Genomic DNA, 57,671 nt, shown 5'->3' on the forward strand with positions numbered 1-57,671 from the left:
CCTGCTCGCCGTCGCATTAATCGGCTACGGCTTGCGGCTGCTGTTAAAAAAACCCGATCGTAGAGGGAGCGAATCTTTATGAACCCCCCAGTGAATCAGACGCCTCCGCCCATCAAGGTCGGCCGTTGGACTTCCGCCATCGGCCTGATCGGCGTCGGCGTCATCGTTTTATTGCAATTCAACAACATCATTTCATCCGAGGCGCTTAAATATGTTTGGCCCATGCTGCTTATTCTTCTTGGCGTCGAGGTGGTGATCGCCAATATCATCCACTCCGAAAGAAGAGTCCGGCTTGGCGGCTTCAGCGTGACGATCCTGATTCTTCTGCTGCTGGTTAGCACGGTCCAGACCGTGCTGCCGGATCTAGGCGGCTTGTTCAACCGCGGTTATGTCGGCGCCGTTCAAGGCCAAACGGAAGTAGGGAGCGGCATCAAACGCGTCGAGATCAAGGTCGACCATGGGAAAGTCAACGTCACCGGCACCGAAGATGCCAAGCTAACCTACGACGGAAAATTCCGGTTCCGTGACGCTAAAAACCAGGAAGATGCCGATCGGAAAGCCAAGGAAAGATGGAAGGTTAGTCCGTCCGGAGACACGCTCGTCCTTTCGCTCGAAGATAATCCCGGAGTCTTGTTTCAAATCGGTTTCTTCCCTGATGAGGAATATGTGAACGTATCCGTGCCGAAATCGCTTGAGGTCGAGGTTCGTACCAAAAACGACTCGGTGATCGGGAAGCAACTGGACGCCGGCTTCACGGCCGTGACCACCAATTCGTCCATCACGCTGGAGCAAGTAAAAGGCAACGTATCCGCTTCAACGACGAACGGGGCGGTTCGGGTGGCGGACATCGGCGGCTCTGCACAGCTGAAATCAACCAACGGGTCCCTTACGATCGATCGCGTCGCCGGAGAGGTAACCGCCAAGACGACCAACGGAGCGATCCGGGGCACTTCTGCCATTGGCGGCGACTGGACCTGCAGCAGCACGAACGGCAGCATTAACCTTAAGGTGCCTGAAAACGCGAGCGCCGAAATTAAAGCCAAAACCTCCAATTCGTCCATCGGCGGCAGCATCGCGTGGGCCGAGGATGGCGGCGACAACCGTAAACGCGCCATGATTGGCGACGGTTCCCATCATGTCGAGCTGACGACATCCAACGGCAGCATCAAAGTGAATTACGAGAACTAAAAAAATAAGCAACCGATAAGGATGGTTAATCCTTCATTGTTTACGGGAGACGTTTTCCGGAAAATATCTGAAAAATCGGGCTTCAAGGTTCCATATCTTGAAAGCCCGATTTTTGCTCCAAAACCCGCTCGCCAAATTCGATCATGAATGCCGATCCGGGTTCTTTCCCATATCTCGCCCCTACCCATTTATTCATCAACCAGCTCCAATAAATAATCCGTATATTCTTCCTCGCTCATGTTCGAAATCGCGGCAGCCAGCTTATCCTGGGCTTGTGCGGCCGGCAGGCGCTCATAATCGGTTTTGCTTATCTTTGCCATCCGCGCCCGATAATCGGGCGTGCTGTTCCGCTCAATATATTGAATGACCTGCTGCAAGGGCATTTTTTTGAGCGTCCAAATACTGATGTCCTGACTCAACAGATTCTCCCCCTTTAACCTTTCATAATGCATGTATTCCTATAGTGTCCGGCCACCGGCGGCCCCATTCCGTGATTGTCGGCGCTCACGCCAAAAAGGCTGCCCCTGGGCAAGCTGCACCTCTTTGCTAATCGCATGACTAACAATCGGGTACAGTGCGCGTCGGGACAGCCCTTAACTACCACTGCTCTAGTATTACACTGTATTACACGTTAAACCGGAAATGCATGACGTCGCCGTCGGCAACGACGTAGTCCTTGCCTTCGAGGCGGAGCTGGCCGCGTTCTTTGGCTGCGTTCATGCTGCCGGCAGCCATCAGGTCGTCGTAGGAAACGACCTCCGCCCGGATGAACCCGCGCTCAAAGTCCGAATGGATGACGCCCGCAGCCTGCGGCGCTTTCATTCCTTTGCGGATCGTCCATGCCCGTACTTCCTGAACGCCGGCCGTAAAATACGTATAGAGGCCGAGAAGACGGTATGCCGCTTTAATCAAGCGGTTCAAGCCGGATTCCTCAAGGCCCAGCTCTTCAAGGAACATCGCCTTGTCCTCGCCTTCAAGCTCGGCGATTTCGGCTTCGACCTTGGCGCTGATCGGCACGACCTCGGCATGCTCGGCCGCCGCGAAATCCTTAACCTGCTGCACATACGGATTGCTGTCCGCATCGGCCACGCCGTCTTCGCTGACATTGGCGGCATAGAGGACCGGCTTCATCGTCAGCAGGTGCAAATCGCGCAGCACGACCTTCTCGTCATCGGACAGCTCTACGCTGCGCGCAGGCTGGTCGTTGTACAGCGCTTCTTTCACGCGCTCCAGAATGGCGATCTCCTGCTCGTATTGCTTGTTGCCGCCTTTCATGTTTTTACGGGCGCGATCGATCCGTTTGTCGACGCTCTCCAGGTCGGCGAGAATCAGCTCCAGGTTGATCGTCTGGATGTCGCTGACCGGATCCACTTTCCCGTCGACGTGTGTAATGTTCTCGTCCTCGAAGCATCTGACGACATGGACGATCGCATCCACTTCACGGATGTGGGCCAAAAATTTGTTGCCGAGCCCTTCGCCTTTACTCGCGCCGCGGACAAGGCCGGCGATATCCACGAATTCGAACGCGGTCGGCACGGTTTTGTTCGGCTGCACAAGCTCGGTAAGCTTGTCCAGACGCTCGTCCGGCACCTCCACGACGCCGACGTTCGGATCGATCGTGCAGAACGGATAGTTTGCGGATTCCGCACCCGCCTGCGTAATCGCGTTAAACAAAGTGGATTTGCCGACGTTCGGCAATCCCACGATACCTGCTTTCAAAGCCATCGATATGACACTCCTATTTCATATTGGACTAGGCAAAAGCCCGAATGATTTGAAGGATTCGAAAAAATCCCCATCTATTAAACGGAAATAAAAATACGCAAACCTTGCAACCAACCGCTGCGCTTGCGCAGCCTCTCAATCCTACCCATTATATATTAGAACCAGGGGGGCATCAAGACAAAGGCGGCGTACCGTCAGTCCGCGCCAAAACGCCCCTCGGCCCCCATCGGCCGGGGACTGCCCGGCATCGTTCACGGCTGGATCCGTACCAGCCTGTCGGTCGCCCGGAGCGCGGCGACGGTCGCCGCTCCGATGCCAAACATGGCTGTCCGCAGCTCGAACTCCACCTGCGCCAGCGCCGCGTGCAGCGCCTCCTCCGACTCCACCGCCGGTCCGAGCACGCTGCGTCCGAATCCCGCCAGATCGGCCCCCAGCGCCAGCACCTTGGCAGCGTCCACGCCGGTTTTAAGTCCGCCGCTGCCGATCAGCCCGGCATCCGCACATACTTTGCGGACTTCCTCAATGCATTCGGCCGTCGGGTTGCCCCAGCCCGCAAAGGCTTCGGCCGCTGCGCGCCGCATGCTGTCTTTGCTGCGGTGCTTTTCGACCTGACTCCAAGAGGTGCCGCCGGCACCGGCGACGTCCACGAATTTGACACCCGCCTGCAGCAGCCTTGCGGCCGTTCCGCCGTCAATGCCCCAGCCGACTTCCTTTGCCCCGACCGGAACCTCAAGCTGCCGGCACACCTGCTCAATCTTGGACAGAAGTCCGCTGAAGTTCGTATTGCCTTCAGGCTGAAATACCTCCTGAAGCCCGTTAAAGTGAAGCACCAGCATGTCCGCTCCGGCGATGTCGACCGCCCGGCGGCATTCCTCGATGCCGAAGCCGTAGTTGAGCTGAACCGCTCCCAAATTCGCGATGACGGGAATCGTCGGAGCATGCCTGCGCACATCAAAGGTATACCCTAACTCTTCGCGCTCCACGGCAGCGCGTACCGAACCGACCCCCATCGCCCAGCCCCGCGACTCGGCGGCTGCAGCCAGACGTTCGTTAATCGCGCCCGTCGTTTTGCTTCCGCCTGTCATGGAGCTGATCAGCAGCGGCGTGCGCACCGGCATCCCTAGAAAGGATGATTCCAGGGTAACGGCGTCAAAATCGATCTCCGGCAGAGCCGAATGGCGGAATCTGTATTTTTCCAAGCCGTTCGTTACGCCTACGCCGCTAACCTCCTCCGACAGGCTGATCCGCACATGTTCGATTTTTCGTTCTCCCGTCGCGATTTCCGGCAAAAGCGATTTTTTGCCCGCATGATTTTCGCTCATCAAGATCCCCTTCCGTATTTCCCGTTGACCATACCCAATCCGGCCGAAAATTAACAGTAGATTACACATCCATCCGTCAAAATATTCTTCTATCATCTCATCTTGGCGCTCTGAATTTCAAATCGGATTCATGACAAATGCTTTTTTAGTCCAGACTATAGGATGAATTTTACAATGAACCGAGCATGAACCGAGCATGAAAGAACATAAGCCTAAACGGAGGATCAAACCATGGGACAAGATCAGGTATGGGGCGCTGCCGGCAGCACGCATCAAACCGCTTCAGACAATCCGATCGACAAGCCGAATCGCGGCAAACGGCGCAAACGGCGCCTGGTCGTCACCCTATTGGCCGTTCTGCTGTTATGGCTCGTGTGCGTGATTATTTATCAGACGCATAAACCCCTTCCTCCGGGGATTTCCTATGAAAGCCCGCTGCATTATACCGAAGACGTCCGGTTTCTGTACGACCTGACTTACCCCGATCCGTCCGGCAGGATCGTCGCCGAGCAGCAAATCCGCCAAAGAATCGGCGAGATCGTGGATGAGTCCAGGAAATTTCTCGTCATTGACCTTTTCCTGTTCAACAACTACGCCCACAAAGGCCAGCAGTTTCCGAAGGTCAGCGAAGAATTGACGGACAGGCTGGTACGGCATAAAAGGGAATTTTCCGACATGGACATCGTAGTGATTACCGATCCCGTCAACACAAGCTACGGCTCCGCCCCCAATGCGCTGCTGGAACGGCTGAAAGCGGCGGGCATCCGGGTCATCGTGACCGACCTGAATCCGCTTCGCGACCCGAACCCGGTCTACTCGGCCGTATGGCGCACGTTCATTCAATGGTTCGGAGTATCCGGCAAAGGCTGGGTACCCGACCTGATGGCGACGAACGCCCCGAAAATGACGATCCGTTCCTACTTAAAGCTGTTAAACATTAAAGCCAACCACCGTAAAGTCGTCCTCAGCGAAAAACGTGCGCTTGTCCTTTCGGGCAACGTTCACGATGCCAGCGCCTATCATTCGAATATCGCCTTTGAGGTCGGCGGCCCCGTGATCGGGGATATCCTCAAATCAGAGCAGGCGGCCGCCGGCCTGTCCAAAGGGGGAGCGCTTCCGGCTTACGTTCCCGAGCAAAATCCCGGAATCAACGCAGGACCGATCGGCATCCGGTACGTAACGGAGGGTAAAACCTATCAATACGTACTCCAGGAGATCGAAGCCGCCCAAAAAGGCGACACGCTTTGGATGGGCATGTTTTATATTGAGGATAGGAAGGTGCTGAACGCCCTGCTGTCCGCAGCGGGACGTGGCGTCGCCATCCGTCTGCTGCTCGATCCGAACAACAACGCCTTCGGAGAGAAAAAAATCGGAATTCCGAACCGCCAAGTCGTTTCGATGCTGGTCAAACGCTCACAAGGCAAAATTTCGATCCGCTGGTACCATACGACGCAGGAGCAATACCATACGAAAATGATGTATATTGAGAAGCCGGCCGGAAACTCCGTCATTGTCGGCGGCGCCGCCAACATGACGCCCCGCAACCTGAACGACTACAACCTGGAAAACGACCTGTGGGTATCCGTTCCGTCCGGCGCGCCGCTGGATATGCAGATGCGCCGTTATTTCGACCGTTTATGGAACAACAGGGACGGTTCCTTCAGTCTAGACTTAAGCGCCTACAAGTCCGCCTGGTACGAAGACCTCATTTACCGCATCCAGAAGGCTGTTCGATACACTACCTTTTAAGCGGTGCCTCAAGGTTTTCCGGCTCAACAGAGATATGTCATTACTCCGTGATTCCTGCCTGCAAACGCACGGCGTGCTGCTCCCGACGCGGGAGGTTCCGCTTATATGACGGAGCGTCCGCCGCATAGGCAAAAAAGGCGCTCTGCCTAACGCAGAACGCCTTCTTATATTCATCGACATTTTCCTTACGGCTTCTCGCAAACCGACTTAAACTGGCAGCGGTCACCGCATAAACGGCCTTTGCCGTGCGGTACGCACATCGGCGTGCCGAAAATCGGGTCTTCGGCGATGATGCAGTCCATGTAGAACACTTCCTTCACCATTTGGGGCGTCAGCACGTCCTCGGGTGCCCCGGCGCAAAACACGCCTTGGTTTTTGACCGCGATCATATGGTCGGCATAACGGCAGGCCAGATTCAAGTCATGGAGCACCATCACGATGGTGCGCCCCTGTTCGCGGTTAAGCTCGTACAGCAGGTCCAGCACTTCAATCTGGTGGTTTAAGTCCAAATACGTCGTCGGCTCGTCGAGCAAAATAAGATCGGTATTTTGCGCCAGCGTCATGGCAATCCACGCCCGCTGCCGCTGTCCTCCCGAAAGCGAGTCCACCGCCCGCTCCGCGATGTCCGACAGCCCGGTCATCTCCAGCGCTTCCCGCACGAGCCGTTCGTCTTCTTCGCTCCACTGCTTCAGCCAAGACTGGTGGGGATACCGCCCCTGCTTGACCAGCTGAAGCACCGTCAGTCCTTCGGGCGCCGTCGGCCCCTGCGGCAAAATCGCCATGTTTCTCGCTACCTCTTTGGTCGAAGCGCGATGAATTTCCTTTCCATCCAGAAGCACAGATCCGCTTTTCGGTTTGAGCAGGCGCGCCAGCGAACGCAGCAGCGTCGATTTGCCGCATCCGTTGCTGCCGATGAGCACGGTCACTTTGCCCTCGGGAATCTGAAGGCTAAGGTCCTTGATAATCTCCGTATCTCCGTAACTGAGCGTCAGCTCCTCGGTTTGCAAAAGGGTCATCGCCGGTTACCTCCTCATTCTGTTCTTCATTTTTATCGAAATTCAACCAAAGTTCCGTCAGGCAGCAAATGATAATCATTATCACAAATATAAAATGTCCCGTAACCAATGTCAATACAGGCGGCCCGGCCCCACCCCGCTATAACAGCGGGGACATCAGGCGGGCGAGCGACTCCAGAATCCGTTCGGGAATTTTCTTTTTCATAAACTTGTCCAGCACGATTTGCTTCGTCGATTTGAGGTCGCGCTCGAAATCCGATACGATCCGCTTCACGCTTTCCGTCTGCACAAGCAGCGCATTGACCTCGAAATTCAAATGGAAGCTCCGCATGTCCATGTTCGCCGTGCCGATTGTGGCCACTTCCCCGTCGATGATGAGCAGCTTGGAATGCAGGAAGCCCTTTTCGTATTCGTAAATTTGGACGCCGACATCAAGCAGCGCCGGAAAATAGGAATGGGATGCCAGAAACGGCAGCCATTTATCCGGTTTTGCCGGAAACAGGATGCGAACATCCAGGCCCGACATGGCGGCGACGCGCAGGGAGGTCAGAATGTCTTCATCAGGGATGAAATAAGGCGTAGCCAGCCAAACGGATTTTTGCGCGGAAGTAATCATGGAAAAAAATATGTTTTTAAGCGTGCGCCGGTCGTTGTCCGGCCCGCTCGGAATGATTTGGATGGCCCCGCTGTTCCGCTCCGCCAGAAGCGGCGACAAATATTCGGCTTCGAGCACCTTTTCGCCCGTCATATAGTTCCAGTCCTGAAGGAAAATGATCTGCAGCGTCCTGACCGCTTCGCCTTTGACCGACATATGCGTGTCCCGCCAAAAGCCGTAGGTGGCGCTGCGGCTCAAATATTCGTCCCCGACGTTCAGGCCGCCGATAAAACCCACGTTCCCGTCGATGACGACGATTTTACGATGATTGCGAAAATTCACCCTCGACAGGAAAAACGCTTTGGAGCTTCCGTAAGCCGCAACCTTGACGCCGGCGTTGGCCATTTCCCGCAGGAACGACTTCGGCAGCTGCATGCTGCCCCAGGCATCGTACAAAAAACGCACGTGGACCCCGGCTTTCGCTTTTTCGATCAGAATCCGCTGAATCCGGGTGCCGATATCGTCCGCGCGATAGATGTAATATTCCATATGAATGTGATGTTTGGCTTTTTCCAGCTCCTGCAGCAGCGTGGAGAAGGTTTCTTTGCCGTTGGTCAAAATCCGGGTTTCGCTCGTGAACGAGATCGGCGTCCTCGCCAGCCTCTGCGAAAGCTTCAGCAGCTGCTGCTGCATCGGATTAAAATCCGACAGGTCTTGCTGAACCCGCACGCTTCCTTCCTCGAGCATTTCATAGATTTTGGAATCCTGCTCGGCCTTTTTGTCGAATTTGCGGCGTTTGAAGTAGTTTTGCCCGAACAACAGGTAAAAAAACAGTCCCACGACCGGCACCAGCGCCAGCAGCAATATCCAGGCCATCGTCGAGGAAGGGTTTCTGTTTTCCATAAATATCATGAATCCGAGCGAGACGACGGTCAGGGTCGAAAATATGCTGACGATCGTGCCTGCCGTTTTGCCGAAAAATCCGAATCCGACATAATAAAAAACAAATAATAAAGCCGCAATAAGTACAGCCTGTATAGCCCTTCTCATAGGTTCCCCCGATTCGTTCACTTTTCCATCAAGCGCTGCCGCTTCCGAAATTTGGCGAAAATTCGGACGCGGCCAGCAAATTCTATTCTACATCAACGATGACAATCTTCCTATAGATCGCTGGAAAAAACGCTTTGGGACAGGCTTCGAAATAGGACCAGACCCGGTCCTTCCGAAAAAATCCGCTTCAGCATAAAGACGCCTCTTCAAGGCCATGATCAAACAGAATGAACCGAAAACCTTGACAGACGGACGGTTTCGTGAAAAGATATCCCTAACGACCGTTAGGTAGTTTTGATGGAGGTGATGTTATGAATGCAAAACGTTTGCTTTTGGATACCGCGCTGGCGCATTTTGCGGAGGATGGTTACGAAGGAGCCTCCCTGCAAAAAATAGCCGAAGACGTCGGGATCAAAAAGCCTTCGATATACGCCCATTTCAAGGGTAAGGACGATCTGTTCCTCCGTTCGCTGAAAAACGCGCTGAAAGAAGAAAAGCGGAGAATCACCCGCTATTTCATCAGCAGGAAGGACCAGCCGCTGGATCAGCGTTTGGCCGAGCTGCTGGCCTTTCTTCAAGAGGAGTACACCCGCAGCAGCGAGAGCAAATTCGTGCTTCGAATGTCCTTTTTTCCGCCTTCTTCCTTGTACGACGAAGTCATGAAACTGATCTATCCTTTTTTGGATTCCATGGAAAGGCGGGTCCTGCGGCTGATGGAGCAGGCGAAGGCGGACGGGACGGCACCGATTGCCAGTCCCGAGGATGCGGCGGTGGCCTATATGACCTTGGTGGACGGCATTCTCGTCGAAATGGTGTACGGCGGCCTGGCAAGCGCCAAGCGGAGACTGAAAGCATCCTGGCCCATTTTTTGGGCGGGCATTCAAGCTGCAAAAACTTAACGGATTTTAACGAGGAGGGAACATCGTGAACCGGCATTGGTTGTACGTTATTTTGGGCGGCGTCGTCGAGGTGCTGTGGGTATCGGGTCTGAAACACTCCGCCAACATTTTGGAATGGATTTTGACGATTGCCGCCATAGCGGTAAGCTTTTATCTCATTATCGAGGCGTCGAAGCATCTTCCCGTGGGCACGGTATACGCCGTCTTTACGGGTCTTGGAACGGCCGGTACCGTCTTAACGGAAATGCTCGTTTTCGGAGAGCCTTTCAGCTGGCCGAAAACGTTGCTGATTCTCGTGCTGCTGGCAGGCGTCATCGGGCTGAAGCTCATTACGGCTGACGAAGGAGCCAAGAAAGGAGCGGATGCGTAATGGCATGGGTAGCGATCGTACTTGCCGGCGTGTGTGAGATTTTCGGCGTGATCGGCATCAAGGGCGTGACGCAAAAAAAGGGCTGGACCGCTTATTTGCTGTTGTTCGCGGCTTTCGCAGCAAGCTTCTCCCTGCTTTCCTTTGCGATGAACACGTTGCCGATGGGGACGGCGTATGCCGTATGGACCGGGATCGGGACCGTGGGCAGCACGCTTGTCGGCATGTTCGTGTTCGGGGAACCGAAGGAATGGCGCCGAATGCTTTTTATCGCGATGATTCTCGGCTCGGCGGTTGGTTTGAAATTAATTTCGTAAGAGATGTAAGAAAAACATTTATCGACGTACTTCCACAGAAGACAGACCGCATTTAAAGGTGGTTTTTCTTGCAATATCAGGATGCAATGGCTCTGTAGTTTATACTTTCTGATATTATAACAAAAACATTTATCGACGTACTTCCACAGAAGACAGACCGCGTTTAAAGGTGGTTTTTCTTGCAATATCAGGATGCAATGGCTCTGTAGTTTATACTTTCTGAATTTTGTCACAAAACAAAGGCCTTCTTTGTCTTCCTATATGTAAGGTCCATATCTTTGGAAAATAAAGGAGGAAGTTTGAAATGACACTGCGATTAAATTATCGGACCGCGAGTCCGCAAGTATTTCAAGCGATGACGAATCTGCAAAAGGCCAGTTCGGACTCTTCGCTCGACATCGTCCTGGTGGAGCTGATCAAAATCCGCGTATCGCAAATCAACTGCTGCGCGTTTTGTCTGGATATGCATGCCAATGATTTAATGAAACACGGGGATTACGGGAATCATATCGTTTTGCTTAATGCGTGGCGGGAAGCGCCGATTTATACGGAGGAGCAGCGGGCGGCGCTTGCGCTGGCCGAAGCGGTGACGCTTATCTCCGAGCAAGGGGTGCCGGAGGATGTTTATGCGGAAGCCCGGAAGCATTTTGACGAAAAAGAGTTCATGGAGCTGATTCTGGCCATCAATACGATCAATAGCTGGAACCGGATCGCCATTTCGACGGGAATGTTCCCGGGATGTTTTTCACCGTCGCAAAACGGCAGAGCATAAAAACGTCTGCAAAAATCGAAGAGTGAATCACCCTGCCCTGTGCAAAGGCGCAGGGTTTCTTTCATTCGCGGGAAGGTCGATCCCTCCTGGACGCCGAATGGATATAAACGCATAAAATCGGGAGGGAGGCTGAACATCACGGAAACGACGGCATTTGAAACGATCTACCGGACCTATCGGGCTTACGGCTTGTCGATCGCATACCGCATGCTGGGGACGTATACCGACGCCGAAGATATCGTTCAGGACGTGTTCGCCGAGCTGGCGGCCAAAGATCCGGCGGAAATCCAAAACATGAAATCGTATATTGCCAAAGCGGTCACCAACCGCTGCTTGAATCTGCTCCGCTCCGCCAGGAAAACCCGGGAGGAATATATCGGCGAATGGCTCCCGGAGCCCATTGCGGCTTCGACGGATCTTCCCGAGCTGGCGGCGGAACAAAAGGACACCCTCTCCTATGCTTATCTGCTCATGCTGGAGCGGCTTGGTCCGATGGAACGAGCGGTCTTTCTTTTGCGGGAAGTGTTTGAGTACGATTATGCACAGATTGCCGACATGACGGGCAAAACGGAAGCCAACTGCCGGAAAATATTCAGCCGGGCCAAGCAGCAGTTCAAAGGGAGCGAACCGCCCGCATCCCCGGTGGACGACGAGCAGCGGAAAGCGGCCGTGGAGCGGTTTGCGGATGCTTTTCTCCATTATGATCCGAAAATGCTGCTTGGGCTGCTGGCGGAAGACGCCATGCTCATATCCGACGGCGGCGGTGTGGCGCGCACGGCGATCCGGCCGATTTTCAGCCGCGACCGCATCTTGAGATTGTTCGTATCGCAAAAAGCCTACCGGGACATGCGGATTTGGGACACCCGGATTACGGAACTCAACGGCGAAACCGCCATCGTTTTTACGAGCGGTCACGAGGTGAAAGCTGCGTTTTGCTTCCGGTTTACCGAATCGGGAAACCGGCTGCAGCATTTGTACATGATCAAAAACCCGTATAAGTTATTGCATTTGCGTGTGTAACGGCCTAGAACGCGAATAAATGGGAACATATTCGTCCGCCTTGAACAAGGCGGTTTTTTTATTTCCTCTCCCCCTTTGAAGCGCCATTTCTGATGGCCCAAAACCGGGACCAAAGGCGTAGATTTGAATCCCCCCTTCCTTTTGTAATATAATTTTTCTGACTACACGGTCAGATTAAGAACCGAAGTGTTCAGAAAGGAGTGAATGTTCGTTTGTCTGAGAAGTTGGCGGACAAAAAGAAACAGATCTTGAAGACCGCCCTGCAGCTGTTTTCCACCCAAGGGATCTCCTCCACGTCGATGCAGGAAATCGCCGAGTATTGCGGGATGTCCAAGGGAAGCCTTTATTTGCATTTCAAATCGAAGGAAGAGCTTGAACAAAGCATTTATTCGTATTGCGAAGGGATGATCCGCGACAGCGTCATGCAGGTGGAGCAGGAGCATCTTCTGACTCCGAAGGAACAGCTTCAAAAGCAGGTCGAAGTGCTTCTGAACCGTTTGGTCGAGCTTAGGGAGTTTGCGATCATGCAGCTCCATGATCAGCATATGGGCGGCAAAAGGCCGCCACTGAACGCACGCATTCACGAAAAACACGTCCATGCGCTGCAATGGTTCCACGACAAATTGGCCCTTATTTACGGGCAGGACATCCTGCCTCACGCAATGGATCTGACGCTGTTTGTTACCGGCATGCTCGGCGGGTATATCCGAATGCTGATGATTCCGGGACTGCCGCTGAACGTTCGCCGCATGGCGGAGCGTCTCGTTGCGCTGCTGGACGACGTGGCTGAAAGCACGCTTCGCAAGCAAATGGAACCGATGATCGCTACGGGGGTGTGGTCCGAGTGGCTGGACAAATACATGACAAGCCCGGATCGCCCGCGCCATCCGCTCATGGTGACCAAACAGATGAAGGATATGCTGAAGGATGCCGGCATCGATGAATTCAGAAAGGAATTTGCCCTTGACTCCATACAAATCATGGAAAAGGAGCTGCTGGATATCGAGCCGCGCAAAGCCATTTTGGCCGGCATGATGAGCAACCTGGAGCAAATCGGGGAACTTGGGCCGCTGAACAAGGAACTGAAAGGAATTTACGAGCTTTACATTGCTTCAAGAGCCGAGCAGCGATGATTATACACGACGATTTTGGCTTAACCCGTACTTAGAAGGTATATGGAGAGGAGTAGAAACCTGCGAGATGAAAGGAATCATTAATTTCTCACTGAACAACAAGTTTGCGATCTGGATTCTGACCGTCATCGTTGCCGTTGCCGGATTGTACAGCGGCCTTTCGATGAAACAGGAAACCATTCCGAACATCAACATCCCGTTTCTGAGCGTGACCGCGGTTTATCCGGGCGCTGCCCCGGAAGGCGTCGTGCAGGACGTGACCATTCCGCTGGAACAGCGGCTGCGCAACGTGGACGGCGTGAAAACCGTCACTTCCACCTCGATGGAAAACGCGGCCAACATTGCGATGGAATTCGACTACGGCACGGACCTCGACCAAGCGACCGCGGCCGTCCGTGAAGCGCTGAACGAGGTCAAACTGCCGGATGGAGCCCAAAAGCCCACCATCTCCAAATTCAGCATGAGCTCCTTCCCCGTCGTATCCCTCAGCGCTTCGGACGATTCGAACGATCTGGAGAAGCTGACCAAAAATATCGAAAACCAGGTGGAACCTGAGCTTGAAAAAATTCCGGGCGTCGCCTCCATTTCGATTTCGGGGCAATACGTCAAGGAAGTGCAGTTGAAGTTCAACAAAGAACAAATGGCCAAGCTCGGCCTTTCCGAAGATACCGTCAAGGGCATCGTCCAAGGATCTTCGATCCATGTACCGCTGGGCTTGTTCACCCTGGATCAATCCTCGAAGGCCGTCGTTGTCGACGGCAACATCATTACGCTGGATGACCTGAAAAATCTGGCCATCCCTGTTATCCCGAGCGCGGGAGGCGCATCCTCCGGAGCTGCCGGGGCTCCAGGGAAGGGCGCAGCAGGTACGCCTGTTCAAGGCGCAGGCGCTGGAACCGGCGCTCAAGGAACTGCCGGAGGCGGCGGGAATGCCGCTGGCGCGGGCGCCGGCATGACCGGCGGAGCAGCGCAAGGACATGCGCCTGCGGGCATCCCGACGGTTAAATTGAGCGATATCGCCGACATTCAAGTGATCGGCAAAGCCGAGTCCGTATCCCGTACAAACGGCAAAGCTTCAATCGGCCTGCAGATCGTTAAGGACAATGATGCAAATACCGTTGATGTGGTCAACGCCGTTAAAGATAAAGCGAAAGAACTGGAAGGCGAATTCAAGGGCATGAACCTGACGGTTCTGCTCGACCAGGGCAAACCGATTGAGGACGCCGTGTCCACGATGATGAGCAAAGCGGTATTCGGTGCCTTGTTCGCCGTCTTGATCATCCTGATCTTCCTGAGAAACATCCGTTCGACCATCATCTCGATCTTGTCGATCCCGCTCTCCCTGCTGATCGCGCTCCTGATCTTATGGAGAATGGACATCACTTTGAACATGATGACCCTCGGCGCGATGACCGTAGCCATAGGCCGGGTCGTCGACGACTCCATCGTCGTCATCGAGAACATATACCGGCGGATGACCAGCGGCAGCGAGAAGCTGCGCGGACGAGAGCTCGTCCGGGAAGCGACCCGCGAAATGTTCGTGCCGATCATGTCTTCGACGATCGTGACGATCGCCGTGTTCCTGCCGCTTGCTTTCGTCAGCGGCATGGTCGGCGAGCTGTTCATGCCGTTTGCGCTGACGATGGTCTTCGCCCTTCTGGCATCCCTGCTCGTCGCGATCACGCTCGTGCCGATGCTTGCGCATTCGTTGTTCAAGAAAGGCATCAAGCCTTCCAAAAACCATGATCATGACAAGCCGGGCAAAATGGCCCGCGGCTATCAGCGCATCCTGAACTGGTCGCTCTCCCATAAGCTGATCACGTTCGGCCTGGCCGTCGTCCTGCTCGTTGCGAGCCTGTTCTTGACGCCGCTGATCGGTACCAGCTTCATGCCGGAGCAGGAGGACAAATACGTTATGGTCACCTACTCTCCGGAGCCGGGTGCACAGCTTGAAACGGTTGAAAAGCGCGCGCTTGACGCGGAGAAATATATTTTGGACCAGCCTGGCGTGGATAAAATGCAATATTCCGTCGGCGGCAGCGGCAATCCGCTGGGCGGCGGCGCTTCCAACTCCGGCCTGTTCTATATCGAATACAAGAAAGATACCAAAGACTTCGAAACGGTGAAAAAGAACCTGATCGAAGGTCTCAAAAAGCAAGTGACCAAAGGTGAATGGTCAACGATGGACATGGCCGGCGGCATGGGCGGCAGCTCGCTCAGCGTCAGCGTCTTCGGCAACAGCCTGGAAGACATCAAACCGGTGGCCGACCAAATTCTGAAACTGGTGGAAGCCGACAAGACCAATTTCGAAAAAGCGAAAACCAGCCTGTCCAAAGCCTATGACCAATATACGATCGTAGCCGACCAGGAAAAACTGAGCTCGCTTGGCTTGACCGCAGGGCAAATCGCCATGAAGCTGAGTCCGCAAAGAGAGCGTCCGGTCCTGACCGAGGTTAAGGTAGAAGACAAAAAATACAAGGTGTATATCGAAACCGACGGCAAAGAGTACAAGAGCATCGACGATATCGAAAAAGAAACGGTTGCGTCCCCTCTTGGCATGAACGTGCCGATTAAAGACGTCGCCAAGGTGGAAAAAGGCTCTTCGCCGGATACGATTACGCGCACCGACGGCAAAATGGTCGTCAACGTCACGGCGAACATTTTGACAAACAATGTGGGCAAAGCTTCTACCGACCTGCAGAAGGAAATTGACAAAATCAATCTCCCTGACGGCGTGGAAGTGAAATTCGGCGGCACGACCGAACAAATCAACGATACCTTCACGCAGCTCGGCCTCGCCATGGCGGCGGCGATCGCGATCGTGTACTTCGTGCTCGTCGTGACCTTCGGCGGCGGACTGGCGCCTTTCGCCATCCTGTTCTCCCTGCCGTTTACGATCATCGGCGCTCTTGTGGGCTTGTGGATCGGCGGAGAAACGCTGAACGTCTCCTCGCTCATGGGCGCGCTGATGCTGATCGGTATCGTTGTAACCAACGCGATCGTCCTGATCGACCGCGTCATTCACAAGGAACGCGAAGGTTTGTCGACGCGTGAAGCGCTGCTGGAGGCAGGCGCGACCCGTCTGCGTCCGATCCTGATGACCGCGCTGGCGACCATCGGAGCCCTGCTCCCGCTCGTCAGCGGACTGGAGAGCAGCGCAGGCATCATCTCCAGAGGCCTTGGCATTACGGTTATCGGCGGCCTCATCAGCTCCACCCTGCTGACGCTCGTCATCGTGCCGGTCGTGTACGAATTCCTGATGAAATTCCGCAGACCGAAGGTGGAAGACTAAAAACAAACGATGGAATCGATCATCGCCCAAGGACGCGTTCCTTCCCGACCGGGAAGGGCGCGTCCTTTTTTCAAGATCGCAGGCAAAACATCAGCTAAACGCAGTCTGTATCTGTGAAGGTACGTTGATAGAAGTCTTTCTTATCAAAACGCTTTAGTATAACCACCGGCAGGAATTTGCTGTTAGAGACCAGAAACTGTTGTATGAAATAAATAGCCGGAACCCTCTTGACCCTCACATTGATGTCAGGGTTTACAATAAGCGTATTCGGGCAGGAAGGAGGAGGTCGCGGTTGAATATCGGCGAATTGGCGGAGCTGACCGGAGCAAGCATTCGCTCCCTCCGTTACTACGAGCAAAAAGGACTGCTGGCTCCGCTCCGCAAAGACAACGGGTACCGGGAATATACGCCGTTTGCAGTGGAGCAGGTACGGACCATCCAGCTTTATTTGAATTTGGGGCTGTCGACCGATGAGATTGCCGGCATCCTGCAGTGCGTGCTGATGAACAAAGAAGCCTTCTGTGTAGAAGTGCTGCCGATTTATCAGCTGAAGCTGCAGGAAATCGACAAACAAATCGAGCTGTTGACCAGCATCCGGCAGAACCTGACGGACCGCATCGACGCCATCCTGCTCGAACGATCAAAATCCGGTCAGGAGGAATAAAGATGAGCATCGAAACCGTCAATGACGAGACGTTTGCAGCACATATCAAGCCGGAAGGAACCACGCTCGTGGAATTCGGAGCGGTGTGGTGCCCTCCCTGCAAAGCGCTGCTGCCCATGCTGCATGAGCTGTCGAACGAACAAGGGGAGCAGGTCCGATTTCTGGAGGTGGACTGCGATGAATCCCCGGAAACGGCAAGCCGGTACCAGGTGATGTCCGTACCTACAGTGATCGTGTTCCATAACGGGGAGCCGGTGGAAAAGCTGGTCGGCCTACGCCCGAAAAGCGTATATGAGCAGGTTCTTTCAAAGCACAGCCAATAAGATGATCCTTGAGCAAGATGCCGTTCCAACCGCGGATATGTGTGACGGGTTATGCGAAGACGAGGTCTGTTTTTAGTAAAGTTTGGGTCCTGACTTAGAATGCAAACGGCGCATGCCATGATGGCATGCGCCGTTTTTGCGTTACGCCAGTTCATTCCGCATCGACTTCAGCATCCGCAGATCATAAGGTATAAATTCACCCAGCATGCTGCCGATCTCCCGGTACAGCGGGGTTCGGGCTTGCTCCGTAAGTTCCTTGGCGAAATGCGGCGCCCATTGAAGCAGATGCCGATCCAAAAAATCGATTTGCGTATCCAGCCACATCAGCCTGCATTCGGGCAAACCTGCGGTAAACGCCATATGTTCTCCGGCCACCGCGATAAACTCCAGTTCGATGGTCAGATGATCGTCATTTTCGCTTTGCAGCTTGTTAAAGACGATGCCGCAGTCCTCGTAAGCCTCGCGGATTTGCCTTATACAGCGCCAGGCGCTGCGCGGGTCAGCGGTCCGGTATGCGCTTTCGCAAACGCTAGGAAAAACTGCGTCCCGGCCGATAAACAGCCGCTCATATTCCGCCGTTTCTTTCCGGCAGGCCTCGACCAGCCGTCCCGGGCTTAAACGGCCCAAATAATCCTGAAGCCTGCGTCCTCCATCGGTAAGCGCCAATTCTTCCCGCAGCTCCGCTTGGCGCTGCCAAGGCGCGATCTGCGCCAGGCCCGGCGGATTCTCCAAAAAGTCGATCAGCAGCTGGTACGCCCAGCCCCTTCCTTGATGCCAGCGGGCTCCTTCCAACGTATCCAGCAGCGGTTCCAGCGTTGTCGTCATAGCCGCCCCTCCTTGATCCAGGTCCGGATTGTCTTGAAGAAACTTTTTCCTGAATCCAGCTTACCTGAATCGGAGCCGGCGTTATGTGATATGATTCACATCGGCGGATATTAAACCGCCCATTTTCGGAAAGTTCAAACAATTATCAGTGAACGTTGGCTTGTACAATCTCATATGAAATCTCAGTCTAGCAAGCCTTCAGCACACTTGAAAATCACAAGTAAAAACAGAATCTCCAAAAGGAGATCCCGTCTTGTTTCCTACTGATTTTCAAGAATACAAAAAGGGCTTCCCGGCGGGATTTGGTGACTCTATATTTATCAATTTATCTGCGGCGCTGTTTTCTTGCGATCAGCCTTCTTTTTCGGCGTTTGGGTTGCTTCATAGGCTTCATAGGCTCTCTAGGAAGCACTACTTCACCCGAAGCAAGATTCTGCTCCGTGTACGGCATATGATTCACGTAAAACAATTGCTCTGCATCTTCTTTCCCTTCCGCTGCATTTCTTTGTTCCTTCACATAGTCCGGTTCCTCAAATGCCGCCGTTTGGCTGAGCAGAAGCAGTTCCTCCATCAAGATCGGCTTTTTGACGACAAGCAAATGGAACATGATTTGGTAAGCGACGTTTAACTGCGATTGCCTTAATAACGATAACTCAATAGGATCATACCCCGTGTAATAGGCAGGGAAGTAGAAAAATTCCATACGAAGCACTCTGAAATCCATAGCAGCATGTTCCTTTTTCAACAAGGGCCACGCATCCTGCCGCGACAGCATAAATTCATCCTCGTCGATGATCGTATCGGTGGAAGAAGTCCAGTAACGAGGCGAATGCTCATTAAATAGCTGCTTATATTCCGGGTTGACCATATGGGATCCGACATGCGCGTAGGGCGCAACAATGCATACCATGGCTTTATGCCGGCAGACTCGGTACAACTCCTGCATAACGGCTTGAAGATCATCCACATATTCGAGACTTCGAGATGCCATCACGAATTCAACGGTATCATCTTCAAAAGGAAGCCTTTGGTTATAGTCCAGTACCAGATCCGTATCCTGATAAGCGATTCGATCTATGCCTATGCAATCCCGGAACTTATGGTTTCCAGAGCCGAGATCAATCCTCATCCCCATCCCTTCTTTTCCTTTTACTTGTACTTGTACCCTCTTCTTCTTAAGCTATTCTACAGGCAAACAAGATGTCTATGTACTTATCCTCCTGCATTAACCTATCTTCTTGTTCGCCCTGGTTATTAGTCATGTACAGGCAAATTCAGATAAGAATTGACATACGCTGTATAAGTTGTTCTGTTCAAAAATAATTCAAAGGAGGGTAGGGAATGCCCTTAAACTTGAGGTTTGTCGATAATCAGCCCGGGGCGATTACTTTTACGGGCAACACGCTGGGGCTTAGCCGGTCCAATACCGTTGGGGTACCTGGGACGGAAGGGTCTATCGGCGCGTTTATTACAACAGATACCTCGCTACAATTTGGAAGCTATCCACCAGGAACGACAAGTGATTTCAATTTGAACGGCTCCAGTGCAATTTTGCGCGTACCTCCGGGCAGCACGGTGCTATATGCAGAGTTGGTCTGGAGCGCTACTTATACAAACACGTCGGGGAATGTTAGTGATTTTATTGATAAGTCGGTTTCGTTTACAACACCCCAAGGAAATGTGTTTGATATTGCCCCTGATCCGGCCACAGCTACGAATAATTTGATGATTAACACAGGTGTCAATGGGTATGTACGTTCTGCAAATGTGACTTCGATCGTCCAGGATGCCGGACCGGGAACATATACCGCCGGCGGGGTCGCCGGTCTTATTTCGTTTCCGGATGCGGTTGCGAACTATTGCGGATGGACACTGTGCGTTGCTTACCAAAATTTTTCACTTCCTTTCCGGAATTTATCCATTTTTGTCGGCGGTGTCCTTGTTAGCAGCAACAGTACAGTTACAACTACGGTTAGCGGATTCGGAACGCCAGTTACAGGACCTGTCTCAGGTCGGTTGGCTGTTTCGGGTCAAGAAGGAGATGCTGAAGGGGCGGGAGATCAGATGTTATTCGGTCCCGCTCCAGGCAGTCTAACCATATTAAGCGGTCCTAACAACTTCGCTAACAATTTCTTTGCCTCCCAGATTAACGATGATAATGGTGATCTGGATGTATCCGGGACCTTCGGTACACGAAACCAGATTAACGGCAGTCCCGGGACGAATGTTGTTGGCGGCAGACAGGGGTGGGACATTACCAACGTCGATGTCTCTCCAACGTTGGTTAACAATCAGACGCAGGCAACGGTGCAATTTAGAACTTCAGCCGATGTCTATATTGTCTCTGCTTTCGGTCTTCAAATCGATCTCAATGCTCCAACAATTAATATCACAAAAGAGGTAGATTCGCCTACGGCAATCCTTGGTCAAATTTTGACCTATACCGTAATCTTCACAAATACCGGGACGGCTGAAGCCGATTTTGCTACCCTTGTAGACAAAATTCCCGAGGGAACTGTATTTGTCGATAACAGTGTATTTCTAGATGGGGTTCAGCTGCCTGGGGCTAATCCGGCCGACGGAATCCCGCTCGGAAATCTGATGATCGGTCAGGAGCATGTTCTTACCTTTCAAGTTAAAGTCGCTTCCCGCCCGCCGGGAGATGTGATCATTAACCAAGCTTTGATTAAATTTGAGTATCAATTCGTTGCTGGAGGTCCGTTCGAGAGCGGGACTTCCGTATCCAACCCGGTCGTTACGCCGTTCCTGAATCCGGAGATAGCCGTTGAGAAAACCGCGTTCCCGGTCAGCGTTTTTCCTGGAGAAGTCGTTCATTATACCTTTACCGTATTCAACATTGGCTCGGCTCCCTTGAATAATATCATTATCAATGACCCGGTCCTGGGTCTTCATCAGTTGGTCTCCCGCCTGGATCCCGGCGGAGCGGAAGAGTTCTTCGTGGATTTCGTCGTGCCGCCAGGAACTCCGGCGGGGACCGTTCTTCGCAATATCGTGACCGCCGTGTCCGATGAGGCAGGTCCGGTTTCCGCGGAAGCCGATGTGAGAGTGCTGGCCGAATTCAGCGTTCAAATTACGAAAACGCCGGATCAGTTTTCCGTTACTCCGGGGCAAACCGTGAACTATACCATCACCGTGACGAATACCTCCAATGCGCCGCTCACGAATGTCGTAGTTGAAGATTCGTTAACCGGCTTTACGACGATCGTGCCATTTATGGCGGAAGGCACATCGCAAACCTTTATCGTTCCGTTTATCGTACCTGCCGGGGCTACGGCTGGGAGTGTCATTACGAATGTGGCGACAGCAAGCCCGGCAGAGACAGGTACGGTGTCTGCCACCTCGGCAATTATTGTCGGCACCGTCACGGCCCTATTCGTCTTTAAAACCGTCAATCATCCTACTGCAGCGCCCGGCGAAACCGTGCAATATACGATCACGGTTACCAATGCCGGCAACGCGCCGTTAACGAATGTGCGTATCACCGATCCTTTGCTCGGTGTCGATCAGATATTCGACGCGCTGCCCCCGGGGGATACCATACAAATTGACGCTCCTTTTGTCATTCCGCCGACAGCCAGTGAAGGTGATATCATCCACAACGTCGTGACGGCCACCTCCGATCAAGTCGGGCCGGAAACCGCCAACGCGGATGTCATTGTCACGGGAGCTTCGGCCATCGCGCTGACGAAGACGGTCAGTCCGACGGAGGCTTCCCCCGGCAGCACGGTGACTTATACCTTTGTCGTGACCAACACCGGCAATACCACACTGTCCGATGTGCTGCTGTCCGATCCGCTGCTGAACATCAGCCAAGAAATCGGCTCCCTCGCCATCGGCGAATCGAGAACGATCACCGTTCCGTTTGTCATCCCGCAACATGAAAGTATCGACTTTGTGAATACAGCGAACGTCATCGGTCATTTCGGTCCCGTTGAAGTAACGGCAGAGGCAAGTGCTGCGGTGGCTCTCATCCTGCCTTCATTTACGTTAACCAAGGCGGTAGACCCGACAGAAGCTTTCCCTGGTGAAGAGGTGTTGTTCACCTATACCTTAACCAACACAGGAAACGTCCCGCTGACAAATATTTCGCTATCCGATCCGCTGCTGGCTTTCACCAGCACGATTCCTACGCTGGCGCCGGGAGCCTCGACCAGCGGCTCTATTCCGTTTGTGATCCCTGTGGATGCAGCGGCAGGAGTGACGTTCACTAACGTGCTGACTGCAGCGCCTATGGAAACGGAAGCTCAGACTGCTTCGGCTACCGTCACGGCCTTAGGCGCACCATCCATCACGCTGACCAAAACCTCAAGCGTGGCAAGTGCCATGCCGGGCGAAACCGTGACGTATACGATCACCGTCACCAATACCGGAAATATGGATTTAATTAGTGTTGGGGTTGGGGATGAACTGCTTGGGTTGAATGAAGTTATCCCTGTGCTTGCGGTCGGCCAGTCCGTCACCTTTACCCCGACCTTCGTCGTTCCGCCCGGTACCCCGGACGGAACGATAATTACGAACATCAGCACAGCGACGTCGGATCAGACCGAATCGATTGAGGCCATCGCCCGCGTTATCGTGAATGCGCCTGCCTTTACAGTGTCTGTTGATAAAACGGCAAACCCAACCTCCGCCGCCCCGGGTCAGACGGTGCAGTATACGATCACCGTCACCAACCCGAACGCAAGCGCGTTAACGAATGTGACCCTTAATGACGAGCTGCTGGGTATTTCCGAATCGCTTGGAACGCTCGCCCCAGGCGAGAGCCGGACATTGCATTTTAACTTCACCGTACCTGCCGGCATTTTATCCGGTACGACGATCATCAACACGGCCATCGTCAATTCCGATGAGACCGACCCTGTTCAGGATTCCGCCGTTGTGACCGTGGCCGCGGCTCCCGGCCTGCAGCTGAATAAGGCGATCGAACCGCCGGAAGCCAGACCAGGGCAAACCGTTCAGGTCATCCTGACATTGCAGAACACGGGAAACACGGATCTAACCAATATCGTTCTGAGTGATCCGCAGCTTGGCTTTGAGTCACTGGTTCCTTCGCTTCCGGCCGGAACGCTTCTAACCGTCAAATATCCGTTTATTGTGCCCGAGGTTCCGGCGGGTACGGTGATTGTCGATACGGCAACCGCGACTTCCGATCAAACCGGAGAAACGACGGCTTCGGATTCTTTAACCGTTCTGCCGGCCTTTAGCGCCTCAGTCACCAAAACGGTAGACCGGACGACGGCTGTCCCCGGGGAAACGGTGACCTTTACCATCGTATTCAGGAACCTGTCCAATGCCCCTCTGACGGATCTCGTCTTTTCCGATCCGCTGCTGGGCATCGAGAATATCTTCAACGCGGTTCCTGCCGGGTTCTTCACGACCATCACCCGTTCCTTTACGATACCGCAAGGAACACTGGGCGGAACAACGCTGCTGAATACGGCCGTCTTTGAATCTCCGGAGATCGGAGAAATTGAAGCCGAAGCTTTGGTTACCGTCGCGAGTGTCCCGCAATTTGAACTGAAAAAAACGGTTCAGCCGCAATCGGCTTTGCCTGGTCAGACCGTCCTATTCTTCTTGAGTGTCATCAATACGGGGAACGTTCCGCTGCAGAACATCCGTTTATCAGACCCGCTGCTTGGGATTCAAGGCACTATAGTCATGCAAATTCCACACGAAACGGAATCGCTGACAATCCCGTTCACCGTACCTGCAACAGCTGCAGCCGGAGAAAAAATCGTTAATACCGTGCAGGTTTCAGCGCCTGGCATAAGCCCGCGGTCGGCCGCGGCGACCCTAAACGTTATTGCCCCGCCGCTAAACATCGTAAAGGAAACCAGCAGTACACAAGTTTTCGTGCAGGAAGAGTTCCAATTCACGCTGCTCGTCACCAACAACGGTACCGTTCCAACCCTGGATACGGTGCTGACTGACTCCTTGGAGAAAGGCATCCGATTTGTGCCTGGCAGTGTCACGATTGACGGCAAGCCATCTCCGGGGGCCAACCCGGAATCCGGCATCCCGCTAGACAGCCTGGCTCCCGGTCGGACAGTCAAGGTGGTGTTCACGGTCAAAGCCGTCAGCGTACCGCCGAAGAGGAAGGTCAGCAATCTCGCGAATGCTTCCTTCCGACCGGAAGGCTCGAATCAAACCTTCCTGGTCAGCTCGAACGTGGTTGTCATTCACATCCATGAGCATGAGGAATAATGTTAGGGCATTAAATTGAGTTGAGATATCTGTACGCCTGAGCCGATGCAGGCTATGTAACGCAAAGTGAGCCTTAGCCCATGAGCTTCCATGGAACTAAGGCTCTTTTTTATGCGCCAAACCAAAAAGACGGGGCCTCGCTAGTCCCCTGCCTCTTCTTCGCGCTTTTTCGCAAGCGCCGCGCGGTAGTCCTCGGGATGATTCATATTAAAAAAGACTTGGCCGGCCTCAAATCCCGTTTCCTGCACGAGGACATCCTCGGGGATATACCGGACCCGAAGCCGCTCAAGCCAGTCCATCATCCGCAGTCTGCCGCCGCCAAGCGCATCCTCCAGCGCCCCAAGCCCGCTGGCATGATAAGCGGCGAGCAGCGGCTGCACCCTGCCTTCCTCTACCGGTATAATCGCTTGATAGCTATCGCCGTCTGCACGTTCGGCTTCCGCTTCCTTCACGCTTTTGACCAAATATCGGAACAGCGCCGATGACACGAAGGGCATATCGCAGGCAGCGACGATGATCCACGGCGTCTTGGCCGCATGCAACGCGGCGTGGATGCCGGACAAAGGCCCCTGCCCGGGAAAGCGGTCATAAACGATCCCTCTGCCCAGGTCCCGATAATCATCCGCGGTTTGATCGTTTGCGGCGATGATCACTTCCAGGCCCGCTTCCGTCATGGCTCCGATAATCGTTCCGATCACCTTTTCGTTGCCGACGGCAAGCAGCGCTTTATTTTGACCCATGCGCCGCGACCCGCCGCCTGCCAGCACAACGCCGGTAAGTCCCGTTCCCGTCATCTAACCACCTCCTTGAAAATTTTCGTTCCACAACGCTTCCGATGACCTCCGTTTACCGTTTAAAAACCGCGCCCGGAGGGCACTTTAACAATAATTGGTTTGTATCCCTTTTCAACAAATGATAAAGTGGGGGTGGCGGCTTCTATTACCTAGCCTCTGTCGATTTGCATTCGGTCGGAAAGGAATGTGCAACGTGGATGATCGTGTAAAAAAACAGTCCAAGCTGCTGCCGCTTAAGGCATTTAACTTTCTTATTTACGGAACCATGGTGATTTTCACCAGCTTTTTTCAATTATACCTGCAGGACGCAGGCATGAACAAATCCGAAATCGGCAGCTTAATGGCGCTTGGCCCTTTGGTGTCTCTTTTCGCCAATCCGTTCTGGATGAAGTGGAGTGACCGCCTGCAAAATACGAGACGCATCCTGCTGATCATGATGACGGGCACCCTGCTGCTTATACAATTTGTGTTCCATGCCGGCACGTACAGAATGGTTTATTTGGCGATGATTCTCTTTTTCTTCTTTCAAAGCCCGATGTTCGCACAGAGCAACACGCTCATTCTGGGATATACCGCAAACCAACCGAAAAGGTTCGGCTCGTTCCGGAACTGGGGGTCCATCGGCTGGGCGGTCGTTGCCGTATCCGCGGGCATGGTCATCGACCGGCTCGGCATTTCGCGTCTGTCGTTTCTCGTCACCGGCATTTTAGTGCTGGCCATCGGCACGGTTCTGCTTCTCCCGCCGCTGAAGGCGGCTTCGGAGACGCCGCCCATCCGGCTGAGGGGACTTGCCCAATTCGTCATGAACCGATATTTTGTCGCGTTTATATTGCTTGGGATCGTCGTTTCCGTCCCCAATGTCATGAATAATACGTTTATGTCGCTGTATATTGCGGAACTTGGCGGCTCCAAAACGATGGTCGGATTGGCCGTCTTTCTCTCGTCGTTTCTCGAGGTGGCCGTGCTGTTCCTTTTCCACCGCTACCTGAAGCGCTCCCTCACCACCCTGATCGGCTGTCTGGGGCTGGTCAGCGTGCTTTTCTGCGTGCGGTGGCTGCTGATGGCGGGTGCCTCGCATCCGCTGGAGGTCGCTTTCATTCAAATTATGCACTGCATTACGTTCGGCGGGTATTTCTACGTCGGCATTCAGGTGGTGAGCCAGCTCGTGCCTCCTGTGCACCGCGCTGCGGCGCAGTCCGTATTTACGCTGACCTGGAGCGGCATTTCCGGCGTCATCGGCAGCCTGGCCGGCGGATGGCTGTACCAAAATTTCGGCGGCGCCGCAATGTACAACATGGGTTTCATGATGGCCCTCGCCGGAGCGGCCGGATTCGGCTTCATGTGGTATTGGCTGCGTTCGCAAGGCCATCATCCGAAAACGAACATCCCTGAAGAAGAATTCGAGGACATGTAAAAAGCCAGCGCGCAGAGCATCGGCACTGCGGCTGGCTTTTCCTTTGTTGCATTGGATCGAAGCGCTCCCGGCTTACTTCGGCAGCTGGAACGAGCTTTTCATCGATACGATCAGGTTGAAAACAGGCTCTCCCGGCTTCGAATATTTCGGGTCGACGTTGAAATATCCGTGGCGGAAAAATTGGAATTTGTCCTGAGGATTCGCATCTTTCATGCCCGGTTCCACGAATCCGTGAAGCACCTCGAGGGAATTCGGGTTGATTTCATCGAGGAACGATTTCTCGACCTTTTCCGTTTCTTCGAGTGCTTCCTCGACTTCAGCCTCTTCGTCTTCCTTCGGTTTGATGAGCGGCTCGTACAGGCGGAATTCGGCCGGTATGGCATGAGAGGCTTCCACCCAATGGATCGTGCCCTTCACTTTCCGTCCGGTAAAGCCGGTGCCGCTTTTCGTTTCAGGGTCATACGTGCAGTGGATCTCCGTCACGTTCCCGTTTTCGTCCTTGATGAAATCGTTGCACTTGATGAAATACGCATTTTTCAGGCGCACTTCATTGCCCGGGAACAGGCGGAAATATTTATTCGGAGGGTTTTCCATAAAATCGTCCTGCTCAATGTAAATTTCGCGCGAGAACGGGATTTGACGGCTGCCCATCTCCGGATTTTCCGTATTGTTCTCCGCTTCAAGCCATTCCACCTGTCCTTCCGGATAGTTGGTGATGACCACTTTCAGCGGCTTCAGCACGGCCATCGTGCGCGGCGCCTTCAGCTTCAGGTCCTCGCGGATGAAATGCTCCAGCATTTGCAGGTCGATGAGGCCTTGGCTTTTGGAAATGCCGGTTTCGTATACGAAGCTGCGGATCGCTTCCGGCGTATAGCCGCGGCGGCGGAGACCCGAAATCGTCGGCATGCGCGGATCGTCCCAGCCGTCGACGATGTTCTCGTCCACAAGGAGCTTCAGTTTCCGTTTGCTCGTCAGCGTTTGCGCGACGTTCAGGCGGCCGAACTCGTATTGATGCGGCGTGCTTTCCATTTCGCATTCCGCGATCACCCAGTCGTAAAACGGACGCTGATCCTCGAACTCGAGCGAGCAGAGGGAATGGGTTACGCCCTCAATCGCATCCTCCAGCGGATGGGCAAAGGCATACATCGGATAGATGCACCATTGGTCGCCCGTGTTGTGATGGGTCGCGTGGGAAATCCGGTAAATGACCGGATCGCGCAGGTTGATGTTTGGCGAAGCCATGTCGATTTTGGCGCGCAGCACTTTTTCCCCGTCCTTGAATTCGCCGGCGCGCATTCTGCGGAACAGGTCCAGGTTCTCTTCGACGCTGCGGTCGCGGTACGGGCTGTTTTGTCCCGGCTCGGTCAGCGTGCCGCGCGTTTCGCGGATTTGATCGGCGCTTTGGTCGTCCACGTAAGCTTTTCCCTTTTGGATCAGCAGCTCGGCGCGCTTGTACATTTCTTCGAAATAGTCCGAAGCGAAACGCTTTTCCGCCCATTCGTATCCGAGCCATTTGACGTCCTCTTCAATCGATTTGACGTATTCGACGTCTTCTTTCAGCGGGTTTGTATCGTCAAAACGGAGGTTCGTCGAACCGCCGAATTCCTGTGCAAGCGTAAAGTTGATCCAGATGGCCTTGGCATGTCCGATATGCAAATAACCGTTAGGTTCCGGCGGAAAGCGGGTAATCACTTTCTGGACTTTGCCGGACTCCAGGTCATCGATTATCACGTTTTTAATAAAGTTGGAGGGGGTGCTTGGTTTCTCCACAGTAATCAACCTTTCATCCTGAATTATGTCCGCCTTTCATAGATTGAACCGACAGCAGTTTCCTGCTCTTCCCTACATCTATTCTTTATAAGCGTGTTTCATTTAAATATACCTGTAATAACCGGATAGTTCAATGATTCGGCTTTTTGTGCTTTGACGAAAGACACGGGATTAGGGTAGCATGGAAAAATAGAATGGAAACGAAAGCCAAAAAGCGCGGCAAATGCTGTACATTTTTATTCCCACATAGAAAGAAGGTTTGAAATTATATGTTTACATATTTACTGGACGATCACATCGAACTGAAGCCGCTCGCCCTGCAGCATGTCCGCGCCTTGTACCAATTGACGGTCGATTCGCGCGAGACGCTGCGCGAGTGGCTCCCTTGGGTCGATGCCATCACGGACGTGGAGCATACCGCAAGCTACGTCAAAAACGCCATCAAGCAGGGGGCCGAAAACGGCGCCGTCTCCGCAGGCATTTGGGTGCAGGGAGATCTTGCCGGCATCATCAGTTTTCATGAAATCCACTGGCATAACCGTTCCGTCAGCATCGGCTACTGGCTGGGAACAAATTACGTAGGCCAAGGCATCATGACCAGCGCCTGCCGTGCTTTTGTCGATTACGCGATGATGGACTTGGATTTGAACCGGGTCGAAATCCGCTGCGCCACGGGCAACCATCGCAGCCGCGCCATTCCAGAAAGACTCGGCTTCGTATTGGAGGGGATCGTCCGCGAAGCGGAGTGTCTTCCGCAAGGATATGTGAACCACGCCATTTACGGCATGCTTAAGAGTGAATGGAAGCTGCTCCGATAACCCTAAACGCAAAATACCCCCGGAAGCGGGGGCCATTGGCTTCGAAACCGATTCAGGTGCCTTGAAGGCCCCCGGAAATGATAAATTCTTAAAAAATCGAAAAAGCCGCCCGGCCGTGTTTCATGATCCGGCGAGCGGCTTCCTAAATGATCCTTACCCTATCGTTACCCTTCCTGAAGCCATTTCGTAAAAGATTCTTTTACTCCGGCTGCCAGCGCGTCCACTTCCAGCAGCCGCCTAAGCTCGTCCCGGTCCGCCCCGCGGCGTCCGAGAGCCTGCTGCTTCAAAACGGAAGCGACCGTCACCCGCATCGGATGGGAAGAGCGCTTCACGATCCGCGAGTCCTTGCTCAAACGGCCCTCCTCAAGAATCCGCAAATAGAAGCCGCTGAATCCGGTATCCAGCACGCGCGCGGGAAAATCCTTGACGGCATGTTTGCTCGAGAGCTTAAAGCACGGGAAACGGGGCTGGCTGACCTGAACGACGACCTCGCCCATTTCGAAGACATCCCCGATGCACACCCCGGTTTCGAGCAGCCCGGTGACCGTTAAATTTTCCCCGAATGCAGAGTAATCCAGTTTCTTGTCGAGCTCCTGCTCCCAATAAGCGTAGTGCTCATAAGGATACACGCAAACCGCCTTGTCAGGGCCCCCATGATTGACCGTATCGGCCTGTCCGTCGCCGTCCATCTGCGTCCGCCCCACGAACACTTCGCCTTGAACCGGGCGTTTATAGATGCCCGTCGTGAGCGGCTTGCCCAAATATTCGACCGTCACCGGCTTGCCCACATTGACGGACACGATGCCGTATATGCCCTTCTCCTCCAACCTGATCCAACCCCCTGCCAACATGTTTGAACCTTATCATAACAAAAGAAGGGGAGCGATCTCAAAGGTTTTTATCCGGTTCGATCTTCACGGCCGTCAAAGAGCCTCAACAAGCCCTCCGTCGATGACCAGCGTGCTGCCCGTAATATAGGTGTTGGCCCCGGACAACAGGAAAACGACGGCTTTGGCGAACTCCTCCGGCTCGCCGTAACGCCCGAGCGGGATTTCCTTTTGCGCCTGCTCCGCAATGGCCTGTACCGATTCGCCTTTTTCTCTGGCGTTGTTTTCGTTCAGCTTTCTGATGCGGTCCGTAGCGATCCGCCCGGGGGCCACGGTATTGACGAGGATGCCGTATTGGGCGAGCTCCTGGGATAACGTCTTGCTCATGCCCGCCACGCCCGTCCGAAACGTATTGGACAGGATCAAGCCGGGAATCGGTTGTTTGATCGAGCTGGACGTAACATTAACGATATGCCCCCCGTGTTCCTTCATATGCGGGAGCGAGCAGCGGATCGTCCGCACATAGCTGAGCAGATTCAGCCGGAACGCGTTTTCCCAGTCTTCGTCCGTAAAGGATTCGAACGTTCCTGCCGGCGGGCCGCCGCCGTTGTTGACCAGGATGTCGATTCGCCCGAACGTTTCGGCCGTATAGCGGATCAGCCCTTCGACTTCATGCGCAATCGTAATGTCCGCCGCGTAATATTCGACCTGGCCGCTGCCGAGCTGCTGCAATTCCTGCTGCACCGCCTGCAGCTTGTCGTCGCTGCGGCTGCTCAGCATGACGTCCGCCCCTTCCTTGACAAGCTCTGCGGCAATCGCCTTTCCGAGTCCCGAGCTTGAAGCAATAACCAACGCCTTTTTTCCTCGAAGCTGTAAGTCCATCATGCATCCCCTTTTCCTTGAATTTTGCGACGATGAAAAATACCGATTATATCAAACCTCCGCCCGTTGATAACCCAAAAAAACACACATAACCTTCATTACCCTTATGAACGTCCGACGAAACGGACATTTGCAACAAAGGACCTTCACTTCGTGAAAGTCCATTCTATTCACTCTATTCTATTAAGCATAAGCCCGTCGCGGCAAAATATCAAATTCAGGTTATACATCCAGAAAATATGCCATCCAAATTTCGTCGGCGTACCCGCCTCCGACGCGGTATTCGCGATGCAGACGGCCCTCCTCGACAAATCCGCATTTCCGGTAAAACCGGATCGCCCCGGCGTTGGTCGAAAGCACGCGCAGCCGCAGCTTAAGCTTGCCCTGCCCGGCCGCCCAAACCTTGGCCTCGCCGATCAGCCGGGTGCCGATGCCTTCCCGTTGGTATGCCGGATGCACGGCGATGTTGATCTCGCAGACATGCGCATGCGCCGCAAGGCCGGTCGGATCCCGAAAACCGACATAACCGCACACGGTCCCGTCGGCGTCGGCCACCAGCTGGGATTCGGGAGGGCAATGCCTCAGGAATTCCTCGCGGGAGGTCCAGCGCAGCGGCTCAGGCGCGGTTCGCTCCGTCCAAACGAGTTCATCGATATCCATTAATGCCTGGGCATCCTTCATCCTGGAAACCCGGATCGTGAGCGTTCGCTCATACAGCTTCATGGCAATCGCACCTCTTTTTGACAATCATTTGATGTCTGAAAAACGAACAAAAATGACAAGGAATGCTGCAAATACCGGCCATCATCCCTCGATGGACCCGGATAACGAGCGTTCGGCCGCTTTGTTGCGCAGCGCGTGCGCGACAAAGCAGGCGACGGCTACGACGGCGATGCCGATGGACAGCCAGGCCACCGGAGCCAACCCCCCGCGGTCGTACAAGATGCCCATAAAATAGGGCCCGATCATACGTCCGAGGGCGGCCATGCCGCCCGTCACCCCGATATAGAACGGAGCGGCCTTGTGGGCGTGGTCCGATATGAACGCCGGGACGGCCGGGGAAATGAGCATTTCCCCCAGCGTGGCCAGCGTCATCGCGAGCACCAGCCCGGGATAGCTCGGGAGCGTCAAAATGACGACGTATGCCGCCAAATAAAACAGGCCGCTGGCCGTCATTTGCGAGGACGAGTCCTTGGCAAACCAACGTTTGATCCAAGTGGTCACCGGCTGCGCGACGAAAATCAATATTCCGTTCAGCGTCCACAAAAAGCCGTACGCCCGCTTAGGCATGCCTTCGGATATGATATGCGGCGACACGCCCGTGTTCCAGATCGAGTTGCCGAACCAAAGGAACAGGGAGCCCAGCCCCAGATACAGATACAACCTCGTATTGCCGAGAAGCGCAGGCACGCTTTCCCCCGTTTCTTTCTTTGCCTTTTTGGCGAGATGAACGGGTCCTTCCTCTTTATCCAGCCGATTCAAATAATTCAGGAAAAACAAGGCGAATACGGCCGATGTCGCCCCGTTCAGAATGAATGTGAGGTGATACGACACGTCGGCAAGGAAACCGCTCAGCGCCGTCCCCAGCGCCACGCCGATGTTGTTGGCCACGTAGATGACGTTAAACAGCTCGCCGCGCCGGTCCGCAAAACGGAACCCGACGAATGCCTGGATGGCGGGCATCGAAACTGCGTTGCAAAGGCCGATAAACCCCATCATGACCATGTACAAGGCCCAAATCGAGCTGATGAAAGGCAGCGTGAACAGACCGAGCGCGCATAACCCGAGCGAGCCGACGATCAGCCGTTTGACCCCGACGCGATGATATAGCGCACCGCCCAGCAGCTGGCCGATAATGCCGCCGAACGCCTGAATCATGACGACCAGGCCGGCATCGGCCATGCTTCGTCCAAGCTCGTCGAATACGTACATCGTCGTCAGCGGCCACATCAGCGACCCGCCGGCGGAATTGATCAGGCTCGCGGCAAGAAATATTTTGACTTCTTTCGGATAGGATTGCAAAAATTTCATAACGTTTATTTTCCCCTGCTTTATGCAAATTCCGTTAATGACAAGCTGTGACAGGATCTCGACATCATCCGGGATGCGTTACGTCCCGATGATGGGCTTTTCGATGCAAAAAAGCCCCGAGGGGCTTTTAAAGCAATGGAAATACGATCTTTTCTTGTCCCAAATCCCAGTATCCATGATCCTTGCCGTCCTGGCAATAGCATCTGTTAACGCTTTACTTGGACAACGGTCGAAAAGAAAGTGGCCCCGCCGCCCATGTCCGCCAGACGGTCCGGGGTCAAGGCATTGACGCGCCGTTTGCTGCCTTTCCCGTTCCACCATAATCCCTGGCTGACGACCGTTCCCGGGAGCATTTTATCCGTGACCTGCGCTTTCAGCTCCAGCCGTCCGCGATCATTATACACGACGACGTCGTCCCCGTCCTGAATGCCGCGCTGCGCCGCATCCTGCGGGTGGATCTGAAGCAAAGGCTCCTTCTCCAGGCGCTGGTGTTTCTCCGAATTGGCAAAGGTGGAATTCAGGAAGTTATGGTTCGGCGGCGATATGAACATCAGCGGGTACGATTCGCTTGGGCCGGGCCGTTTCGTGCCGTCATACCCCTCCTGCAGCGGGATATACTCCGGAAGCGGCGGCAGCCCCGCCTTTTTCATCGCTTCGGAATAAAGCTCGATCTTTCCGGAAGGCGTCGTCAGCCGATCCAGATAGGAAGCTTGCGGCGTCATGTCGAGTTTCACGAAGCGCTTCTCCTTCAGCAACTCCAGCGTAACTCCGTTCAAATACGGATTCTCCGGATAATCCAGCGCTCCTGCAATCAGTTCCTCCTCGGTTTCGGCAAAGGTCCCGGCGTCCAGTCCCATGGCCCGGCCCAGCATCGCAAACAATTCGACGTTGCCTTTGGCTTCGCCGAGTTTTTCGATCACCGGCTCCTGCAGCTGTACATAATGATGCCAGTACGATGCGTACAGTTCCGTCGTCTCGAACGAAGAAGCTGCAGGCAGCACGATATCCGCGTATTTGGCGGTGTCGGTCAGGAACAAGTCGTGCACGACCGTAAACAGATCCTCCCGGGCAAAACCTGCCTGTACCCGCTCCGTGTCCGGTGCGACGACAAGCGGGTTGCTGCAATAGACGAACACGGCCTTGATCGGCTGCTCCTTCATGTGCAGCGCCTCTCCGATCCGGTTCATGTTGATGCTGCGTGCCTCCGGGTTCGGCCGCAAATCCGGCCGCTCCAAATAGTCGCTGTTCATGGCGTGATAGCCTCCGTTCGTCTTGATGGCTCCGCCTCCCTTTTTCAGCCACTGGCCCGTCAAAGCCGGCAGGCAGGCGACGCTGCGGACGTTCATGCCTCCGTTGTCATGATGCTGAAGCCCGTTGCCGATCGCGATGAAGGAAACGGAGGCCTCGCCGTACATGCGCCCCAGCTTCTCGATATCTTCCGCCGGTACGCCCGTAATCGCGGACACATGTTCCGGGGTATAGCTTTTGACATGCTCCCTAAGCTCTTCATGCCCTACCGTATACCGCTTCAGGAAGGCTTCGTCCGTCCATCCGTCACGGAACAGAACATGCATCATGCCGAGCGCCAGCGCCGTATCCGTCCCCGGGTACAGCGGAACGAACCAATCGGCCCACTGGGCGGTGCGGTTTTTGTGGACGTCGATGACGACCACTTTCGCCCCGCGCTTGCGCGCTTTCTCGGCGATGACGACTTGGTGCATATTCGTGCTGATCAAATTGCCGCCCCAAACGATGATCAAATCCGCGTGCTCCGTGTCCTCCGGCGAGGTCCCCCCTTTGAAGCCCATCGTATATTTCCAGCCGGCGTTTCCGGCTGCGTTGCAGATCGCTTGATCAAGCCGGCTGGCGCCAAGCGCGTTGAAAAAACGCCGGTCCATGCCGTCCACGCTGAGAATGCCCATATTGCCGTAAAAGCTGTAAGGCAAAATGGATTCCGGCCCGTATTCGTTGATCAGCTCCCGGTACCTTCCGGCAATTTCGCTGACAGCCTCATCCCATGAGATGCGCTTAAATTCTCCGGAGCCTTTCGGGCCCGTCCGTTTCAGCGGGTAAAGAACCCGTTCTTCATGGTAAATCCGTTCGGTCATATTGCGGACCTTGTTGCATATCGCTCCCTGCGTGATCGGGTGCTCCGGATTGCCGGTAACCTTGACGATTTTGCCGTTTTCCTTATGCAGCAAGAGGCCGCATGTATCCGGGCAGTCCAGCGGGCATACCGCCGGGAACACGCCGTTTTTTTGGTCTAACATTCCGCCCCACTCTCCCTTTGTCGCTCTGGTTCTTATCGCTCTCTTATTGATATCTTAATGGGCAGGCGGCAAATGCGCAAAAGAAATTCGAGGCCGCATGGCGGGTACGCAGTTTGCCTTAAAAGAAAAACCCGCCGCTTTCGCGGCAGGTTCTCATGATTTCGTTTTTTTTCGCTTACAGCAGCTGCTCGATGGCGCCTGCCATCGTTTCCGGAACCTCGCGCGGTTCATAGCGGGCTACCACCTCGCCGCTGCGGTTCACCAGAAATTTCGTGAAATTCCACTGGATATCGCTGCTTTCAGCAGTTCCGGGCTGCTCCTTTTTCAAATACGCAAAAAGCGGATGCTCCTCTTCCCCGTTCACGTCGATTTTTGCAAACACGGGGAAGGAAACCCCGTAATTAAGCTGGCAAAACGAGGCGGCTTCTTCGCTGCTGCCCGGCTCCTGCCCCCCGAATTGGTTGCACGGGAATCCGAGAACGACAAGCCCTTGGTCCCGGTAACGTTCATACAGTTTTTGCAGGTCGCCATACTGCGGCGTCAATCCGCATTGGCTTGCGGTGTTGGCGATGACCAGCACTTTGCCCTTGTAATCCTCGAGAGATACTTCCTTGCCCGCCGGCGTGGCGGCTGAATACGAATATACCGACATTTGGATTCCCTCGCTTTCTTATGATCATATCGTTGTTCATCTGCCCCGGTGCCTGGCTTTGGCTTTCCGGACGGCGATTTCCCGCTTGCGCTCGGCTGCGGCTTCCCGCTGCTCTTTGCCAAGACGCGTTCTTTCGCGCTTTCGCAGCTCGATCTCCTGCCTGATGGCCTCCTGGCTCGCCGTGCTGACCCCCCGTGCCCTGGATTCCTTGGCCGCAAGCCGGGCAAGCCTTTTGGGGCTTACGGTTTTCAGCGGAGATATGGCGGTGTCGACGCCGCAGGAGAGCCGATCCGCCAAGGCAGGCAGCCGGTGCAAGACAAATTGCCACACTTCCGGAAGCGAAGGCTCCGCTCCGAAAATATGCCTGCCCGCAAACAGCTTGCCGTCTTTTTCCGTTTCCACGATGCCGACCCAATAAGGCTCTTCGAAAAATACCGTTAGTTTCACTGGTATTCCCCCTCTGTTCAAAATCAGAACGCCGGACATCCCGAGGGGGGGAAGGTTACTGACACGGATCGGCGCGCGCTGGCCGCCCCGTGCGCCCGGACTACCAACCGGACCGTGTTTTTGCGCTCTACTTCCATCATACACAAGTCGAAGACAAGTGCAAGCCGCGGCTCAAAACCGCCGCTTTGGCCGCCTCGGAAGAAAAAATAACCGGAAGGTTTGAACATCCATCCCTTCCGGCTCCTTGCATTCCGTTATGCTAACGTCCCGATCTTCCGCCCCGGCGCCCGGCATCTGTCCCGCGCCCTCTGCGGCCTTGCGGCGGGGTGCCGCCGCGGCTTTGGTTACGGCCGCCGGAAGCGCCGCGCTTGGAGCCGCCGCGGGCATCCTTTCCGTTGTGTGAGGCGGCCCGAACCGCCTTGTCTTCCCGGCCGGAACGTCTTTGCCCGTCCCGCCCGGCATTTCCGCGCCCGCCGGAGGCCTTGCGCCCTGGGCCGCCGGCCTGTTCCTTATGGCGGCCCGCCTCCTTGCCGCCGGATGCTCCCGGTCCCCGCACTTCGACAATGGCGCCGTCCTGTTCATACCGCCGGCGCTCGATAGCGTACTGGATGCCCTGCTCAATGCGCTGCAGGTCCCCCCTGTCCTTCGGAGAGGCCAGCGTAACGGCCATTCCTTTGCCGCCGGCCCGGCCCGTGCGCCCGATGCGGTGGATGTAGCTTTCAACCTCATGCGGCATGTCGTAATTGAAGACATGCGTTACGCCTTCGACGTCCAGGCCTCTGGCCGCCACGTCTGTTGCCACAAGCAATTGGAGCTTGGCTTCACGGAAACGTTTCATGACCTGCTCCCGTTTCGCCTGCGACAAATCGCCATGCAGTTCGTCCGATGCGTATCCCCGCTCCAGCAGCGCCGCGTTCAACGCCGATGCCCGGCGTTTGGTGCGGCAGAAAATGATCGCGAGATACGGGCGGTACATGTCGATCATCGATACCAAAGCCTGCTGCTTGGTCCGGTCCGTCACTTCCACCACCAGCTGCTTGATCGACTTCAGCGGCACGGGCGATTGTTCCACCTTGATCGTGACGTCTTCCGCATCGCGGGTATAGAAAGAAGCGAGCCGTTTAACTTCCGCCGGCATCGTCGCGGAGAAGAGCAGCGTCTGCCGCTGATACGGCAGCGCCTGGATGACCGCTTCCACCTCGTCCAGGAAGCCCATATGCAGCATCTGGTCGGCTTCGTCCAGCACCAGCGTCTTTACGCCCCCAAGCTCCAGCGTGCCGCGCCGGAGATGATCGTTTAACCTTCCCGGGGTTCCGATGATCAAATGCCGTCCGCCTTCCAGCTTGCGCAGCTGTTTCTCCACGTCCTGGCCTCCGTAGACCGCAAGGATGCGGATTTCCGTCCCGCGGGCGATTTTCCGCGCCTCTTCCGTAATTTGCAGCGCCAGCTCCCTCGTCGGCGCAATGATCAAAGCCTGCGGATAGGAGCGGCTTGGGTCCAGCCGCTGCAGGATCGGCAGCAAAAAGGCGATCGTTTTCCCCGTTCCGGTTTTGGCCCGGGCGATGACGTCCCGGCCCGCCAGCAGCAGCGGTATCGTTTCGGCCTGCACCGGCGTCGGCACGGCGATCCCGTTTTCCTTCAGGGCGGCAACCCACGGCTCCTCAATGCCCAGCTCTAAAAAATTTGGCAAAACATCCACCTCGTTAAATTCATCTTTTCGTAATCCCGGTTTTTTTGAAAACCGCCAAAAAACTTATTTTACCGGATAAGCTCCGGATTGGCGAGAACGCCGTTATCAACTTCTAAAATCTGCCCGACTTGAAAATGGCGTACAGCAGCCATACGACCATAAGGAACGCGACGCCCAAGCCGATCCCGATCACCGGAAAATGCCACAAAATCGAAGACTGGCGGTTCATGGAGGAGCCGATGATCAGACCGACCATAATGATGCTGAATGCCAACAAGACGATGCTGAAGGACAATCTGTTGCTGATCTGGTCCAGCTTGCGCATCAGCGAATCCATCTCCGGCATGCTGAGCTCTACCTTCAGCTTGCCCTTGCTGATCAGCGCGGAAAGTTGCCTTGCTTGGGACGGAATGTCCAGCAGCGCCTCGGCCAGCCCGGCCGCGCTTCCGAGAAACTTGCCGCGCAGGCGGCGGGGGCTGAACCTCTCCTTCACCAGCTTCCGTCCAAACGGCTCCGCCATGTCGATGATGCTCAGCTCCGGATCGAGCTTTTGAATGACGCCCTCCATCGTAAGCAGCGCCTTGCCGAGCAGCGTCAGATCCGGGGGCATCATAATCGCATGCCGCTGAGCCACCCCAAACAGGTCGCTGAGCGCTTTGCCGATGCCGATCTCGGAAAAGGGCAGATCGTAATATTCGTCCCGAAGCACGTCCAAATCCCTGCGCAGCGACTCCATATCATTGTCTTCCGGCAGCAGCCCGAGATGCAGAATGGCGCTGACCATGCTGTCCGTATTTTTACGCATAAGAGCTATAATGAGTTCGGATAAATGGTCCTTCATATCGCTGCTGAGCCGTCCGACCATTCCGAAGTCGAGAAATGCCAAGCTCCCGTCCTTCCGGACGAGCAGGTTGCCCGGATGCGGATCGGCGTGAAAGAACCCCTCCATGAACATTTGATGCAGCATGGCGTTCACGAAACGTTTGGCGATCAGCTTCCGATCGAAGCCGGCCTTTTCCAACTGCTCCGGTTGGCTGAGAGTGACGCCTTCGACGTATTCCATCGTCATGACGCGGGAAGAAGTGAACTGCCAAAATATTTGCGGAATAAAAATATGGGGATCGCTTTGAAACTGCAGCGCGATTTTTTCCGTATTGCGGCCTTCCCGGCTGTAATCCATTTCCGCCAGCAGCGACCGGGAAAATTCCTCGACGATTTTGACCAGCTGGTATCTTCTGGCCCACTCCCACCGCTTTTCGGCCATATGGGACAGGTCATGCAAAATCGCCAGATCGCGCGTAATGGTTTGCAGCGCGCCGGGGCGCTGGATTTTCACCGCCACCTCTTCCCCGGATTTCAGCTTGCCTAAATGAACCTGTCCGATGGAAGCGGCGGCGACCGGAATATCATCAAAACGAGCGAACATGTCCCCTACCGGCATTTCCAGCTCTTCTTCCAAAATGCTTCGCGCCGCTTCCGCCGAAAAAGGCGGCACCTGGTCCTGAAGTTTTACAAGCTCCCGGATCACGGATTCGGGCAGCAAATCGGAACGTGTGCTTGCAAGCTGCCCCAGCTTCACGAATGTCGGGCCCAGATCCTCGAGCACGAGTCGGACCCGTTCCCCTAGCGTCTTTGTCTCCGGCTGTTGCTGCTTCATTCGGCGGCGCGGCAAGGACAGCATTTGGAACAATCCCAATTCCTCCACCATGTAGCCAAAGCCATGACGCATAAGCGCCATGGCGATCTCCCGGTAGCGACCGGTATGCCTGATACGTACGGCCATATTACGAATGTCCCGTTTCAGGCCCTTGTTCCGGGGCATTTCCTTCAAGTTCGGCGATTCTTTTTTCCAGCGTTTCGATGCGCCGTTCCAGATCGGCAACATGCTTTTCGGAAGGCACATGAAGTTCTGTCAAAATGCGTTGGATTTGCTCCCGCAGAAAATCTTTGAATTGGGATTTTTCCTCCTCGCCGCGCTCGACAAGCCTATCAATCATGTCCTTGGACTCGGCCGGCGCAATTTCGCCCCGCTTGACCAGCTCTTCAACGGTCTTTTCGATTTTTTCCTTGCTGACGATCGTCAGGCCCCACCCGAGCGAGATGGCTTTTTTCAACAGATCGCTCATTGCATTCCCTCCCATGGCTTATTTTCCCTTATTATACCCCGAAATCGTCTGCCGTAATTACGGCGTTTTTTTGAAAGACGGCAGTTTCTCGTCTCGAATCGGGTGAAAATAATTCCTCTTGGCTCCGGCGTCAACCCGGAAGATGGGCCGCCCAACGGGCCGCCTGCAAAATCAGCCTGCGGATCTGCGGATGCTGGAACGTCGGCTCGTGATGGCCGGGCATAAAATATACGATTCTGCCGAGTCCGTACTCATGAGTCCATGCTGCCGGGTACCAATCCTCGCCAAGCTTGTATTCGAGCAGCACTTCCTTCTCCGTCAACGGATCAAACCGGATTTGATAAGGCTCCTCCTCCAGCTCGAAGGGCTCTACGCCTTCCGTTACGGGATGCTCCCCGCTGACGCGGAAGGAGATCGGCTGGATCGGCGGATGCCCGTCGAACCGGCCGCCCATCAGCTGGGCCAGCTCATACCGGCGATTGCCGATCGACAAGCCGTTATGCAGCACGAGGAGGCCTCCCCCTTGGCTGACGTACGAAAGAAGGCCCGAAGTCTGCTGCTTTGATACCTGGTCATCCCAAAGATCAAAATAACAGATGCACAGGTCGAACGGTTTCAAATGCTCGAGCAGCAGCAAATTTTTGTTTTCGCTGCATTGGACCGAGATAACCTCGTTTAATATATAGCTGATCTGTGCATCCACTCCCTGCAGAGGATGGAATTTCGGATGGGTATAATCGCCGAGCAAAATGCTTTTTTTGTTATACAAAGCTTTTCCTCCTTCGGTAAGCGCGTATCGTCGCATTTATTTTGCCGTATTCCGCCATGTTGAATGCATAAATGGGCGAAGGGGCAATTTTATGCAAAAAGGGATGCCGCTTTCGTACGCATCCCTATATCTTAATAAACACATTTTATATGATTCTTACGCATCCTCCGCTTGAAAATAACGCGCAAGCTCTACGAGCATGCTGCCCATTCGCTCGTCTTCCTGCGGATAAACGACCCGCGAAATTCCCTCTTCCCGCAGCGCCTGCGCCGTCAATTTGCCGACAGCCGCCGCTACGACGGGTCCCTCGAACGCAGCCGCCAGCGCCTCAAACTTATCATGGCTCCGCGCGTATTCCGCCAAATTGCGGACTTGCGGGGCGCTTGTAAAAGCTGCGGCATCAACCTTGCCGCTCAAAACGTCCGAAAGCAGCTGTGCCAGCTGTTCCGGCTCAGGCGGTATGTGCCGGTAAGGCAGCACCTTCCGAACCTTCGCCCCCTGCTCTTCAAGCCACTCCTCCAGCTTGGGCGCAGAATCGCCGTGCAGCTGCAGCACGACTTCCGCGTCGCCGAGCGGATATTCGGCCAGCCCGCGAATCAGGCCTGACGTGCTTCCGTCATCGTCGCGAACCATCGCTTCGAGCCCGCGTTTGCGGAGGGCATTGACCGTTTTATATCCCCGCGCGGCCAGCGAAGACCGGCGGAGGGCCGCAAGAAACCGCTCTTCCTCCCCCATATCGGCCGCGATGCCGAATAAAGCATCCAGGCCCATGCCGGTCGTCAGTATGGTCCATGCCGGAGGATGCGCCATCCAGTCCTCGAGGTCGCCCCGCACCTGTTCGTCGTCCAAAAACACCGTGCCTTGAGCCGGGCGGACGAGGGCCGTTCCGCCCATTTTTTCCACGATTTTAACCATCTCTTCCGCTTTGCGCGCGCCTGTAAGTACAATCGTTTTGCCAGCTAATCGGCTTGCCATTCACGTATCCCCTCTCCCGGAAGCAATCTGTTTTGACCAGTATACTTGACCGAAGGAAAGAGGGGAAGGGATTGTATGTTCCTGCCGGCGGAAGCCGGGAAAAACCCGGTTACATCGATGCGCCGGCCCTTTTGGAAAGGCGGTGTTTTCTCCGTTGATTATACAAATACCGGACGACAAAATAGGAAATGAAGCCGAGGACAAGCCCGAATACGGACATGCCGATCAGCACGTGCAGACCGCCCTGGAGCAAATGCTTGAAGATCGTAAAGTCTCCGTGCAGCAAATTACGCCAAGCATGCTCCTGCAGGGGCATGCCGATGACCTTTTTCGGAAACAGCCATTCCCCGATTTTCTTTGCAAAAGGAAGAAGAACGATAGGGAGGAAGGTCAGCTTGCCGATCACGTTGCCGATAATGGCGGCCGGGAGCGATCCTCCGGCAAGTCTGACGGTGGGATAAAAAATAAGGTAAACCAGCGACCCGGTCGAAATGACGATCATTTCGAGCCCGAACCCGATCGCGAAGCCGAGCGAAACCTTCCTGGCTCCTCCGGGAGAACGGAAAAGCTTGATCATGTTGAACCGGAGCTTTCGCCAAAATTTATGAAACAGGTTGTATTTTTTTTGTTTTTTTATCATGCGATCACCCTTCATAGTCCAAAGCGGCGGTAAGCCGCATGGAGAGCCGTACCGTCAAGGCCTGCCCTTATGCTCATTGTATCATTTCCGCGTCCCTTTTTCTAACGCTACATTGCCGGAATGCCCCTTTCGGTCCGCGTTTTTCGCGGGACGGTGAATGAGAAAGATGACCAGCGGCAGGACGAGGATGAAAAAGAGGGCGATCAACGTCCACTCCTCGTTGAAATTAAACAGCTGGATGGAGTTCGAATAGAACCAAAACCCGCAGCTGAAGGCTAACAGGCCGATGGGGGCGGCCATCATTTTCCCCGATACGGACGGGATCACCAGCTTCATGCCGTAGCAAATGATGTAAAGGCTGATCGCCAGGTTCAGCAGCACGCTCGGAAACCAAATGGCCACCACGATCAGGTCGAAACGATCCAGGAAGTCCGTGATCCGCAGCTGTCGAACCAGTTCGTATGTCGGGTACATCATCCGCTCGGAAACCTCCACCCCGAGCAGCAGGATGACCATAATGATAGCCCCGACCAGAAGGGCCATGGCAAAGAGCATGGAGTAGACGCCGTGCTTGAATTTATAATCCTTGCTCGAAAAAATGAACGGAAGGATCAGCATTTGCCCGATATAGGACACCGAAATCCAGCTTCCCTCGGTCACTTTTCGCCAATTGACATGAAAAAGCGGCCGCATCAGGCCAAAGTCGAAATCCCGAAAGGCGATGATCGGCATCAGAGCAAAAACGATGATAATGATCGGACCGTAAAGCTCCGTAATGCCGAGCACCGTCCTTGCGCCGCCCCGGGCGATGTAAATCACGGTCGCGGTTATGCAAAGCGAACTGATAAGGATCGGAGTCAGCGGCAGCAACACGACGTTCGTAAAATCCGAAATGATGCGGATGTCCCTGACAAGAATCATGAAGAAAAACAGGATGTACAGGATCAGGATGACTCTGCCGACCGCCGGAAACCGGCTTTTCAACGATTCGAACAGATTCTGCTCGGGAAACCGCCGGGAACTTCGCGTCAGCAAATACAGCATCAGCAGAACCAGAACGGCCGACAGCAAGTAGCAAATAAAGGCATGCTGGCTAGCCCTGGTGATCAGCTGGCTGGGTACGTTCAGCATCGTCGTGTTAATGACGTAGGTCATGCCGATGAGCACGACTTGGCGGGCGGTAATTTTTTGCACGTGAACTATTCCTCCTTACCTGATCTGATTGTTTCAAAAAGGCACCAACGGGCTCAGCCATTTCTCCAGCCATACGGTAGCATAGACGACGCGGCTGATCTGCAGCGCATACGCGAAAATACCCAGTCCCGCCAACAGGAAAATGTAGGTAAACCAGCGGTTTATCTTCGGAAGATCGCGGATTACCTTGAAATCCACGATCAAAATAATCGCCGCCGCGACAATGTAAATGATCCAAATTTTATTCATGGTGCAGCTCCACGTCCCTTCTGCCAAACGGTTTGTTGACCGCGCCGATGTTTTCGACATGCAGGTTGGTATTGATCACGACGTTCACTTTTGGATACAGCTCGGCCCAGCGATACTTCAACCTATCCCAGTCGCGCGGTTTCTTCTCATGGATCGTCCGGCCGAATCCAAGGGCGTCGCTATGGTACTCGTCCTGAAGTTTATGAAGCCCGGACCGGATCTGAGCGATCATTTCCTTGCTGGCCTCCTGCTCGAGCCGGTTCATATGTTTTTCGTTGCCGAGATCGTAATTGGAGTTGTTCTCGATGACGGACCCTTTGGCCAAAATATCCATATGCATCGTAATGTTGTCGCCGTGAATGACAGGGCTTAACGTTACCATGCTTTCCGTGAACATGAGGGTGATATATCCTTTGCCGATCGGGCTCGGCACCACGACGTCCGAAGATTTCGACTGGTTCATCGCCAATAGGATCATCTTCACTTCCGGTCCCTTGAGGATGCCTGCAAACCGCTCCCCCGTAAACAGGGCAAGGCCGGTGATTTGGATGTTCTTTTTTTCCTTTTTATCCCCGACCGATTCGGGGACGGCCTGCTGCAGCGAAATATAAGGCAAGGAAACATCAACTCCGGTTGTCAGCAGATCATTGGCCAGTCGTTTGAGCGTGATCGGTCTTCTCGTGAGTTGATTCATCAGTTCGCGGATCATTTCGCTCGGGAACTGCTCCATCGGCGCGCTGGCGTCCATGATTTTATAGGCCGGTCCTTCCGTGATGGCGACAAGGGACGAAAGCCGGTTCTGCGGAATGCGCGCGAATTGGTCGAGCATTTGGTTGATGCCCCCCTTAGCGAAATCCTCGCCGACCAGTAGCGTCCTGCGGTGGGCATAGGAAAGTTTTCTCGAGTTCCCCGCCTGGATTTTCAAGTTGGCGTTTCGCAGCGTAATCCCTGTCTTCGATTCGAGGTAATACTTTTTGTTCCCGGCCGTCCCGCCGCCGCCGCCTTCGCTTCCGCTCCCGCCCAGGCTTCCCGGAAGAGCGATTTGCAGCGTGCTCCGGTACAAGCCGTCCTCCTTGTCCACGCAGGACCCGATCACAAACGCGATATCGTTAATCTCGGTGCGGTCCCAGCATCCCGTAAGCCCGAGGGATACGCATAAAAGGAGCCCCGCGGTACAAATTTTTTTCATCGAACCATCACCATACCTTGTTGGAAGCGGGCGAGCCGTTGATATCCGGCTCCTCCCGTTCCTGATTTTTCCTCGACAGCCAGGACGGCCGTCTGCCCATCGTCCACCATGGAGCGCGAACGAAAATGTCTTTGTGATCCTGCTTATGGTACGGGCTGACGCCGGAAATGAACGGCACGCCGAATGAAGTCAGCTGCGTCACGTGCACGAGAATCCAGGTGATGCCGAGGATGATGCCGAAAAGCCCAAGCACGCCGGCCAGCAGCATCAGCGGAAACCGGAGCAGGCGAATCGTAATCGCAAGATTGAAGTGGGGAATGGTAAAGGACGCAATCCCCGTCATAGATACGATAATGACCATCGGCGCCGACACGATCCCCGCTTGAACCGCCGCCTGGCCGATGACCAGCGCCCCGAGGATGCTGACGGCCTGGCCGACCGTCTTCGGCAATCGGATGCCCGCCTCGCGCAGCGCTTCGAAGGATACTTCCATCATTAACGCTTCGACCAGCGCCGGAAAAGGAATCGCCTCCCGCGCCGCGGCGATGCTCAGGACAAGAGTCGTCGGCAGCATATCCTGGTGGAAGGTCGTGACCGCTATGTAAAGAGAGGGCAGGAACAAGGCGATAAACAGGAAAATATACCGAATCCACCGGACGAAGTTCGTAATGAAAAAACGTTCGTAATAATCCTCGTTCGCCTGCATCATCTGGAAAAACGTGATCGGAGCGATCAGGACTAACGGCGTTCCGTCCACAAAAATGGCGCACCGGCCTTCAAGCAGTTGCGCGGCGACGCTGTCCGGCCGTTCCGTGTACATCATTTGCGGAAACGGCGAATACGGATGGTCTTCGATCATTTCCTCGACGTAGCCCGACTCGAGCACGCCGTCGATTTTAATGTCTTTAAGCCGGTTTTTGACGTCGTTCACCATCTTGGGATCGGCGAGCCCTTCGATGTACGAAACGACGATATCCGTTTTGGTATTCGTCCCCAGCACCATGCGGTACATCTTGAGATTCGGCGTCTTGATCTTAAAGCGGACAAGCGCCGTATTGATGCGGATCATCTCGGTAAAACCTTCGCGCGGGCCGCGGATGACCGATTCCGTCTCCGGCTCTTGAACCGGACGGCGGATGCCGCCCTTAATGTTAAACAGATGCGCCTCTCCGATGCCGTCCACGAATACCGCCACGCTGGAATTCAAGATCCCTTCGACGGCATCGATCCATTTCGTCGCGCTCATGACCTGCGGGAGCGATACGCGGGTATTTTCCAGCGGCTCAAGATCCTCCGGCTTGATCTGCTCCGGAGGCGCCTCGTTTTTCATCCGCATATACGCTTCCACGATCGGCTCAAGCATATGGCCCTCGAGTTCCAACGAGAGCACGATTCCTTCGACGTAAGCGATGAATGCGTTGATGCCCGGTGCAATCTCGATCGAGCGGTACACCATATCCGAGCAATCCCTAAAAATCGTTTTCAACGTCTGGACGTTTTGATCGAGGCTTTTCTGGATCTCCAGCTTCTCCCATGGAGGAGAAGGAAGTCCGAGCGGTACGCCGGACGGCAAGCCGGCGGCTTTTCCGGTATGTTGTTTGCGTTTGCTCACGGCCCTAACCCCCTCGTATGCCGGTGTATTCCGGATGTTACGCCATAGCTTGTGCCAAAATTGGATAATTTATGTGCGAGGGGGGACGGCCAACCGAAGCAAAAAAAGAAACGGCCGCGCCTTATGAAAAGCGCGAACCGTTCCTTATCTAGCAGAACGTTAGGATGCGATTTTGAATTTGGCCACCAGTTCCTGAAGCTGCTCGGCCAATCGGCTCAAGTGCTCCGCGGAAGAAGCGATCTCTTCGATGGATGCCAGCTGCTCCTGAGCGGAAGCCGATACCGACTGCGTATTGTCGGCGGCGACCTCCGACAAACTCTGGATATGCCGGATCGCCGCTACCGCGCTTTCGCCGTTCCTCGCAAGCTCCCTCGAAGCCTCGGCCGCGGAGTGGATGCCTTCCGCCGCTCCTTGAACGGCCTTGAGGATGCGGGTAAACGATTTGCCGGTAATGTCAGCGGCATCCATACCTTCGGATACCCGCCCCTTGGCATCTCCCATCGCGGCAAGCACGCGCTGCATTTCCGAGCGCATGCCTTCCACCAGTTCCTCGATTCGCTGCGCCGAATGGCCGGACTGCTCCGCCAGCTTGCGGACCTCAACCGCCACGACCGCGAAACCTTTCCCATGCTCGCCCGCGCGCGCCGCCTCAATGGAGGCGTTCAGCGCCAGCAGATTGGTCTGTTTGGCGATTTCCGCCATCAGCGTGACGATTTCCCCGATCCGGCCGGTACGATCGCTCATATGGGTCACGACTTCGTCGAGTTCGCTGACGGTTGTATGTATGTCATTCATTTTGCCCGTGACGTCGACGACCGCGGCATGCCCTTCTTCGGCGGACCGGGTCGTACGGGCCATCTTCGCCGAAGCGTCATCCATGTGCCCGCGGATCCGCTCCGATTGCGTGGACATGACGTCCATGCTGCCCATGCTTGTCTCTACGCTGCGCAGCTGCTGTTCGCTTCCGGCCGCCACTTCCTGAATCGCTTCCGTCACGGTTTCGATGGCCTTGGTCGTTTGATCAGCCCCCGTTGACAACCCCTTGGCGGATAAGCTGACCTGGGCGGTAATTTCCTGGACATTGACGATCATGCTTCTGAGATTGTCCACCATCGTCTGAAAATGCCGGCTAAGATTGCCGATTTCATCCCTGCTCGAGGTGTCGATTTGCGCCGTCAGGTCTCCTTGGCTGATCCGCTCGGTCGCCTGCGTCAGCTTGCTGATCGGGCGGATAATCGAGCGGATGTTCAGGAAAATGATCGCGAGCGCCGCCAAAATGGACACCGTCATGACGATAATCACCGAATTTCGGATTCCCTGCGCCGACGCCTCGATGTCCGATTCGAACATCGATCCGGCCACTTTCCAGCCTGTCAGCCTGTTCGTCGTAAAAGCAAGCCGGCGCTCCTCGTTTTCAAAGGTATACGAAAAATTTCCTTCGGGTTTGCCGTAAAGCGGTCCGAGGAAATCGCCCTCCGCCTTCTGGCCGGTATATTTCGGATGGACGACGTAATTTTGGTCCTGGTCGGTAATAAAGATGTACCCTTTGTTTCCGAGCTTCATATTGGTCAGCGTCCGGACGTTGTCCAAATTGAGCTCAATCGAAAGGACGCCTTTCCCGGATGCAACCGCCTGGGATATCGAGACGGCCATTTTGCCGTTGGCCGCTTTGAATACCGGGGATACCGCCGGTTTGCTTCCTTGTTTAAGAGATTGTACGTACCAATCCTGCTTCGTCACGTCGTATTGCTGCGGCAGCGGATCCTCGGATGCCCGGACGAAGTATCCGCCTTCGATTCCCAAAATGACGTCCTTCACGTCTTGATGCATGTCCATGTACTGACGCAGCTGGAGTTTAAGCTCCCCTCCCTTCCCGAGCGGATCTTCAACGGCCCTTTCCAAATACGGCTGCTTCAGCAAATATTCAATATCGTTCATTTTAGCCTGGACGTTTTGGGTAATGATATTGTCCGCTGATTTCGTGCTCTCGAGCGCGCTGTTCATCAGGTCCTTGGCGTTTGCGTTTTTGGCCGATTGATAGGATAGAATGCCGATCATGAAGCTGGGGACAAGCAAAACGATGAGGTACGTGATCAATAGTTTTCTTTTAATGGTAATCGAAAATCGTTTCACAATGGCATTTTCCTTTCTGTATCATTAGGACTTGGGGCATAATTCATTTATGCCTGGATATAGCGATTTGGGCACTTATTCATAATATATCGGAAATATGCACAAACTTTTTTTCAACTATTATCCAATTCCTTTAGATTATTCTATCATCATCCTCTTCATAGGCAAAGAGGCCTAGTACTAGAAATACAGAAGATTACGGCATCGAGTGAAAAAAACATGCGAAAAAAACAAGCTTTTCCGTAATTGACCGTTGGGCATTTTTAAAGTACGCCCATGCTCGGGGCTTCGTAAAAAAAGGACAACCCGTAGTTCATTTGGGCTGTCCTTCTTCTATCTGCGCATCGCTGTCGTAATCCGTCCGCTGAGATCGGCAAGTTCCTGCCTAACCTTGGTCATTTCTTCGATTTTAAAATCGACCAGCTCAAGCTGCTTGCTCACCGCTTCGGCCATCTGCTCCAGCTCGGCCTGCCGCTGCGCTTCGTCCAAAGACGAGGAGGCGTTGCTGCGGTGCTTCATCACCTGATCGTGAATTTGCAAAAATTGCTGGATTTCCTGCAGGGAAAAGCCGAGAACCTTTTTGGCGAGAACGATATTTTTGAGCTGCTGTACATCTTCTTCCGTATATAATCGAATTCCCCCATCGGACCGCTCGGGCGATTTGATGAGGCCGATTTCCTCGTAATAGCGGATGGACCGTTTGGTCAATCCCGTTTCTTTGGCGACATCGTCGATTTTAAGCCATTCCAAACCCATTCTCCCCCTAGGCAAAGGTATATTTTCAAGTATATCGTTCCCTGAAGGCGAAAGCCAATGTTTCGGGTCTGCGAATCGATGGAAAACCTGAAAAAAAGAATGGCCACTTCGGGCCATTCTTTTCGGATGTTACGCCTGGGTAGCCGTTTTGCGGCGCTCCAGCTCCTGAATGATTTCGGCGTATTTCTTATCCGTCAGGTTATAAAAGAAGATGAGGATCATTGCGCCAAAGGTCAAGATGGCCGGCGCGAGCGTAAGCGCGAACGCAATGCCGTGAAGGGCGGTTGCGGTCTGCTGCTGGTTGGCCACATAACCGGTAATGGTCAGCAGAATCCCGGACAGGGAGCCTGCCAGCGCCGTCGCTACTTTTTGCGCGAAACTGAAGGAGGCGTAACTGATCCCCTCGGCACGCACACCCGTTTTCCACTCGCCGTAATCCACCGAGTCGGCCGCCATCGTCCATCCGACGACCCAAGGCACGGTCAACGTAAGGCCAATAAAAGCCGAGAAAATAAAGATTAGCGGGATGTTGCTGTAGCTGGTGAAATACAGGCACAAGCTTCCGACGATCGTAATGAGAAAGCTTAGCTGCAGCGTGTTTTTCTTCCCGATCCTTTTTTCCACGAAAGGCACGCACGCCATGCCGACCATGCCGGCCAGCAGCACGACCGGAATATAGTATGCGGCCAAATCTTCCCTGCCTACGTTATATTTGAAATAATACGCCGGGATCGCAAAAAATACCGTATTAGCCCCGCCGCTCAGCATCATCGCAAAAGAAGAAAGCAATAGCGGTCTGTTTTTCGCGAGCGTCTTGAGTCCGCCTTTCGTGCTGACTTCCTTCTGGATCGGAATTCTCTCCTCCGTGCTTTTGAAGCAGCCGAACAGCAGCACGATCGCAACGATGGCGTACAATCCGACCGTAAACTGGTAGCCTTTGGCCGTATTGCCCCCGCCGAACCAATCGGCCAGCGGGCTCGTCGCGTAAGAAACGATCAACGTCGCCGTATTGGCAAAAATCATCCGGTACGTCATCAATTTGGTCCGGTCGCGCTGGTCCTGCGTAATGACGGGAGACATCGCGGAATACGGAATGTTCACGAGCGAATATAAAAAGCCCAGCAAGATATACGTCACGTACGCATAAATCAGCTTACCGGTATCTCCCATATTCGGGGTGGAGAAACATAAGACAAACATCACCGAAAGCGGGATGCTGCCGAATAATAAATAAGGTCTGAAGCGACCCCAACGGGAGTTGGTTTTGTCTACGATCAATCCGATCACGGGATCGAAAATCGCGTCCAGGAATCTGGCGACCAGAAACAAAGAAGCGACCGCGCCGGCGCTGATTCCGTATACGTCGGTGTAAAAGAACATCAAATATACGGACGTCATACCCCAGACGAAGTTGTTGGCCGCGTCGCCAAGGCCGTACCCCATCATCCGGAAAGAACTGAGCCTGCCGTAAACCGGCGCCCCGGCATTGTTGTGTTGAACCTTCATCTGTATTGCCCTCTTTCCATTTTGGCATCGTGTTTACTGCCGGCATCTCTATTATGTCTTGCCGATCATAGGTCCATTATAGAAAACCATGATATCGCTTTCATTGCGTTTTTTGTTGAGAACCTTCCTCTTTTTTGTTTTCTTCGGGGGAAAATCCCCCTAAAGCGGACCTTGGTTTTAACATCGATTCAAGAGCTTTTCAGAACCTCTAAAAAAATAATGAATTCTTATTAAATCAAAAAAAGAAGGCGCGCGTTCCCGCTAAGGAACTTTCGCGCCTTCCGGCGTTTTTTTGCCCGTTATTTCGTTAACTCAATCACGCTTGTTTCCCGTTGACCTGTTTGATCAGTTCCTGCACGACGCTTTCCGGAGACCGGTCCTGCAGCATTTCCTGTCCATACAGCTGAATAAGCTTCACCAGCGGGAAATCGCCCAGGAATGCCATCGATTGGTCGTCCAGCGCAATTTTGTCGGTAATATGCCGGTTCATCTCTTCGATAAACAGAAGCAGCGCCTCCCGCGAGTTTGGCGCGGCCATCCAGTCGGCAATCAGGCTGTACAGGCCCAACTCCGGTGCCGGCCCCGGTTCGAAGGTCAGATTCATCCGGCTCGACAGGCGGATGTCCCGCGAGGAACTGCCGACCATGATCGTAAAAGCTCCCGTTTCGGCGACCCAACGGTTTTGTTTGGGATCAAAGTAGGAGAAGTCCCTTGGTTCAAGCGCAAATGTCACCGTCTTTGTTTCGCCCGGCTGCAGCGGGATTTTGGCGAACCCTTTCAGCTCCTTCACCGGACGGATTAGCCTGCTGGCTTCATCATGGACGTAAAGTTGAACGACCTCTTTCCCCTCCATGCTGCCCGTATTGTGAACCTGGCATTCAACGGCAGCTTTGTCCCCTTGAATCGTTACCTTCAAATCCCGGTATTCGAAGGTGGTATAGGACAGTCCGTGTCCAAATGGAAACAGCGGGTCCAACTCTTTTTTATCGTAATACCGGTAACCCGTAAAAATACCTTCGCTGTAAACGGCCTGATGGTTTCCGTCCCCGAAGGTGAGGTAAGAAGGATTATCGGACAGCTTCACCGGAAACGTCTCGGACAGTTTGCCCGACGGATTGACATGTCCGAACAGGACGCCGGCGATCGCCGCGCCGCTTCCTTGGCCTGAGAGCCACAGCTCCACGACGGCAGGAACGCGGTCGATCCACTCCTTCATCGCAAGGGCCGTACCGTTGCAAAGGACGACAACGCAGCGTGGCTGGACGGCCGAAACCGCCTTGATCAGCTCTACCTGCGCCGGCGGGAGGTCGATCGCATTGCTGTCGTAGCCTTCCGATTCCGTTCCCTCCGGCTGCCCGGCGAAAATGACCGCGAGGTCCGACGATTTGGCGATACGGACGCTTTCTTCGATCAGCGCTTCATCCGGCACGTTGTCATTTCTGTAGCCTTCCGCGAAAGACAAAGAGGTTTTTCCATTGGTGATTATTTCCATCTCGTCGTACGGGATGTCCAGTTTCGTCGGCGTGACCCGGGCGCTACCGCCCCCTTGGAAACGCGGCTTTTTCGCTTTTTGCCCGATGACGGCAATCGACTTCGTCTCATTCATCCCGATCGGCAGCGTGCCGTTTTCGTTTTTCAGCAAAACGATGCTCTCGGCTGCGGCCTTCCGCGCCAACGCGTGATGGGCTTCGACGTCCCATGTTCCTTCTGCCGATTTGGCGGCTGCCGTTGTTTTTTCCACCAGCGTGAGAATCCGGCGTACTGAAGCGTTCAACGTTTCTTCTTCCAGCTCGCCGCTGCGAACAGCTGCCGCCAGCTTGGCCGCATTGTAGCTCGCCGGTCCCGGCATTTCCAGGTCAAGCCCCGCGCGAAGCGCCTTCAAACGGTCGTATACCGCCGTCCAATCCGACATGACGACACCGTCATAATGCCATTCGTCGCGCAAAATATCTTTCAACAGATGTTCGTGTTCGCTTGTATACGTGCCGTTCAACTGATTGTACGAGCACATAACCGTCCATGGATCGGCTTTCTTGACGATGATTTCGAAAGCGGTCAGGTAAATTTCCCTTAATGTGCGCTCATCCACGACTGAATTTGAAATCATCTTTTCCGTTTCCTGGTTGTTGCAGGCAAAATGCTTGACAGAGGCCCCGACGCCCATGCTCTGTAACCCCTTCACCATGGCTGCCCCGAGCTCGCCGCTCAGGACCGGATCCTCCGAATAATATTCGAAGTTCCTTCCTCCCAGCGGCGAACGTTTCATGTTGACGCCGGGACCCAACAAAATTTGCGTGTCCAGGGCCAGACTCTCCCGGCCGAGAGCGGCACCCACTTCATACAGCAGTTCCGCGTTCCAAGACGATCCCAGGGCGACGCCCGTCGGGAAGCTGGTGGCGGGTATATTCTCCGTAAACAATCCCATCTCGTTTGTGCTTGCCGGTTTCCGCACGCCGTTCGTGCCGTCAAACATGGCGATCGAAGGAATGCCGGCCCTTGGGATATCCCGGGTTTTCCACATGTCCGCGCCTGCCACGAGGGACGCTTTTTCCTCCAGGGTAAGCGACGAGAGAAGATCGTTGACAACGTTGCTCATGATATATTCATTCCTTTTGTAATGTAAGTAAAGTGTAGACGCTTCCAGAACCTATAAGCATGACAAAAACCGTTGATACGGCAGAACAAGCCGATCCTTTTACGAGGTATCGTCCCGTCTGCTTCCATTTTAGTATCAAACGGCTTCCCGATCTTCTTCTCTTTTGTTTTGTTGTACCCTGTTTTTTGCGGTAAAGACTCAAGAGGCGCGGAGGCCGGATCAATATCGTTTATTTAAGGTAATCAGCTGCACCCCGTGCGGCGGGACTGTGATCCGGATTGTGTGGGACGAAGCTTGGCGCAGCATTTCCGTGCGGAGCGCAGGACCGCTTCTTTTTTGCAAATAATCAACCTCCTCCGGCTCCAAAAACTCCGGCGCCCCCATCTCAAGCCATGCGTCGAATACGGAACCTTGCTCCCTGCTTAAAACCTGAAACGTAATCTTGTAATCCCCGCAAAGTCCGTCCAATTCGAGTTCAAGCTCCAGCGGCTCCCCGTTTTCAAACACGCCGTACCGGTTTTTTTCGCTGATCGCCGACCATTCCCCGCTGGCAAACAACGCATCCACATGGACGTAATTGCAAACCAGGATCTGAATATTCTCCCCTTCCCGGGTGACGACGTAATTCGAACCGCGGCCGATCAGCCGGCGCCCGAGCTTGTTCAGCATGGCGAACGCATAATAAGACGGCTTCTTTAAACCATGCATGTTTATCAACCCAAAGCCGCCGTGAAACGGACTTCGCCCTGCGCCGGTCTCTTCGAAAATATCCGTAAAAGTCCAGAAACCCAGCGACTTCAGCAAACGGATCGAATCGATCGCGTTTTTGACGACGAACGGAGCCATGAACATCGTGTCATGCAGCAAGTTGCCCGGATACAGCGAAAAGTTCCATTCCGTCAAATGCAGCTCCAAATGCGGAAATGGGGAATCGGCGATACGCTCCCTCACTTTATGGATCGTGTCCACGAAAAAGCCGGGAGGCTGCGTATTGGACAATCCCTTCCCTTTTTCTCCGCCGGGCCAATACTCCGAATAGCTGTGAAAGGAGAAAAAGTCGATGCGCACGCCATGATCGGCGTTATATCGAAGGAACTCCTGCATCCACTCCGTTTCCCACACGGTAATGTAATTCAGCGCAGGGCCTCCCACCCGCAAATCCGGCGAAATTTCCTTGATCGCATCCACGGTGGCGGCATAAAATTCGAAATATTCCTCCTTCGTGCCCGCCCAGCAAATCTCGTAGGCATCGGGTTCGTTCCAAACTTCAAAATACCACCGCTTGACCTCAGCCAGCCCATAACGGTTGATGCAGTGGCGGACGAACGAGCTTACGAGATGCCTCCACTTGCCCATATCCTTCGGGGGTGAAATGTTGCCTTTCCACCAAAATATCGTTTCGTCCGAACGGCGGAGCTTGCCGGGCATAAATCCGAGTTCCACGAACGGTCGGATCTGCACGGACAGCAAAAAATCGTACAGCTCGTCGACGTAATTCCAGTTGTATTCCGGTTCGCCGTCGTCGTTTTCGTCGTAAACCATCATTTCATCGTTAAAAATGCCGTGAAAACGGATATATTGAAATCGCTGCTCCGACTGGATGTCGGCCAGCTGCCTCCGCCACTGCTCCCGAAGCCCCTCCGCTGCCCTTCCGGCCGTCAATAAGCAGTTCCAGTGATGTTCGAATTGTTCGCCCTCTTCGTCGGCCCGGATGGCGATTTTCTTTTCTGCGGATCGGGAAGAGGACCGTAACTCGGAAACATGTTCCGTACGGGGAAGATGGCGGTACAGCCCGTCCAGCACTTTGACGGTATCCACCTGGATGTAGGAACCGTATTCGGTCGTATCCTTCGTAAAAGGCAGATGCTTCCCCGGGGAAGACGCAGTGCTTTTCTGATGTTTTTGCCTATACTCCGAAGGCGTAACGCCCATTTTCTCCTTGAAGTTTTTATTGAACAGCTTCACGTTGGCAAAACCGCAGTCCGCCGCGATGTCGATCATGTTTTTTTGCGTCTCTCTCAGCTCGATTTCAGCCTTTTCCAGCCGTACCAGCGTTAAATATTTCTGAAAGGAGATGCCGATCTTGCTTTTGAAAAAATGGGAAAAATAATAGAAGCTGAGATGCTCCTGCTCGGCCATCTGGTTCAGATGGATTTTGTTCATGTAGTTCTCGTCCACGTACTGCATGATTCTGCGCAGCCTCTCCAGATCCACATCGCTGGTTCCGCTCCCCTCGTCCCGGGAATCCGGCGAAGAATAATACCGGACGAGATGGCCCGTGAGCAAATGCAAAAATCCGAGCACCTTATCTTGATACCCGTCGTTTCGCTTATTCAGTTCCCACGTCATTTGGGCCAAATAGGCGCGGACCGGCTCGGACAATTCCACGCCGTTTTGCCCGCTTTCGGCCGAGTGGCAGTCGATTCTCCGTTTCTCCGGCCCGCCGAGGCCCTGAACGATCCCCGGATCGAACTGTAGCGTCAACAGCACGTTTTCTTTTTCCGTTCGATCCAGTTTATGAACGTCCATGCTGTTGACGACGACCCAGTCTTCTTCGCCGAGAATAAACCGCCGCTTGTCCAAAAAAAGATCCACCGAGCCTTTCAGGACGTAGATCAGCTCGATTTCCTTGTGCCAATGGAACGGGATATGGTCAATGCTGTTGATAAACAATGCAAAAGGCATCTGTTCATGATGCTCAATGAATTCGTACCGATGTTTCATGCCAAAACCTCCAGAGCCGCTCGTATCCTTTCTTTCGGTGAGACGGCAGCAGAACCACTTTACTAGCAAGAGACGGCCGATGTAAAGCGGCACCGTGCCGGGACGCCCTGAGTAGGCATCTCATCCTGAGAATGCCCGTTTTAAAAAAGGATTAGTCAACCCATGTGCGAACCGCCGTTCGCCCAATAAAAATAGACCGTTCGGGAAAGGAAAGCATCCCCTTTCGAACGGTCTCTGCCATGGTTTCGTTTATGTTGCCAAAATCTCCTCGATGCGTTCCAGCACTTCGGCCGGGATTTCGACACCTGAGGCTTTTGCGTTTTCGGTCACCTGCTCCGGACGACTCGCGCCGATCAGCGCGCTGGCGACGTTCGGCTGGCGCAGCACCCATGCAAGCGCAAGCTGGCTCATCTTCAGGCCCAGCTTATCGGCGATGACGCTGAGTTCACGCACTTTCGCGATTTTTGCTTCCCCGATCTGCTCTTCCTTCCAGTTCAGCTTGGCTGCGCGGCTGCCTTCCGGCGCTTGTCCCGGCGTCGTATACTTGCCGGTCAGCAGTCCCTGAGCGAGCGGCGAATACACGACTTGTCCGATGCCTTTCGCTTCGCCAAGCGGAATAACTTCCTTTTCGATGTCCCGGCTGAACATATTGTACACCGGCTGGTTCACCACGATCCGGTCCAACAGGTACCGGTCCGCCGTGCCAAGCGCGGCTTCCATCTCGGCCGCCGTCCACATGCTGACGCCCACATACAGCACCTTGCCATGGCGCACCAGATCATCCATCGCCCGCAGCGTCTCCTCGATCGGCGTTTCCGGATGATAGCGATGACAATAATACAGGTCGACGTAATCATGGCCGAGCCGTTTCAGGCTTGCTTCGCACTGCTCCATAATATGTTTGCGCGAAAGCCCCATATCGTTGGGTCCGTCGCCCATTTTGCCGAATACCTTCGTGGCAAGCACGTAGGATTCGCGCGGATAAGCTTTCAGCGTTTTGCCCAGCAGTTCCTCCGCCGCTCCGCGTTCGTACACGTTGGCGGTGTCGAAGAAGTTGATTCCAAGATCGTAAGCCGTCTGTATAGCCTTAACCGCGTTGTCCCGCTCAACGTAACCTCCGTACGT

Annotated in this window: 47 protein-coding genes (2 of these 47 running past the window's edge); 15 read left to right on the forward strand and 32 right to left on the reverse strand. The window is 54.3% G+C overall.

The features are described from left to right. Together RJP21_RS07450 and RJP21_RS07455 are read left to right on the forward strand one after the other, a co-directional pair. A protein-coding gene (locus RJP21_RS07450) for a hypothetical protein (protein ID WP_310858726.1) crosses the window boundary here: on the forward strand, positions 1–82 show its 3' portion. Its footprint begins 440 nt before the window's first position; 82 of the gene's 522 nt are visible here — the last part of the coding sequence; its start codon lies off the left edge, out of view; the stop codon is at positions 80–82. After that, the gene (locus tag RJP21_RS07455) at positions 79–1,188 is read left to right on the forward strand and encodes a DUF4097 family beta strand repeat-containing protein (RefSeq protein WP_310858727.1); all 1,110 of its coding nucleotides are present in this window, start codon (positions 79–81) and stop codon (positions 1,186–1,188) included. The genes RJP21_RS07450 and RJP21_RS07455 overlap by 4 nt, the downstream gene beginning before the upstream one ends. A 188-nt stretch (positions 1,189–1,376) precedes the next feature. Here the strand turns inward: RJP21_RS07455 and RJP21_RS07460 are convergent, their stop codons facing one another. From RJP21_RS07460 to fni, 3 genes are all read right to left on the reverse strand, one after another. Continuing rightward, entirely contained in the window at positions 1,377–1,607 is a 231-nt protein-coding gene (locus RJP21_RS07460) for a hypothetical protein (protein ID WP_310858728.1), read from the reverse strand. A gap of 205 nt (positions 1,608–1,812) precedes the next feature. After that, entirely contained in the window at positions 1,813–2,913 is a 1,101-nt protein-coding gene (gene ychF, locus RJP21_RS07465) for a redox-regulated ATPase YchF (protein ID WP_310858729.1), read from the reverse strand. Between the two features lie 251 nt (positions 2,914–3,164). Continuing rightward, a complete protein-coding gene (gene fni, locus RJP21_RS07470) occupies positions 3,165–4,235 on the reverse strand; it encodes a type 2 isopentenyl-diphosphate Delta-isomerase (RefSeq protein ID WP_310858730.1) in 1,071 nt (356 codons plus the stop codon). A gap of 231 nt (positions 4,236–4,466) precedes the next feature. Between fni and RJP21_RS07475 the strand changes: the two genes are divergently transcribed. Then, the gene (locus tag RJP21_RS07475; RefSeq protein ID WP_310858731.1) at positions 4,467–5,984 is read left to right on the forward strand and encodes a phospholipase D family protein; all 1,518 of its coding nucleotides are present in this window, start codon (positions 4,467–4,469) and stop codon (positions 5,982–5,984) included. A 185-nt stretch (positions 5,985–6,169) separates the two neighbouring features. On the opposite strand, the gene RJP21_RS07480 is transcribed toward RJP21_RS07475, so the two are convergent. Continuing rightward, complete coding sequence (locus tag RJP21_RS07480; protein ID WP_212958239.1) at positions 6,170–7,000, reverse strand: ABC transporter ATP-binding protein; 831 nt, start codon at positions 6,998–7,000, stop codon at positions 6,170–6,172. A gap of 139 nt (positions 7,001–7,139) precedes the next feature. Continuing rightward, entirely contained in the window at positions 7,140–8,645 is a 1,506-nt protein-coding gene (gene cls / locus RJP21_RS07485) for a cardiolipin synthase (protein WP_310858732.1), read from the reverse strand. A 311-nt stretch (positions 8,646–8,956) separates the two neighbouring features. Between cls and RJP21_RS07490 the strand changes: the two genes are divergently transcribed. The 9 genes from RJP21_RS07490 (at position 8,957) to RJP21_RS07530 (ending at position 17,432) form a co-directional block, all read left to right on the forward strand. Beyond that, complete coding sequence (locus RJP21_RS07490; RefSeq protein ID WP_310858733.1) at positions 8,957–9,544, forward strand: TetR/AcrR family transcriptional regulator; 588 nt, start codon at positions 8,957–8,959, stop codon at positions 9,542–9,544. Positions 9,545–9,569: 25 nt separating this feature from the next. Further along, positions 9,570–9,914, forward strand: coding sequence for a DMT family transporter (locus RJP21_RS07495; protein ID WP_310858734.1), 345 nt, complete (start codon positions 9,570–9,572; stop codon positions 9,912–9,914). Further along, the gene (locus tag RJP21_RS07500; RefSeq protein ID WP_310858735.1) at positions 9,914–10,228 is read left to right on the forward strand and encodes a DMT family transporter; all 315 of its coding nucleotides are present in this window, start codon (positions 9,914–9,916) and stop codon (positions 10,226–10,228) included. The genes RJP21_RS07495 and RJP21_RS07500 overlap by 1 nt, the downstream gene beginning before the upstream one ends. 304 nt (positions 10,229–10,532) lie before the next feature. Then, a complete protein-coding gene (locus RJP21_RS07505) occupies positions 10,533–11,000 on the forward strand; it encodes a carboxymuconolactone decarboxylase family protein (protein ID WP_310858736.1) in 468 nt (155 codons plus the stop codon). A gap of 39 nt (positions 11,001–11,039) precedes the next feature. Next, the gene (sigJ, locus tag RJP21_RS07510; RefSeq protein ID WP_310858737.1) at positions 11,040–12,020 is read left to right on the forward strand and encodes an RNA polymerase sigma factor SigJ; all 981 of its coding nucleotides are present in this window, start codon (positions 11,040–11,042) and stop codon (positions 12,018–12,020) included. Positions 12,021–12,232: 212 nt separating this feature from the next. Continuing rightward, complete coding sequence (locus RJP21_RS07515) at positions 12,233–13,153, forward strand: TetR/AcrR family transcriptional regulator (protein ID WP_310858738.1); 921 nt, start codon at positions 12,233–12,235, stop codon at positions 13,151–13,153. A 67-nt stretch (positions 13,154–13,220) separates the two neighbouring features. Then, positions 13,221–16,445: an efflux RND transporter permease subunit gene (locus RJP21_RS07520; RefSeq protein WP_310858739.1), complete on the forward strand. Its 3,225-nt coding sequence runs from the start codon at positions 13,221–13,223 to the stop codon at positions 16,443–16,445. A 292-nt stretch (positions 16,446–16,737) separates the two neighbouring features. Beyond that, positions 16,738–17,109: a MerR family transcriptional regulator gene (locus RJP21_RS07525; protein WP_310858740.1), complete on the forward strand. Its 372-nt coding sequence runs from the start codon at positions 16,738–16,740 to the stop codon at positions 17,107–17,109. 2 nt (positions 17,110–17,111) lie between these two features. Further along, positions 17,112–17,432 (forward strand): thioredoxin family protein, encoded by a 321-nt coding sequence (locus RJP21_RS07530; protein ID WP_310858741.1) that lies wholly within the window; start codon positions 17,112–17,114, stop codon positions 17,430–17,432. Positions 17,433–17,573: 141 nt separating this feature from the next. Here RJP21_RS07530 and RJP21_RS07535 read toward each other — a convergent pair whose 3' ends face one another. Both RJP21_RS07535 and RJP21_RS07540 read right to left on the reverse strand, forming a co-directional pair. Then, entirely contained in the window at positions 17,574–18,257 is a 684-nt protein-coding gene (locus RJP21_RS07535) for a TorD/DmsD family molecular chaperone (RefSeq protein WP_310858742.1), read from the reverse strand. 325 nt (positions 18,258–18,582) lie between these two features. After that, positions 18,583–19,392: a class I SAM-dependent methyltransferase gene (locus RJP21_RS07540; protein WP_310858743.1), complete on the reverse strand. Its 810-nt coding sequence runs from the start codon at positions 19,390–19,392 to the stop codon at positions 18,583–18,585. Positions 19,393–20,321: 929 nt separating this feature from the next. Between RJP21_RS07540 and RJP21_RS07545 the strand changes: the two genes are divergently transcribed. Beyond that, positions 20,322–24,482 carry a DUF7507 domain-containing protein gene (locus RJP21_RS07545; protein ID WP_310858744.1) on the forward strand — a complete coding sequence of 1,387 codons (4,161 nt, stop codon included), beginning with the start codon at positions 20,322–20,324 and terminating at the stop codon, positions 24,480–24,482. A 140-nt stretch (positions 24,483–24,622) separates the two neighbouring features. On the opposite strand, the gene mobA is transcribed toward RJP21_RS07545, so the two are convergent. After that, positions 24,623–25,276: a molybdenum cofactor guanylyltransferase gene (mobA, locus tag RJP21_RS07550; RefSeq protein WP_310858745.1), complete on the reverse strand. Its 654-nt coding sequence runs from the start codon at positions 25,274–25,276 to the stop codon at positions 24,623–24,625. A 184-nt stretch (positions 25,277–25,460) separates the two neighbouring features. Here mobA and RJP21_RS07555 point away from each other — a divergent pair, with 184 nt between their 5' ends. Beyond that, positions 25,461–26,690, forward strand: a complete 1,230-nt coding sequence (locus RJP21_RS07555; RefSeq protein WP_310858746.1) for an MFS transporter — start codon at positions 25,461–25,463, stop codon at positions 26,688–26,690. Positions 26,691–26,762: 72 nt separating this feature from the next. Here RJP21_RS07555 and RJP21_RS07560 read toward each other — a convergent pair whose 3' ends face one another. Beyond that, positions 26,763–28,460 (reverse strand): glutamine--tRNA ligase/YqeY domain fusion protein, encoded by a 1,698-nt coding sequence (locus RJP21_RS07560; protein ID WP_310858747.1) that lies wholly within the window; start codon positions 28,458–28,460, stop codon positions 26,763–26,765. A 269-nt stretch (positions 28,461–28,729) separates the two neighbouring features. Here RJP21_RS07560 and RJP21_RS07565 point away from each other — a divergent pair, with 269 nt between their 5' ends. Next, a complete protein-coding gene (locus tag RJP21_RS07565; protein ID WP_310858748.1) occupies positions 28,730–29,278 on the forward strand; it encodes a GNAT family N-acetyltransferase in 549 nt (182 codons plus the stop codon). A 164-nt stretch (positions 29,279–29,442) separates the two neighbouring features. Here RJP21_RS07565 and RJP21_RS07570 read toward each other — a convergent pair whose 3' ends face one another. From RJP21_RS07570 to RJP21_RS07680, 23 genes are all read right to left on the reverse strand, one after another. Further along, positions 29,443–30,105: an MOSC domain-containing protein gene (locus RJP21_RS07570; RefSeq protein ID WP_310858749.1), complete on the reverse strand. Its 663-nt coding sequence runs from the start codon at positions 30,103–30,105 to the stop codon at positions 29,443–29,445. Positions 30,106–30,201: 96 nt separating this feature from the next. Next, positions 30,202–30,987 (reverse strand): SDR family oxidoreductase, encoded by a 786-nt coding sequence (locus RJP21_RS07575; protein ID WP_310858998.1) that lies wholly within the window; start codon positions 30,985–30,987, stop codon positions 30,202–30,204. A 222-nt stretch (positions 30,988–31,209) separates the two neighbouring features. Beyond that, positions 31,210–31,710: a GNAT family N-acetyltransferase gene (locus RJP21_RS07580; protein WP_310858750.1), complete on the reverse strand. Its 501-nt coding sequence runs from the start codon at positions 31,708–31,710 to the stop codon at positions 31,210–31,212. A gap of 81 nt (positions 31,711–31,791) precedes the next feature. Next, on the reverse strand, positions 31,792–33,018 hold the full coding sequence (locus tag RJP21_RS07585; protein WP_310858751.1) for an MFS transporter: 1,227 nt from the start codon (positions 33,016–33,018) through the stop codon (positions 31,792–31,794). Positions 33,019–33,224: 206 nt separating this feature from the next. Then, positions 33,225–35,288, reverse strand: coding sequence for a molybdopterin-containing oxidoreductase family protein (locus RJP21_RS07590; protein WP_310858752.1), 2,064 nt, complete (start codon positions 35,286–35,288; stop codon positions 33,225–33,227). Between the two features lie 175 nt (positions 35,289–35,463). After that, entirely contained in the window at positions 35,464–35,940 is a 477-nt protein-coding gene (locus RJP21_RS07595) for a glutathione peroxidase (protein ID WP_160045322.1), read from the reverse strand. 36 nt (positions 35,941–35,976) lie between these two features. After that, the gene (locus RJP21_RS07600; protein WP_310858753.1) at positions 35,977–36,387 is read right to left on the reverse strand and encodes a YjdF family protein; all 411 of its coding nucleotides are present in this window, start codon (positions 36,385–36,387) and stop codon (positions 35,977–35,979) included. 259 nt (positions 36,388–36,646) lie between these two features. Then, on the reverse strand, positions 36,647–38,086 hold the full coding sequence (locus RJP21_RS07605; RefSeq protein WP_397386190.1) for a DEAD/DEAH box helicase: 1,440 nt from the start codon (positions 38,084–38,086) through the stop codon (positions 36,647–36,649). Between the two features lie 103 nt (positions 38,087–38,189). Beyond that, a complete protein-coding gene (locus RJP21_RS07610) occupies positions 38,190–39,860 on the reverse strand; it encodes an ABC1 kinase family protein (protein ID WP_310858755.1) in 1,671 nt (556 codons plus the stop codon). Position 39,861: 1 nt separating this feature from the next. Beyond that, positions 39,862–40,203, reverse strand: coding sequence for a phasin family protein (locus tag RJP21_RS07615; protein WP_310858756.1), 342 nt, complete (start codon positions 40,201–40,203; stop codon positions 39,862–39,864). Positions 40,204–40,333: 130 nt separating this feature from the next. Then, positions 40,334–40,972, reverse strand: coding sequence for a ThuA domain-containing protein (locus RJP21_RS07620; RefSeq protein ID WP_212958213.1), 639 nt, complete (start codon positions 40,970–40,972; stop codon positions 40,334–40,336). A gap of 156 nt (positions 40,973–41,128) precedes the next feature. Next, positions 41,129–41,947 carry a uroporphyrinogen-III synthase gene (locus RJP21_RS07625; protein WP_310858757.1) on the reverse strand — a complete coding sequence of 273 codons (819 nt, stop codon included), beginning with the start codon at positions 41,945–41,947 and terminating at the stop codon, positions 41,129–41,131. A gap of 109 nt (positions 41,948–42,056) precedes the next feature. Beyond that, the gene (locus tag RJP21_RS07630; RefSeq protein ID WP_212958209.1) at positions 42,057–42,587 is read right to left on the reverse strand and encodes a DUF2062 domain-containing protein; all 531 of its coding nucleotides are present in this window, start codon (positions 42,585–42,587) and stop codon (positions 42,057–42,059) included. An 81-nt stretch (positions 42,588–42,668) separates the two neighbouring features. Next, the gene (locus RJP21_RS07635; RefSeq protein WP_310858758.1) at positions 42,669–43,781 is read right to left on the reverse strand and encodes a GerAB/ArcD/ProY family transporter; all 1,113 of its coding nucleotides are present in this window, start codon (positions 43,779–43,781) and stop codon (positions 42,669–42,671) included. A gap of 33 nt (positions 43,782–43,814) precedes the next feature. After that, complete coding sequence (locus RJP21_RS07640) at positions 43,815–44,030, reverse strand: hypothetical protein (protein WP_310858759.1); 216 nt, start codon at positions 44,028–44,030, stop codon at positions 43,815–43,817. Then, positions 44,023–45,219, reverse strand: coding sequence for a Ger(x)C family spore germination protein (locus tag RJP21_RS07645; protein WP_310858760.1), 1,197 nt, complete (start codon positions 45,217–45,219; stop codon positions 44,023–44,025). The genes RJP21_RS07640 and RJP21_RS07645 overlap by 8 nt, the downstream gene beginning before the upstream one ends. 7 nt (positions 45,220–45,226) lie before the next feature. After that, on the reverse strand, positions 45,227–46,831 hold the full coding sequence (locus tag RJP21_RS07650; protein WP_397386191.1) for a spore germination protein: 1,605 nt from the start codon (positions 46,829–46,831) through the stop codon (positions 45,227–45,229). Positions 46,832–46,990: 159 nt separating this feature from the next. Then, positions 46,991–48,964, reverse strand: a complete 1,974-nt coding sequence (locus tag RJP21_RS07655; protein ID WP_310858761.1) for a methyl-accepting chemotaxis protein — start codon at positions 48,962–48,964, stop codon at positions 46,991–46,993. 333 nt (positions 48,965–49,297) lie between these two features. Continuing rightward, a complete protein-coding gene (locus RJP21_RS07660) occupies positions 49,298–49,714 on the reverse strand; it encodes a MerR family transcriptional regulator (RefSeq protein WP_310858762.1) in 417 nt (138 codons plus the stop codon). Positions 49,715–49,849: 135 nt separating this feature from the next. Beyond that, positions 49,850–51,226: a glycoside-pentoside-hexuronide (GPH):cation symporter gene (locus RJP21_RS07665; protein WP_310858763.1), complete on the reverse strand. Its 1,377-nt coding sequence runs from the start codon at positions 51,224–51,226 to the stop codon at positions 49,850–49,852. Between the two features lie 316 nt (positions 51,227–51,542). After that, on the reverse strand, positions 51,543–53,822 hold the full coding sequence (locus RJP21_RS07670; RefSeq protein ID WP_310858764.1) for a beta-glucosidase: 2,280 nt from the start codon (positions 53,820–53,822) through the stop codon (positions 51,543–51,545). Between the two features lie 219 nt (positions 53,823–54,041). Beyond that, entirely contained in the window at positions 54,042–56,546 is a 2,505-nt protein-coding gene (locus RJP21_RS07675) for a GH39 family glycosyl hydrolase (protein WP_310858765.1), read from the reverse strand. A gap of 249 nt (positions 56,547–56,795) precedes the next feature. After that, positions 56,796–57,671, reverse strand: the 3' portion of a protein-coding gene (locus tag RJP21_RS07680) for an aldo/keto reductase family protein (protein WP_310859000.1). The gene runs 66 nt beyond the window's last position; only the last 876 of its 942 coding nucleotides appear in the window; the start codon falls outside the window, past its right edge; the stop codon is at positions 56,796–56,798.

The organism is Paenibacillus sp. VCA1 (assembly GCF_031583795.1).
Lineage (GTDB): Bacteria > Bacillota > Bacilli > Paenibacillales > Paenibacillaceae > Paenibacillus_AQ > Paenibacillus_AQ albilobatus.

Excerpts from the sequence above, each read along its gene's own strand:
- RJP21_RS07455 (WP_310858727.1), top strand. The coding sequence starts at position 79 with ATGAACCCCCCAGTGAATCAGACGCCTCCGCCCATCAAGGTCGGCCGT.
- ychF (WP_310858729.1), bottom strand. The coding sequence starts at position 2,913 with ATGGCTTTGAAAGCAGGTATCGTGGGATTGCCGAACGTCGGCAAATCC.
- fni (WP_310858730.1), bottom strand. The coding sequence starts at position 4,235 with ATGAGCGAAAATCATGCGGGCAAAAAATCGCTTTTGCCGGAAATCGCG.
- RJP21_RS07475 (WP_310858731.1), top strand. The coding sequence starts at position 4,467 with ATGGGACAAGATCAGGTATGGGGCGCTGCCGGCAGCACGCATCAAACC.
- RJP21_RS07480 (WP_212958239.1), bottom strand. The coding sequence starts at position 7,000 with ATGACCCTTTTGCAAACCGAGGAGCTGACGCTCAGTTACGGAGATACG.
- cls (WP_310858732.1), bottom strand. The coding sequence starts at position 8,645 with ATGAGAAGGGCTATACAGGCTGTACTTATTGCGGCTTTATTATTTGTT.
- RJP21_RS07490 (WP_310858733.1), top strand. The coding sequence starts at position 8,957 with ATGAATGCAAAACGTTTGCTTTTGGATACCGCGCTGGCGCATTTTGCG.
- RJP21_RS07500 (WP_310858735.1), top strand. The coding sequence starts at position 9,914 with ATGGCATGGGTAGCGATCGTACTTGCCGGCGTGTGTGAGATTTTCGGC.
- RJP21_RS07505 (WP_310858736.1), top strand. The coding sequence starts at position 10,533 with ATGACACTGCGATTAAATTATCGGACCGCGAGTCCGCAAGTATTTCAA.
- RJP21_RS07520 (WP_310858739.1), top strand. The coding sequence starts at position 13,221 with ATGAAAGGAATCATTAATTTCTCACTGAACAACAAGTTTGCGATCTGG.
- RJP21_RS07530 (WP_310858741.1), top strand. The coding sequence starts at position 17,112 with ATGAGCATCGAAACCGTCAATGACGAGACGTTTGCAGCACATATCAAG.
- RJP21_RS07535 (WP_310858742.1), bottom strand. The coding sequence starts at position 18,257 with ATGACGACAACGCTGGAACCGCTGCTGGATACGTTGGAAGGAGCCCGC.
- RJP21_RS07540 (WP_310858743.1), bottom strand. The coding sequence starts at position 19,392 with ATGGGGATGAGGATTGATCTCGGCTCTGGAAACCATAAGTTCCGGGAT.
- RJP21_RS07545 (WP_310858744.1), top strand. The coding sequence starts at position 20,322 with ATGTTATTCGGTCCCGCTCCAGGCAGTCTAACCATATTAAGCGGTCCT.
- mobA (WP_310858745.1), bottom strand. The coding sequence starts at position 25,276 with ATGACGGGAACGGGACTTACCGGCGTTGTGCTGGCAGGCGGCGGGTCG.
- RJP21_RS07555 (WP_310858746.1), top strand. The coding sequence starts at position 25,461 with ATGTGCAACGTGGATGATCGTGTAAAAAAACAGTCCAAGCTGCTGCCG.
- RJP21_RS07565 (WP_310858748.1), top strand. The coding sequence starts at position 28,730 with ATGTTTACATATTTACTGGACGATCACATCGAACTGAAGCCGCTCGCC.
- RJP21_RS07575 (WP_310858998.1), bottom strand. The coding sequence starts at position 30,987 with ATGGACTTACAGCTTCGAGGAAAAAAGGCGTTGGTTATTGCTTCAAGC.
- RJP21_RS07580 (WP_310858750.1), bottom strand. The coding sequence starts at position 31,710 with ATGAAGCTGTATGAGCGAACGCTCACGATCCGGGTTTCCAGGATGAAG.
- RJP21_RS07585 (WP_310858751.1), bottom strand. The coding sequence starts at position 33,018 with ATGAAATTTTTGCAATCCTATCCGAAAGAAGTCAAAATATTTCTTGCC.
- RJP21_RS07590 (WP_310858752.1), bottom strand. The coding sequence starts at position 35,288 with ATGTTAGACCAAAAAAACGGCGTGTTCCCGGCGGTATGCCCGCTGGAC.
- RJP21_RS07595 (WP_160045322.1), bottom strand. The coding sequence starts at position 35,940 with ATGTCGGTATATTCGTATTCAGCCGCCACGCCGGCGGGCAAGGAAGTA.
- RJP21_RS07610 (WP_310858755.1), bottom strand. The coding sequence starts at position 39,860 with ATGGCCGTACGTATCAGGCATACCGGTCGCTACCGGGAGATCGCCATG.
- RJP21_RS07615 (WP_310858756.1), bottom strand. The coding sequence starts at position 40,203 with ATGAGCGATCTGTTGAAAAAAGCCATCTCGCTCGGGTGGGGCCTGACG.
- RJP21_RS07625 (WP_310858757.1), bottom strand. The coding sequence starts at position 41,947 with ATGGCAAGCCGATTAGCTGGCAAAACGATTGTACTTACAGGCGCGCGC.
- RJP21_RS07630 (WP_212958209.1), bottom strand. The coding sequence starts at position 42,587 with ATGATAAAAAAACAAAAAAAATACAACCTGTTTCATAAATTTTGGCGA.
- RJP21_RS07640 (WP_310858759.1), bottom strand. The coding sequence starts at position 44,030 with ATGAATAAAATTTGGATCATTTACATTGTCGCGGCGGCGATTATTTTG.
- RJP21_RS07645 (WP_310858760.1), bottom strand. The coding sequence starts at position 45,219 with ATGAAAAAAATTTGTACCGCGGGGCTCCTTTTATGCGTATCCCTCGGG.
- RJP21_RS07665 (WP_310858763.1), bottom strand. The coding sequence starts at position 51,226 with ATGAAGGTTCAACACAACAATGCCGGGGCGCCGGTTTACGGCAGGCTC.
- RJP21_RS07670 (WP_310858764.1), bottom strand. The coding sequence starts at position 53,822 with ATGAGCAACGTTGTCAACGATCTTCTCTCGTCGCTTACCCTGGAGGAA.
- RJP21_RS07675 (WP_310858765.1), bottom strand. The coding sequence starts at position 56,546 with ATGAAACATCGGTACGAATTCATTGAGCATCATGAACAGATGCCTTTT.